At 65.7% G+C, this 57,244-nt stretch carries 48 protein-coding genes and 3 pseudogenes; 25 read left to right on the plus strand and 26 right to left on the minus strand.

The genetic code is table 11. From position 1 onward, the window contains the following. Positions 1 to 226: 226 nt before the first annotated feature. From P1Y20_RS14910 to P1Y20_RS14920, 4 genes and pseudogenes are all read right to left on the minus strand, one after another. Positions 227 to 1,891, minus strand: coding sequence for an adenine deaminase (locus P1Y20_RS14910; RefSeq protein ID WP_304449499.1), 1,665 nt, complete (start codon positions 1,889 to 1,891; stop codon positions 227 to 229). Positions 1,892 to 2,218: 327 nt separating this feature from the next. Next, a complete protein-coding gene (locus P1Y20_RS14915; RefSeq protein WP_304449500.1) occupies positions 2,219 to 3,610 on the minus strand; it encodes an NCS2 family permease in 1,392 nt (463 codons plus the stop codon). A 130-nt stretch (positions 3,611 to 3,740) separates the two neighbouring features. Continuing rightward, positions 3,741 to 3,880, minus strand: a pseudogene (locus tag P1Y20_RS18770) (5'-deoxyadenosine deaminase); the annotation flags it as partial. A gap of 55 nt (positions 3,881 to 3,935) precedes the next feature. Beyond that, positions 3,936 to 5,303, minus strand: a complete 1,368-nt coding sequence (locus P1Y20_RS14920; protein ID WP_304449501.1) for a uracil-xanthine permease family protein — start codon at positions 5,301 to 5,303, stop codon at positions 3,936 to 3,938. A 256-nt stretch (positions 5,304 to 5,559) separates the two neighbouring features. Here P1Y20_RS14920 and P1Y20_RS14925 point away from each other — a divergent pair, with 256 nt between their 5' ends. Further along, positions 5,560 to 6,654 (plus strand): XdhC family protein, encoded by a 1,095-nt coding sequence (locus P1Y20_RS14925; RefSeq protein ID WP_304449502.1) that lies wholly within the window; start codon positions 5,560 to 5,562, stop codon positions 6,652 to 6,654. Between the two features lie 197 nt (positions 6,655 to 6,851). Here P1Y20_RS14925 and P1Y20_RS14930 read toward each other — a convergent pair whose 3' ends face one another. From P1Y20_RS14930 to P1Y20_RS14940, 3 genes are all read right to left on the minus strand, one after another. After that, positions 6,852 to 9,296 (minus strand): xanthine dehydrogenase family protein molybdopterin-binding subunit, encoded by a 2,445-nt coding sequence (locus tag P1Y20_RS14930; protein WP_304449503.1) that lies wholly within the window; start codon positions 9,294 to 9,296, stop codon positions 6,852 to 6,854. Beyond that, positions 9,293 to 9,841, minus strand: coding sequence for a (2Fe-2S)-binding protein (locus P1Y20_RS14935; protein WP_304449504.1), 549 nt, complete (start codon positions 9,839 to 9,841; stop codon positions 9,293 to 9,295). Before P1Y20_RS14935 ends, P1Y20_RS14930 begins: the two co-directional genes overlap by 4 nt. Positions 9,842 to 10,671: 830 nt before the next feature. Further along, positions 10,672 to 12,090: an amidohydrolase family protein gene (locus tag P1Y20_RS14940; protein ID WP_304449505.1), complete on the minus strand. Its 1,419-nt coding sequence runs from the start codon at positions 12,088 to 12,090 to the stop codon at positions 10,672 to 10,674. Positions 12,091 to 12,820: 730 nt separating this feature from the next. Here P1Y20_RS14940 and P1Y20_RS14945 point away from each other — a divergent pair. After that, complete coding sequence (locus P1Y20_RS14945) at positions 12,821 to 14,029, plus strand: molybdopterin molybdotransferase MoeA (protein WP_304449506.1); 1,209 nt, start codon at positions 12,821 to 12,823, stop codon at positions 14,027 to 14,029. 168 nt (positions 14,030 to 14,197) lie between these two features. Here the strand turns inward: P1Y20_RS14945 and P1Y20_RS14950 are convergent, their stop codons facing one another. Both P1Y20_RS14950 and P1Y20_RS14955 read right to left on the minus strand, forming a co-directional pair. Further along, positions 14,198 to 15,427, minus strand: coding sequence for a dihydrolipoamide acetyltransferase family protein (locus P1Y20_RS14950; RefSeq protein WP_304449507.1), 1,230 nt, complete (start codon positions 15,425 to 15,427; stop codon positions 14,198 to 14,200). 145 nt (positions 15,428 to 15,572) lie between these two features. Then, positions 15,573 to 16,382 carry an SDR family NAD(P)-dependent oxidoreductase gene (locus P1Y20_RS14955; RefSeq protein ID WP_304449508.1) on the minus strand — a complete coding sequence of 270 codons (810 nt, stop codon included), beginning with the start codon at positions 16,380 to 16,382 and terminating at the stop codon, positions 15,573 to 15,575. Between the two features lie 157 nt (positions 16,383 to 16,539). Here P1Y20_RS14955 and P1Y20_RS14960 point away from each other — a divergent pair, with 157 nt between their 5' ends. Together P1Y20_RS14960 and P1Y20_RS14965 are read left to right on the plus strand one after the other, a co-directional pair. Beyond that, a complete protein-coding gene (locus tag P1Y20_RS14960; protein ID WP_304449509.1) occupies positions 16,540 to 17,532 on the plus strand; it encodes a thiamine pyrophosphate-dependent dehydrogenase E1 component subunit alpha in 993 nt (330 codons plus the stop codon). Beyond that, positions 17,529 to 18,494, plus strand: a complete 966-nt coding sequence (locus P1Y20_RS14965) for an alpha-ketoacid dehydrogenase subunit beta (protein WP_304449510.1) — start codon at positions 17,529 to 17,531, stop codon at positions 18,492 to 18,494. The genes P1Y20_RS14960 and P1Y20_RS14965 overlap by 4 nt, the downstream gene beginning before the upstream one ends. Positions 18,495 to 18,509: 15 nt before the next feature. On the opposite strand, the gene P1Y20_RS14970 is transcribed toward P1Y20_RS14965, so the two are convergent. The 3 genes and pseudogenes from P1Y20_RS14970 to P1Y20_RS14980 all read right to left on the minus strand — a co-directional run bounded on the left by P1Y20_RS14970 (position 18,510) and on the right by P1Y20_RS14980 (position 20,447). Continuing rightward, positions 18,510 to 18,911, minus strand: coding sequence for an alpha/beta fold hydrolase (locus P1Y20_RS14970; RefSeq protein WP_304449511.1), 402 nt, complete (start codon positions 18,909 to 18,911; stop codon positions 18,510 to 18,512). A gap of 261 nt (positions 18,912 to 19,172) precedes the next feature. Next, a complete protein-coding gene (locus P1Y20_RS14975) occupies positions 19,173 to 19,679 on the minus strand; it encodes a cupin domain-containing protein (protein ID WP_304449512.1) in 507 nt (168 codons plus the stop codon). A gap of 316 nt (positions 19,680 to 19,995) precedes the next feature. Beyond that, positions 19,996 to 20,447, minus strand: a pseudogene (locus P1Y20_RS14980) (adenylosuccinate synthetase). A 348-nt stretch (positions 20,448 to 20,795) separates the two neighbouring features. Here P1Y20_RS14980 and P1Y20_RS14985 point away from each other — a divergent pair. After that, positions 20,796 to 21,176 (plus strand): hypothetical protein, encoded by a 381-nt coding sequence (locus tag P1Y20_RS14985; RefSeq protein ID WP_304449513.1) that lies wholly within the window; start codon positions 20,796 to 20,798, stop codon positions 21,174 to 21,176. Between the two features lie 132 nt (positions 21,177 to 21,308). Here the strand turns inward: P1Y20_RS14985 and P1Y20_RS14990 are convergent, their stop codons facing one another. Both P1Y20_RS14990 and P1Y20_RS14995 read right to left on the minus strand, forming a co-directional pair. Then, a complete protein-coding gene (locus P1Y20_RS14990; protein ID WP_304449514.1) occupies positions 21,309 to 22,022 on the minus strand; it encodes a haloacid dehalogenase type II in 714 nt (237 codons plus the stop codon). A 277-nt stretch (positions 22,023 to 22,299) separates the two neighbouring features. Further along, positions 22,300 to 23,067, minus strand: coding sequence for an IclR family transcriptional regulator (locus P1Y20_RS14995; RefSeq protein WP_304449515.1), 768 nt, complete (start codon positions 23,065 to 23,067; stop codon positions 22,300 to 22,302). Positions 23,068 to 23,895: 828 nt separating this feature from the next. Here P1Y20_RS14995 and P1Y20_RS15000 point away from each other — a divergent pair. After that, positions 23,896 to 24,984 (plus strand): putative sulfate/molybdate transporter, encoded by a 1,089-nt coding sequence (locus P1Y20_RS15000; protein ID WP_304449516.1) that lies wholly within the window; start codon positions 23,896 to 23,898, stop codon positions 24,982 to 24,984. Positions 24,985 to 25,266: 282 nt separating this feature from the next. On the opposite strand, the gene P1Y20_RS15005 is transcribed toward P1Y20_RS15000, so the two are convergent. Beyond that, entirely contained in the window at positions 25,267 to 25,698 is a 432-nt protein-coding gene (locus tag P1Y20_RS15005; protein WP_304449517.1) for a Zn-ribbon domain-containing OB-fold protein, read from the minus strand. Next, positions 25,695 to 26,864: a thiolase C-terminal domain-containing protein gene (locus tag P1Y20_RS15010; protein WP_304449518.1), complete on the minus strand. Its 1,170-nt coding sequence runs from the start codon at positions 26,862 to 26,864 to the stop codon at positions 25,695 to 25,697. The genes P1Y20_RS15005 and P1Y20_RS15010 overlap by 4 nt, the downstream gene beginning before the upstream one ends. 543 nt (positions 26,865 to 27,407) lie before the next feature. Between P1Y20_RS15010 and P1Y20_RS15015 the strand changes: the two genes are divergently transcribed. The 4 genes from P1Y20_RS15015 to P1Y20_RS15030 all read left to right on the plus strand — a co-directional run bounded on the left by P1Y20_RS15015 (position 27,408) and on the right by P1Y20_RS15030 (position 34,201). Next, positions 27,408 to 28,988 carry a molybdopterin-dependent oxidoreductase gene (locus tag P1Y20_RS15015; protein ID WP_304449519.1) on the plus strand — a complete coding sequence of 527 codons (1,581 nt, stop codon included), beginning with the start codon at positions 27,408 to 27,410 and terminating at the stop codon, positions 28,986 to 28,988. 60 nt (positions 28,989 to 29,048) lie between these two features. Next, positions 29,049 to 30,122, plus strand: coding sequence for a tellurite resistance/C4-dicarboxylate transporter family protein (locus P1Y20_RS15020; protein ID WP_304449520.1), 1,074 nt, complete (start codon positions 29,049 to 29,051; stop codon positions 30,120 to 30,122). A 58-nt stretch (positions 30,123 to 30,180) separates the two neighbouring features. Beyond that, complete coding sequence (locus tag P1Y20_RS15025; RefSeq protein WP_304449521.1) at positions 30,181 to 33,351, plus strand: nitric-oxide reductase large subunit; 3,171 nt, start codon at positions 30,181 to 30,183, stop codon at positions 33,349 to 33,351. 376 nt (positions 33,352 to 33,727) lie between these two features. Beyond that, positions 33,728 to 34,201, plus strand: a complete 474-nt coding sequence (locus tag P1Y20_RS15030; protein ID WP_304449522.1) for a hypothetical protein — start codon at positions 33,728 to 33,730, stop codon at positions 34,199 to 34,201. A 653-nt stretch (positions 34,202 to 34,854) separates the two neighbouring features. Here the strand turns inward: P1Y20_RS15030 and P1Y20_RS15035 are convergent. The 4 genes and pseudogenes from P1Y20_RS15035 to P1Y20_RS15050 all read right to left on the minus strand — a co-directional run bounded on the left by P1Y20_RS15035 (position 34,855) and on the right by P1Y20_RS15050 (position 37,479). Further along, positions 34,855 to 35,637, minus strand: a complete 783-nt coding sequence (locus tag P1Y20_RS15035) for a DUF7847 domain-containing protein (protein WP_304449523.1) — start codon at positions 35,635 to 35,637, stop codon at positions 34,855 to 34,857. Positions 35,638 to 35,802: 165 nt separating this feature from the next. Further along, the gene (locus P1Y20_RS18775) at positions 35,803 to 36,237 is read right to left on the minus strand and encodes a toxin-antitoxin system TumE family protein (RefSeq protein WP_368662181.1); all 435 of its coding nucleotides are present in this window, start codon (positions 36,235 to 36,237) and stop codon (positions 35,803 to 35,805) included. Positions 36,238 to 36,245: 8 nt separating this feature from the next. Next, positions 36,246 to 36,443 (minus strand): annotated as a pseudogene (locus P1Y20_RS15045) (DUF7342 family protein); the annotation flags it as partial. Between the two features lie 196 nt (positions 36,444 to 36,639). Further along, positions 36,640 to 37,479 carry an MBL fold metallo-hydrolase gene (locus P1Y20_RS15050; protein WP_304449526.1) on the minus strand — a complete coding sequence of 280 codons (840 nt, stop codon included), beginning with the start codon at positions 37,477 to 37,479 and terminating at the stop codon, positions 36,640 to 36,642. A 102-nt stretch (positions 37,480 to 37,581) separates the two neighbouring features. Between P1Y20_RS15050 and P1Y20_RS15055 the strand changes: the two genes are divergently transcribed. Then, a complete protein-coding gene (locus P1Y20_RS15055; protein WP_304449527.1) occupies positions 37,582 to 38,127 on the plus strand; it encodes a carboxymuconolactone decarboxylase family protein in 546 nt (181 codons plus the stop codon). On the opposite strand, the gene P1Y20_RS15060 is transcribed toward P1Y20_RS15055, so the two are convergent. The 3 genes from P1Y20_RS15060 to P1Y20_RS15070 form a co-directional block, all read right to left on the minus strand. Then, a complete protein-coding gene (locus P1Y20_RS15060) occupies positions 38,128 to 39,012 on the minus strand; it encodes an NAD(P)-dependent oxidoreductase (RefSeq protein WP_304449528.1) in 885 nt (294 codons plus the stop codon). 152 nt (positions 39,013 to 39,164) lie between these two features. Next, positions 39,165 to 39,809, minus strand: coding sequence for an SDR family oxidoreductase (locus tag P1Y20_RS15065; protein ID WP_304449529.1), 645 nt, complete (start codon positions 39,807 to 39,809; stop codon positions 39,165 to 39,167). 120 nt (positions 39,810 to 39,929) lie between these two features. Beyond that, positions 39,930 to 40,532, minus strand: coding sequence for a DJ-1/PfpI family protein (locus P1Y20_RS15070; RefSeq protein ID WP_304449530.1), 603 nt, complete (start codon positions 40,530 to 40,532; stop codon positions 39,930 to 39,932). A gap of 246 nt (positions 40,533 to 40,778) precedes the next feature. Between P1Y20_RS15070 and nthB the strand changes: the two genes are divergently transcribed. The 8 genes from nthB (at position 40,779) to P1Y20_RS15110 (ending at position 49,052) form a co-directional block, all read left to right on the plus strand. Next, positions 40,779 to 41,486: a nitrile hydratase subunit beta gene (nthB, locus tag P1Y20_RS15075; protein WP_304449531.1), complete on the plus strand. Its 708-nt coding sequence runs from the start codon at positions 40,779 to 40,781 to the stop codon at positions 41,484 to 41,486. Then, complete coding sequence (gene nthA, locus P1Y20_RS15080; protein ID WP_304449532.1) at positions 41,483 to 42,130, plus strand: nitrile hydratase subunit alpha; 648 nt, start codon at positions 41,483 to 41,485, stop codon at positions 42,128 to 42,130. Before nthB ends, nthA begins: the two co-directional genes overlap by 4 nt. Further along, positions 42,127 to 42,672: a nitrile hydratase accessory protein gene (locus P1Y20_RS15085; protein ID WP_304449533.1), complete on the plus strand. Its 546-nt coding sequence runs from the start codon at positions 42,127 to 42,129 to the stop codon at positions 42,670 to 42,672. Before nthA ends, P1Y20_RS15085 begins: the two co-directional genes overlap by 4 nt. Next, positions 42,669 to 43,523 (plus strand): DUF6282 family protein, encoded by an 855-nt coding sequence (locus P1Y20_RS15090; RefSeq protein WP_304449534.1) that lies wholly within the window; start codon positions 42,669 to 42,671, stop codon positions 43,521 to 43,523. Before P1Y20_RS15085 ends, P1Y20_RS15090 begins: the two co-directional genes overlap by 4 nt. A gap of 242 nt (positions 43,524 to 43,765) precedes the next feature. Next, positions 43,766 to 44,086, plus strand: a complete 321-nt coding sequence (locus P1Y20_RS15095; RefSeq protein ID WP_304449535.1) for a hypothetical protein — start codon at positions 43,766 to 43,768, stop codon at positions 44,084 to 44,086. After that, positions 44,079 to 45,632: a sodium:solute symporter family protein gene (locus tag P1Y20_RS15100; protein WP_304449536.1), complete on the plus strand. Its 1,554-nt coding sequence runs from the start codon at positions 44,079 to 44,081 to the stop codon at positions 45,630 to 45,632. The genes P1Y20_RS15095 and P1Y20_RS15100 overlap by 8 nt, the downstream gene beginning before the upstream one ends. A gap of 160 nt (positions 45,633 to 45,792) precedes the next feature. Then, positions 45,793 to 47,070, plus strand: a complete 1,278-nt coding sequence (locus tag P1Y20_RS15105) for an amidase (protein WP_304449537.1) — start codon at positions 45,793 to 45,795, stop codon at positions 47,068 to 47,070. Positions 47,071 to 47,768: 698 nt separating this feature from the next. Then, the gene (locus P1Y20_RS15110; RefSeq protein ID WP_304449538.1) at positions 47,769 to 49,052 is read left to right on the plus strand and encodes a Cdc6/Cdc18 family protein; all 1,284 of its coding nucleotides are present in this window, start codon (positions 47,769 to 47,771) and stop codon (positions 49,050 to 49,052) included. A gap of 152 nt (positions 49,053 to 49,204) precedes the next feature. Here the strand turns inward: P1Y20_RS15110 and P1Y20_RS15115 are convergent, their stop codons facing one another. Continuing rightward, on the minus strand, positions 49,205 to 49,873 hold the full coding sequence (locus tag P1Y20_RS15115; RefSeq protein WP_304449539.1) for a DUF7509 family protein: 669 nt from the start codon (positions 49,871 to 49,873) through the stop codon (positions 49,205 to 49,207). A gap of 111 nt (positions 49,874 to 49,984) precedes the next feature. Here P1Y20_RS15115 and P1Y20_RS15120 point away from each other — a divergent pair, with 111 nt between their 5' ends. The 3 genes from P1Y20_RS15120 (at position 49,985) to P1Y20_RS15135 (ending at position 54,316) form a co-directional block, all read left to right on the plus strand. Further along, positions 49,985 to 50,377 (plus strand): winged helix-turn-helix domain-containing protein, encoded by a 393-nt coding sequence (locus P1Y20_RS15120; protein WP_304449540.1) that lies wholly within the window; start codon positions 49,985 to 49,987, stop codon positions 50,375 to 50,377. Between the two features lie 847 nt (positions 50,378 to 51,224). Further along, a complete protein-coding gene (locus P1Y20_RS15130) occupies positions 51,225 to 52,394 on the plus strand; it encodes an endonuclease/exonuclease/phosphatase family protein (RefSeq protein WP_304449541.1) in 1,170 nt (389 codons plus the stop codon). A gap of 542 nt (positions 52,395 to 52,936) precedes the next feature. After that, positions 52,937 to 54,316: a dihydroorotase gene (locus P1Y20_RS15135; protein WP_304449542.1), complete on the plus strand. Its 1,380-nt coding sequence runs from the start codon at positions 52,937 to 52,939 to the stop codon at positions 54,314 to 54,316. 156 nt (positions 54,317 to 54,472) lie between these two features. Here P1Y20_RS15135 and P1Y20_RS15140 read toward each other — a convergent pair whose 3' ends face one another. Both P1Y20_RS15140 and P1Y20_RS15145 read right to left on the minus strand, forming a co-directional pair. Continuing rightward, positions 54,473 to 54,868 (minus strand): SHOCT domain-containing protein, encoded by a 396-nt coding sequence (locus P1Y20_RS15140; RefSeq protein ID WP_304449543.1) that lies wholly within the window; start codon positions 54,866 to 54,868, stop codon positions 54,473 to 54,475. A gap of 30 nt (positions 54,869 to 54,898) precedes the next feature. Beyond that, on the minus strand, positions 54,899 to 55,459 hold the full coding sequence (locus P1Y20_RS15145; RefSeq protein ID WP_304449544.1) for a DoxX family protein: 561 nt from the start codon (positions 55,457 to 55,459) through the stop codon (positions 54,899 to 54,901). A gap of 114 nt (positions 55,460 to 55,573) precedes the next feature. Between P1Y20_RS15145 and P1Y20_RS15150 the strand changes: the two genes are divergently transcribed. From P1Y20_RS15150 to P1Y20_RS15160, 3 genes are all read left to right on the plus strand, one after another. Then, entirely contained in the window at positions 55,574 to 55,924 is a 351-nt protein-coding gene (locus P1Y20_RS15150; protein WP_304449545.1) for an ArsR/SmtB family transcription factor, read from the plus strand. A 3-nt stretch (positions 55,925 to 55,927) separates the two neighbouring features. Then, positions 55,928 to 56,203, plus strand: a complete 276-nt coding sequence (locus P1Y20_RS15155) for a DUF7521 family protein (protein ID WP_304449546.1) — start codon at positions 55,928 to 55,930, stop codon at positions 56,201 to 56,203. 189 nt (positions 56,204 to 56,392) lie between these two features. Then, the gene (locus P1Y20_RS15160; protein ID WP_304449547.1) at positions 56,393 to 57,199 is read left to right on the plus strand and encodes a helix-turn-helix transcriptional regulator; all 807 of its coding nucleotides are present in this window, start codon (positions 56,393 to 56,395) and stop codon (positions 57,197 to 57,199) included. Positions 57,200 to 57,244 lie beyond the last annotated feature (45 nt).

The raw sequence follows: 57,244 nt of genomic DNA on the forward strand, positions 1-57,244 counted from the left end.
CGACGACGCCCGGCATGACGACCTTGCCCGTCGCATCGAGCGTCCGGTCGGCGTCCGGGAGGTGCCGTGGATCACCGAGTCCCACGATGGTTCCGTCGTCGATCGCGATCGCACCCTCGAACGACCGCGTGCCGGAGACGATCGTGCCGCCCTCGATAACAGTGTCTACGACCATCGGATGCACTTCTACCGACGCGGAACATAAAAGTGCACCTGGGGGTCGCGCTCACTGGCGGACCACGTCGACGTGGTCCGCCGCCCCGACGTCGACCAGCCCGTTGTTCGTCAGGCGATACGTCGGGATGACCTCGAGGGCGAGGAACGACAGCTCCATCAGTCCGTTGTCGACCAGACCGAGGTCCGTCACGAACGCCTCGACGGTCTCGTACTGCTCGGCCACCACCTCGATGGGCTCGTCGGACATCAGTCCCGCCACCGGGAGCGGGAGCGACGCCATTTCGGCGGTCTCCGGGTCGAAAGCGGCGAGCCCGCCGCCGATGTCACGGAGGTGGTTGGCCACGCGGGCCATGGAGTCGCGGTCCGCACCGGCGACCACGCAGTTGTGTGCGTCGTGGGCGACGGTGGAACCGACGGCTCCGCGGTGCAGGCCGAGACCGTGGACGAATCCCCGTCCGATCCCCCCGTCCCGGCCGTGTCGCTCGATGACGGCCAGCGAGAGGACGTCCTCGTCGACCGGCGGGACCAGCGCGTCCGCTTCGACCGGGACGGTCGCTCGCATGGAGTCGGTCTGCAGCCCACCGACGGCGTCGATGACCCGGACGGGGACCGTCTCGCCGACGTCGTCCGTCGCCGTTATCGCGAGGTCCCTGCCCGACACCGGGTCGAACTGGACGGTGTCCGCCGCCAGGTTCGTCGTCCCGGTGCGGTCCGCCGCCGTGGGGTCCAGTTCGCCGTCGACCATCACGTGGGCGACGTCCCACGCGGTCAGGTCGTCGAGCAACACCAGGTCGGCCGGTGCCCCGGGTTTGAGCCGCCCGAAGGGGAGGTCGTAGCTCTCGGCCGTGTTGAGGGTCGCCATCTGGACGACGTCGACGGGGTCGGCACCCTCGGCGATGGCCGTGCGGACCGCGAAGTCGACGCCGCCGCGGTCGACGAGGTCCGTCACCTCCGTGTCGTCGGTACAGAGGGAGAGCAGACGGGTGTCGACGCCGTCGACGAGCGGCAGGAGGTCGGCGAGGTTCCTGCTCGACGACCCCTCGCGCAGGTAGACCCGGAGGCCGAGTCCCGCCCGCCGTCGCGCTTCGGCGAGCGTGATGCTCTCGTGGTCGGTGTCGAGATACCGAGCCGCTTCGTGGAGGGCCGCCCCGTCGACGCCCGCCAGGTGTCCGTCGACGGTGAGGCCGCGCTCACGGGCGGCCGCTATCTTCGCGTGGACCTCGCTGTCGCCGGCGACCAGCCCCGGGATGTCCATCACCTCGCCGAGTGCGACGACAGGGTCGAGGTCGAGCAGCGTCGCCACGGCCGCCGCGTCCAGCGTCGCCCCGGTGTCCTGGAGCCCGGAGGCCGGGACGCTGGACGGAACGGTGAACCGGGCCTTCAGCGGCGTGTTCGCCGCGTCCTCGACGACGGCGCGAACGCCGGCCTCCCCCAGGACGTTCGCGATCTCGTGTGGGTCGCAGACGACGCTGGTCACGCCACCGGGCAGGACCGCGTTGCCGTACTCCGGGAGCGTCACCATGCTCGACTCGACGTGCATGTGGGCGTCGACGAGGCCGGGCGCGACGTACTCCGCGTCGAGGACGCGGTCGGCCGGACGGTCTGCCAGCGCGACGATCTCGCCGTCGTCGATAGCGACCGTCCCGTCCTCGAGCGTCCCGGTGTGGACGTTCACCAGCGTTCCGCGGACGAGCGTGTCGACCGACTCAGTCATCGCCGTCGACGGTGCCGGCAGCGATGTCGCGTTCACGGCTCACCCGCGGTCGAATGGACGCAGTATCGGCTGACCCGACGCGTACGGTAGTACACCACATGCGAGCGAGTAGTTACCGGAGATAAATAGTCGTTTGGCCCGGGAGCCGCCGACCCGACGCACCGGGTCGAACGGGACCCTCGCGAGGGACCGAGACGTCCTCCTCACGGGTGCCGGCAGCCGCACGGACAGCGTGGACGGCGCCCCGCGGTGGGAGTGTGAGGACAGTGTGGGTTCGGTCGGCGACCCCAGGAAGGACGCGAAGGCGGGTCGGTCGTGCCGGTCGTGTCAACCCATCACGCCACCGGCGGTGACGTAGAAGTAGAGGGCGAACGACACTGCCAGGACCCACTGGAGGGCGTGGACGTCGTCGTGTTCGCCCTGGGCCGCTTTGACGAGGGGGTAACTGATGATGCCCGCGGCGATGCCGTTGGCTATCGAGGCCGTCAGGGGCATCATCACGATGGTGAGCCCCCCGGGGATGAGCCAGTCGGAGCGCTGCCACTCGATGTCCGTGACGCCCTGGAGCATGATGAGACCGACGAGGATGAGCCCGAGATAGGAGGCGTACGTCGGTATCGCCGCCACGACCGGGACAGCGACGAGCGACGCCAGGAAGAGCACGGCGACGACGAGCGCGGTCAACCCGGTGCGGCCACCCTCTTCGACCCCGGTCGAACTCTCGACGTAGGTGGTCACGGTGGTCGTCCCGACGACCGCCCCGAAGGTGGTCGCCACGGCGTCGGCCATCAGCGGTTTCTCCATCTCCGGGAGGTTGCCGTCCTCGTCGAGGAAGTCCCCGAACTGCGAGACGCCGATGAGCGTTCCGGCGGTGTCGAAGAAATCGACGAAGAAGAACGTTATCATCACGATGAGAAACGGTATCGGGTCGATGTTCTCGAAGCCGCCGACGAACGCCCCGAACAGCGGCGTGATGTCGTACTGAACCGGCGGGAGGCGTTCGGGCGTGAGGACGCCGCCGTTCACGACGCCGGCGAGCGTCAGTCCCCACCCGGCGGCCGCAGTCGCGACGATGCCAGCGATGATCGAGCCAGTGACGCCCTTGGCGTAGAGGACGATGGTGAAGGCGAGACCGGCGAGCGCCAGCAGAGCCACCGGGTCCGACGCGACGTTCCCGAGCGAAACCAGCGTCGCCTCGTCCGCGACCGCGACGTTGATCTCGATGAGGCCGAGCAAGAGGAGGAACAGGCCGATGCCGGCCCCGACGGCGAACTTCACGGGTTCCGGGAAGAACTCGATGATGTACCGTCTCGCGCCGACGCTGGACATCGCCATGAAGAGGATGCCCTCGACGAACACCGCCGCGAGCGCCGTCTCCCACGGGATGCCCAGCGAGATCACCACGGTGAACGCGAAGTACGCGTTCAGCCCCATCCCGGGAGCGAGACCGAACGGCCGGTTCGCGTACAGCGCCATCACGATCGAACCGATAGCGGCGGCCAGGATCGTCGCGATGGCGAGCATCTGGAACGTCTGGCCGTCCGAATACCCCGGGATGGAGATCGCCTCCGACAGGATCGCCGGGTTCACCACGATGATGTACGACATGGTGAGGAACGTCGTGATGCCCGCAACGACCTCGGTCTCGACGTCCGTCCCGTGACGCTCGAAGCCGAAGAACGTCGCTACGCGTGACTGCCCCTTGTTATCGCTTGCCATAGACGTTCACTACCCTACTAGACACAAATAAGTTTCCACTGGACCCTCGGTTCTCGCCGGAGCGTTCGGCGTGATGCACCGACGCGGGGTTCGATGGGCAGCGAACGTCCCGGGGTGGCATCGAGGGGGCGTCGGGCGAGCGCTGGTCCATCGCGCCCTTTCCAGCACACCTGGGATGTCGGTCTCGCCCGCGGCCTCGAAGGCCCCGGCGGCGTGGGCGACCGACAGGTGGTCGATGCACGGCGTCGTTCCGCTCTCGAACGCTTCCAGACCCCTCCGAGAGAATCTGCCGCCGCCCCGACCGTCGATGGAAGTCGGCCGGGACTCAGTCGTCGACCGGTTCCGAGAGCGGTGCTGCGGCGTCGGTCCGGTCGAACAGGGGACTCGACTCGCCGGGGACGAACGTGTTCAACGTGAGCGCCACGAGGCCGGTGACGATGACCGGTTCGCCGAAGAACGTCTGCGCGCCGCTCGGCAACCCGGAGAGCGCGTCGGGCACCGTCGTGACCCCGAGGCCGAGGCTGAGCCCCGTGGCGATGATGACCATGTTCCGCCGGTTCATCTCGATGTTCAGGAACAGCAGCCGCATCCCGCTGGCGGCCACCATCCCGACCATGATGAGCACGGCGCCGCCGAAGACGGCGGAGGGGATCGTCGTCACGACCGCGCCGATTTTCGGAACTAACCCGAGGACGATCAGGATTCCGCCCCCGATGCCGACGATGTGACGGCTCATCACGCCCGTGAAGTTGATGATACCGACGTTCTGCGAGAACGACGTCTGCGGGAACGACCCGAAGACCGCCCCGAGGGCGCTGATGAATCCGTCGGCGAAGATCCCGCCGCGGAACTCGTTCTCGGTCGGGTTGCGGCCCTCGGCGGCGGTGATCCCCGACATGTCACCGATCGTCTCCATCCCCGAGACCAGGAACAGGAACGCGAACGTCACGAGCGGAATCAACTCGAGGCTGAACCCGAACCGACCGGGGGTGGGAACCGCGATCCACGCCGCGTCGTAGACGGCGCTGAAGTCGACGACGCCCATCGCGATCGCGGCGATGTAGCCGACGCCGATACCGATGATGATACTCAACATCCGCCAGACCCCACGCAGGAGCAGGTTGAAGAGGACGGTTATCAGCAGGACCAGTCCCGCGAGCCCGAGGTTCTGTACGGAGCCGAAGTTCTCGGCGCCGACGCCGCCCGCGGCGTACTCGATGCCGACCGGGATGAGGTACAGCCCGATGATGATGACGATGAGCCCCGTGACGAGCGGCGGAAAGAACGCCCCGAGCCGTTTGAACTGCCAGCCCAGCAGGAACGGGACGACGGTCGCTGCGACGACGATGGACCCGAACACCACGTCGAGGCCCGAACTCGCGCCGATCGACGACATCGCGCCGACGAACGCGAAACTCGTCCCCATCACGATCGGGAGCTTCGCGCCGACCGGCCCGACGGTGTAGGCCTGGACGACGGTCGCCACGCCCGCGAAGAGGATCACCATCTGCACGAGGAACGTCGTGTCCGCGGTCCCCAACCCCGTGGCCCCCGCGACGATGAACGCGACAGCGGTCGAGGGCACAATCATAACCGATACGTGTTGCACCGCGAGCAGGAGCGACTTCGGTAGCGGCGGTTTCTCCTCCAAGCCGTACGCGAGGTCGATACCGTCACCCATGTTATCAGGCATGATCCGCGAGACAAATGTAGCTACCAATATTTAAATTTTTGCTGGCAGGTACTGTGTGGACCTCTAGCGATAGGACAGTATGTTGTGGACGATTATCCTGTTGAAACCGCAGACTGCTTGGCGGCTGCCGACTGCCGCGTTCGAAGCGGGCGACGCCGTGAGGAATACGTATAAGCGTACGGCTGTGCAACCAGGCGACGTGCCCGACGCTAGCAAACACCCGTGGACTATCACTGCAAGCGATCTTCGAGGGGAGATGCGACGCGACCTGGAGTGCGACGCCGACAGTGTCGTCGTGACGGTCGCGGACGTCGAAGGGACCGCGTACCGCCGTCCCGGTGCGAAGATGCTCGTCCGCGGCGATGGAACGTCGGTCGGCGCGGTCACCGCGGGGTGTCTCGAGGACTCGGTCACGGCGTTGTCGATGGAGGTCCTCGACGCCGGGGGGCCACGACTGGTAACGTTCGACCTGATGGAGGAGGACGAGGACGCCTGGGGACTCGGCCTCGGCTGTAACGGCGTCATCGACGTGTTGCTCGAACCGCTCGACGCCAGTTGGAGAGGGCCGCTCGACGAACTCGACGCCGGTGGGTCGGCGACCGTGCTGACCGTCGTCGACTCGACGGCACCCAACGTCCCCGTCGGTGCACGGGTCTACACGGACGGCAGCAGCCGACCTCGAGAGGTGGCGGAGCGCGATTCCATCCCGGGGAGTGTCGTCGAGTCAGTAGCGTCGGTCGTCTCGGCGAGACACGGCCGGGGCGGGGCGACGACGGTCGAGGTCGGGACGGAACGCGGGACGGTCACGGTCCTCGTCGACGGACTGGTACCCGTCTCGACACTGTTGCTGTCCGGCAGTCAGCCGGACGTCCACCCGGTCGCCCGTGTCGCGTCGGCCGCCGGTTTCGAGGTGGCGGTTCACTCCCCCCGGGGAGCGCGAGGCCCCGAGGACTTCCCGCACGCGGACCGCGTCGAGACGGGTCACCCCTCGACCGTCGGTGCGAGTGTCGAGGTCCCGGAGCATACGTACGCGGTCGTCATGACGCACAACCTCGTCGACGACCGAATCGCCGTCGAGGCACTCCTGACCGAGACGGCCGTCCCGTACGTGGGGGTGATGGGGCCGCGGGACCGGTTCGAACGGCTCCGGGACCGCAGCGACGTCGTCGCAGGTGCCGACCCAGACCGCATCGCGACGCCGGTCGGCCTCGACCTCGGCGGCGGTGAACCAATGGAGATCGCGCTCAGTATCGTGAGCGAGGTGCTGGCGGTCAGCAACGGCCGCGAGGGCGGCCGACTGAGAGACGACGAGGGGCCGATCCACACGCGAGTCGGGAGCGAACGGTCGTGACGACGGGGAGGGACGCCCGGTGAGTGATATCGTGTTCTACGTACTGGCAGACGGCTCGTTCCGGTCTCTTGTGTGCACGAGCCCGTCAGAGCCTCGTTCGAGCAGCGACCGCCGGGGCGGTCACGCTAGCGGACATCTCGGTTATCGTGACTGCCGGTGTCGGTGGGAACCCCCAATTCCTCGACGGGGAGTCGGCGCTACCGGGTCTCGTCGAGCGCGGTCTTGACCTTCTCCGGGGTGATCGGCATGTCGCCGATGCGGACGTCGACGGCGCGGCGGATGGCGTTGCTCAGCGCCGGCGGAACCCCGTTGACGGGGATTTCGGCGACCGACTTCGCGCCGAAGGGCCCGGTCGGTTCGTGTGTCTCGACGATGATGGAGTCCATCGGCGGCTGGTCGGCCGTTGTGGGCATGTCGTAGTCGCGAAAGCCCATCACCTCCGGCCGGCCGTCCGCGTCGAACGTGATACCGTCACCGGTCGCCAGCTCGTAACTCATGTGCATCGCGCCCTCGATCTGCCCCTCCACGAGGTCGGGGTTGAGCGCGGTGCCACAGTCGACGGCGTACACCATGTCGTTGACCTCGAACTCGCCGGTCTCCTCGTTCACGGTCACGTCGACGAACTGTGCGCCGAAGGGTGGCGGCGACTCCTCCGTGCAGTGGCTCGCCTCGCCCATCACGTGGGCCCGAACCTCGTCACCGTAGACGGACTCGTAGCCGATCTCTTCGAGCGAGACCGACGCGCCCGAGGCCTCGGAGACGACTGACTCCGCGCCGATGGTGAACGCCGATTCGGGCTCGTCGAGCAGCCGCGAGGCGAACTCGAACAGCATCCCGCGGGCGTCCTCGGCGGCCTTCTTGACCGCCTGCCCCGTGATGTACGTCGTCGAGGACGCGTACGCACCGTGGTCGAACGGGGAGATGTCGGTATCCGAGGGCTGGACCAGCACGTCCGCCGGGGGCACGCCGAGCACTTCGGCCGCGATCTGGGCCATCACCGTGTCGGCGCCGGGCCCGATGTCGACGGCGCCGGTCTGGAGGATGAAGGACCCGTCCTCGTTCATCTTGATGTGAGCCGCGCCGAGTTCGTCGCCGGGGACGCCACTCCCCTGAACGGTGAGCGCCACGCCACAGGCCCGGTGGAGGTGCGCCTCGTCGGGCTGTTCGAGGTCGTCCCAGCCGATCGCCGCCCGACCCTCGGCGATGCACTCGTCGAGACCGCACGACCGGATGCGCCGGCCGTACTCCCCGTCCTTCAGGACCCCGGAGGCGACCTCGAAGTCGCCCTCCGAGACGACGTTCCGCGCGCGGAGTTCGAGCGGGTCGATTCCGAGGTCGCGGGCGACCTCGTCCATGTGGCCCTCGACGGCGAGGTGGCCCTGCGGGGCGCCGTAACCACGGATGGCACCCGCGATCGGCAGGTTGGTGTGAACGGCCGTCATTCCGAAGCGGATGTTCGGCGTGTGCGTGTAGAGCGGTAGCGGTTTCTTGCCGATGGAGATAGCGACGGTCATCCCGTGGGGACCGTACGCGCCCGAGTTCGTGACGGCCTCCATGTCCAGCGCTCTGAGGTCACCGTCGTCGGTCACGACGCTCCGGAGTGTGATGCGTGCGGGCCGGCGATTGCGGACGGCGTGGAACTGCTCGCGGCGCGTCGTCTCGACCATCACCGGTCGGTCGGCGGCCTCGGAGAGGGCCACCGCGATCGGTTCGATGATCATCCCCTGTTTGGACCCGAACCCGGCGCCGATTCGCGGTTTCGACACCCGGACGTCACGTATCGGCACCTCGAAGAGGTGGGCGAGCTGTCGACGCGTGTGGTAGGGGACCTGCGTGCTGGAGATGAGGTGATAGCGGTTGTCCTCGTCGCGGTGGGCGATGGTCGTGTGGGGTTCGGGAACGCAGTGGGACTGGTAGGGGGTCTCCCACTCGGTTTCGGTCACCGTCAGGTCCGCGCGCTCCGCCGCCTCCGCGAAGGCCGCGTCCACGTCCCCGATCTCCCCGGTCGCCTGTGCCTCGATGTTTCGCTCGTAGTCCGCGCCGGGTTGGACGTTCTCCACGTCGGCTTCGTCGTGAATCTGCGGGGCGTCGGGTGCCATCGCCTCGGTCGTATCGAAGACGGCGTCGTACTCCTCGTAGGTGACGTCGAGCTGGCGCGCAGCCTTGCTCGCGGTGTCCTTGTCCTCGGCGGCGATGGCAGCGATGGGGTCGCCGACGAAGCGCGCCTTCCGGCGGAGGACCCGGAGGTCCCACGGTGAGGGCTCGGGATACGACTGGCCGGCGGAGGTGTAGGGCTTGTCCGGTACTTCGGGGGAATCCGGCGTGAGCACGGCGTAGACGCCCTCCATCGCCTCGGCCCTGCTCGTGTCGATGTCCTCGACGACGCCGTGTGCGATATCCGAGCGGACGATCACCGCCTCGGCGAGGTCCGGGAACTCCCGGGCGTAGTCGGCCGTGTACTTCGCCTCTCCGGTGACGATTTTCCTGGCGTCGTCTTTCTCCTCACGGTGCGAAACCGTCCGCCGCTCGCCCGGTGCCTTCCGGTTGTTCGGGGCCTCGTCCCACTCGACCGGGTTCGCCTCTTCGGCCTCCGACGTGTCGGCGGTCTCCCCCGCTGGAGTCGGGTCGTCGCTCTTGCTCATTCGTCGACCCCTCCCTCGTGGCAGTCACGACGCGGTGACGCGTCGCCGGTGAGCGGGTACCCGCCGTCGGCCGCCACGTCCCCGTCGCCGGCCAACCGGGTCGAGGCGTCCTGCACGGCGTCGATGATCTTCTCGTAGCCCGTGCACCGACAGAGGTTCCCCGAGAGTGCGTCGCGAATCTCGGCCTCGTCCGGGTCCGGGGTCGCTTCCAGCAGCGCCTTCGAGCGCATGATCATGCCCGGGATACAGAAGCCACACTGGAGCGCGGCGTTGTCGACGAACGCCGCCTGCACCGGGCCGAGGTCGTCTTGCGTCCCCAGGTTCTCGATGGTCTCGACGTCGCCCCCGTCGACCTGCCGGATCGGTCGGATACAGGACTTGAACGGTTCGCCGTCGACGAGTACGGTGCAGAACCCGCAGTCGCCGGTGTCACAGCCGCGTTTCGCACCGGTGTACCCGTTGTCCCGGAGGACGTCGAGCAGCGTGTCTGAGCGGGCAGCTTCGAGCGTTACGTCGGTCTCGTTCAGCGTGAGGTCGATTTCCATGGCTAGTGTGGTCGGTTGATGCTCGCGAGGGCGGTGTTCACCTGCCGGACGGGGTCGCGTGTGACCGGGGCCTCACGACTCGGGGACCGAAGGAGACGGGCAGACCGTACGACGTTCCTGACCCCGGGCATGCTAGGTTCCTACACAGTACACGGTGGTCGTCGGTCATGTAAAACTTCCCCCGGTCGCCTCACTCTCGAGAGAGTCTCCCGAACGAGTCGTCGAACCCCGGTCTCCGACCACGTCGTACGCGTGTTCGTCCCTCCGGTCGCGCTCGACGGCGAGTCTGCTGGCGGTTCGCCGCTGTCTCGCTGGCTTCAGGAGCTTCGTCGTGATGTGAGACCCGACTGCTCCGTCCGACCCCCGAAACGGCGGACGAGACACTGAGCTATCCAGACAACTGCACCGAGGGGGTTCGTCCGTAACCGGCACGGTTTCAGGATTCACTCGATGAAAGTGTTCGTATTTTTCAAACGCGACTACCCACGATTCGACCCGGTTCGCAGGGCTGTTCGGGAGTGAGATAACAACTCTACAAGTGTTACCTGAAACGGGCCGTCTACGAGACCTACTGTGTTCACGGGGCTCGACGGCGTCGAGGTCGTGTAGTCCACACTCGGTGGTTCGTTCCGACTCGTCGACAGGTCTATCTGGCCACCGGGGTACGGTCCCGAGCGCCACGATTCTGGCCGGGAGCGACACGACACTCAGCATCCGTCTCTCGACAGGGAGGGAGCCACTCCGACTGTTTTCATTTTACAAACGGGGGTATGCTGCCTGCCGAGCAGGCGAGGAGAGGGAGCGTCAGGGCGGGCGGACGGCCCGACGAGTCACTCGATACCCGCCCGCTCGACGACGGCCTCGGCCGCGGAGGAGGCGTCGGTGAGGAGGCCGTCACGCGAATCGTCGAGCGTCAGGACCTCCCGGTCGTGCATCACGAGGTCGCCGGCGCAGAGGACGGTCTCGACCTCGAAGCCCTGGGCGCCGTAGACCAGTCCGAACACGGGGTCGGGACACGGGGTGAGGTGGGGGTAGTCGAGGTCGACGACGGCCAGGTCGGCCTGCTTTCCGGGTTCGATAGAGCCGAGGTCGTCGCCCCGCCGGATAGCGTGTGCCCCGTCTATCGTAATCATGTCGAACGCTCGCTGTGCGGGGACGACCCCCGGGTCGCGGTGGTAGCCCTTGTGCCCGGCAGCGGCGGCACGGGCGTCCGAGAGCGGGTTGACCGTGTCGTTCAGGTTGGCGTTGTCCGTCCCGAGGGCGACGGTGACGCCGCCGTCCAGCATGGCGACGACCGGCGCGTAGCCGGTCGCGAGGCGCATGTTGGCCATGTAGTTGTGGGCGACCCGGGTGTCCGTCTTCGCCAGCAGGCGCACGTCGGCCGCGTCGACCTGGACGCAGTGACCGAGCAACGCCCGGTCGCCGAGGTAGCCGATGTTCCGCAGGTACCCGATACTGGAGAGGGCGACGCCCTGGTCCTCGACTTCGGCCTCGGCGACGTGGGTCGTCGTCATCACGTCGTACTCCTCGGCGAGTCGATAGGCCCCCTGGAGACCGCGCGTGGTGGACGTCGCGAGCACGATGGGCGCGGGCCAGACCGACTGGCGACCGTCCGCGCTCCCGTGATAGGTCTCGATGAGCGCCTCCACCTCCGCCAGCGCCGTCTCGGTGTCGACCGTGAAGTGGTCCGGTGTGGGGTGCTCGACCCCGGGGTCCCGAGCCTCGATATCGGCCAGCAGCGTGCGAAACGCCTCGTCGGACGGATCGTCGGCGAACCCCGCGCCGTAGACGCTGCGGATGCCGGCCCGCTCGTACGCGTCGAGTTTGGCCTCGATGGTGTCCCACCCGTCCCAGACGACCTCCGTGTCGTTCTCGACGAACGTCGTTACCCCCGACTGTATCGCCTCCACGCAGTACAGTTCGGCGGCGATGCCGTGTTCCTCGGCGGTCATCGCCAGCGTACCGGGGCGCTTGACGTTGTACAGCCAGTCGTAGAGGCCGCGGTCGGCGGCGAACGCTCCGCGAAGGAGGATGTCCGAGACGTGCGTGTGAGCGTTGATGAGGCCTGGAATCACCGCACCACCGTCCGCGTCGATGACCCGGTCGGCGTCGTAGTCGGCCTCGAGGTCCGCCGTCGGTCCGACCGCCTCGATACGGTCACCGGTGACGGCGACCGCACCGTCCTCGACGACTGCCCGTTGGGGGTTCTGCGTGACGACGCGGCCGTGGATGAGCAGCAGGTCCGTCATCGTCCGCTCGCGTCCGCGTTCCCTCGCTCGGTCGGCCGTCGTTCGTCGATACTCGGGGCCGGAGGCGCGCTCGTGACTGCATCGACTGCGTCTCGCTCGGAGGCGAGGGTACCCCTCGCGACGTGAGACGACGCTCGCACTGCAGTGTGCATGGGCCGACGTTTTCACGCTCCAGTATAAACGTTCGTACGCCCGGGGGACCGTCCACGCGACGTTCGCCGAGTCTCGACCGGTCACCACGCCTCCGTGGCGTCCCGGTGAGGGACGCCGTGGAACGAGGAGTTTCCGCGCTGCGGATGGGCCGGTCGACGCTCACCGTGCATCGCCGGAGCCGGGAAGCACCTGATTCGCCGCCTCAAAATTGGACAGAGGCCAAAGTGAAAGTTACTATGGGTACTCACACATACGACGGAGATAAGAGTGCTTCTCGATAGTTATTGGGGAAATATTCCTTTATATAGAGACTAATATCTCAAAAATCAGTTAAATAAGTCGATAGTAGTCGAAACAGATAACTGCTGGAAGGGAACCGAGTTGATAAACGTAGGTCTATTTCGTTGTATCGCCGGTATAGTGCGGTTTCGTCGTCGGTCCGTGCTCCCGACGTGACAGCATCACGCTCAGAGAACTACGAACGACGTCGACTCGGAGGCGGTAGACGGTCACGCCGTGGCGCCATCGCCGGTCGGCCGGCGGTAATCCTTTTGCGAACAGTCGGTGAGGATGGTGTATGAGCCACGACCACGGGGACATGTGCTGGCGAACGGCCGCGATCGAAACCGTCCAGCAGGTACGGGCGGCCGTTCTCTCGGAGACCGAGACGGAGGCCGTCGGTCTCGACGACGTCTCGGGCCGCGTCCTCGCCGAGTCCATCACCGCGTCGCGGACACTTCCCGAGTACGACCGTGCGACGATGGACGGCTACGCCTTCGACGCCACCGACGAGTACCCACTGACCGTCGTCGAGGGCGAGGTGTATCCCGAGGACGACCCGCCGTCGATCGACGAGGGCGAGGCGGTCGAGATCGCGACGGGGGCGAGTCTGCCACCCGAGGCGAACGCCGTCCTCAAGCGAGAGGAGTCGACGGTGGACGGCGACCAGTTGACGGGGACGACGCTCGAGGTCGGGACCTACACCTACGAGCGAGGGAGCAACGTCGAACGGGGCGAGGTGCTGTTCGAGCGCGGCGAGCGTCTCTCGCCGAAGGACGCCGTCTTCCTCGGCGACCTCGGATACGACTCGGTCGACGTCAGAGCCCGGCTGTCGGTCGGGGTTCTCGCGACCGGCACCGAGATTCACGAGGGGCGGCAGTCCGACCTCGACTCGAACATGCTGGTCGGTCTCGTGCGCTCGTGGGGACACGAGGCGACGTACGAGGGGACGGTTCCCGACGAGTACGACCGCGTCCGCGAGGCTATCGCCGACCTCGAAACAGAGTACGACGTCCTCCTGACGACCGGCGGGACGAGTGTCGGTCACAAGGACCACGTCGTCCGTGCGCTCTCGGAGCTGGGCGAGGTCCGGTTTCACCGCGTCCGCGTCCGCCCCGGGAAACCGCTCGCCCTCGCGGAGTTGCCGGAGGCCGTCGCGTTCGCCGTCCCCGGGAAACCGCTCGGTGCGCATACGATCGCGACGCTCGTCGTCCGGCCCTTCTTCACCGGCGAGTCGACGCTCCCGAGTCTCGAGGCGACCTGTGCGCGAGACGTCGAACTCGGACCCGAGGGGTTCGAATACGCCGTCCCCGTCACCCTCGACGACGGCGAGGCATTGCCGCTCGGACACGCTGACTCCGCGCTCCGGGTGTACGACGAGACGTTCGACCCCAGCGTCCTCTCGTCGAGTACGCGCGCCACGCGGGCAGACGGGTTCGTGCTGACTCGGTCGGCGCTCGACGGTGGCGAGGCCGTCGACGTCGTCCCCTACCCCGTCGTCGAGTGAGACGAACGACTCCCCGTTCACCTCGTGAGTTCGGCCGGCTTCCCCATCGATTGCCGGTCCAGCACATGGACACGACGCACTCGGCGCGAGACCCACGCACCACGTGTCACCGCTGAGGAGCCGTCGCGAGGTCGAGCACCGCTCTGTCCCGAAGGAGGAGGAGTCGAGTCAGCGGGCGTCCAGCGCCGCTCCCGGTGACTCGACGTACTCGGCCAGACGGTCCAGGAACGCCCCGGAGTCGGCACCGTCCAGTACGCGGTGGTCGATCGTCAGGCTGAACGTGATTACGCTCTCGAAGTCCACCTCGCCGTCGCGTTCGACGGGCGCGTACTTCCGGCGCCCGATAGCGAGGATGGCGACCTCCGGCGGGTTGATGATCGAGTACGAGACGTCCATGTCGAAGACGCCGACGTTCGTGACGGTGAACGTCCCGCCCCGGAGGTCGGCGGGGTCGAAGTCGTCGTCGAGCACGCGCTGGACCACCGACCGCCTCGCCTCCGACAACTCCGGGAGCGAGCGTCGCGGGACCTCGCGGATGACGGGGACGACGAGACCACGGGGCCCGTCGACGGCGTACCCGACGTTGACCTCGTCGATGAGCTCGTGCGTGTCGTCCTCGAAGTGAGCGTTGAACGCCGGGAGGTCCTCCAAGACTCGCCCGACGAAGTGCAACAACAGGTCGTTCAGCGAGAGGGCGACGTCGTACTCCTCGTCGAGCCGAGCACGGACGCGTTCGAGTCGTTCGATGCTCACCTCCCGGGTCCCCATCACGTGGGGTTTCTCCCGCGCACTCCGGCTCAGTCGGTCGGCGATCGTCTTTCGGATGCCGGAGAGTTCGCGTGACTCGGTGACGGTCAGGTCGCCAGTGGTCGCGGGCGCCTGACCCCTCGTCTCGGCCTCTCGCGTCTCGAGGTACGCCTCGATATCGTCCTCCGTGATCGCTCCCTGTGGGCCGGTCCCTTCGATAGTAGTCAGATCGACGTCGACCTCCTGCAGACGACGTTGCGCGCGCGGCGTCGTCTTGACGTCGGCGCGTTCCGTGTCCGGCGGTTCGTCGTCGCTCACGGGCGTGACCGCCGATTTCACCGCGTCCGAGGCCGTCGACTCCGCGCTCGCGCCCTCCCTCTCGAGGTCCTCCAGCGAGGGGACGGCTTCGCCGTCGGCGCCGACGACGGCCAGCGGCCGCCCGACTTCGATGGCGACCTCGTCACCCTCCTCGACGTACGTCGTCAACAGGACGCCCTCGGACGGCGATTCGATCTCGGCGCTGGCCTTCTCCGATTCGAGGACCGCGACGACCTGCCCCGCCGAGACGGGGGCACCGACGTCGACTTCCCACGAGACGAGTTCGCCGGCGTCACTCAACCCGAGTTTGGGTATCCTGACAACGTCTACCATTGTCACCTACGCGTAGCCCGGTCTAATGAAGCCTCCGTCCAGTCGAAGCGCCCTCACGCCGAACCGTCCATCGGGTGGTCGGTCGCGTCCGTACCGACCGAGCGCGCGAACGAGTCGGGACACGCCTCCGCACTCTCGCCGCCGGTCACTCCTCGAAGAGCCCCATCTCGTCGAGCGTGTCCCAGTAACTGTGGAGGCCGCGGATGTGTTGTCCGCCGTCGACGCAGATCGTCTCGCCCGTCACCCACCGCGCGTAGTCCGAACAGAGGAACGTGACCACCCTGGCGATGTCGTCCGGCTCGCCGATGCGACCCAGCGGCGTCCGGTCGACGAACGCCTCGCCCATCTCCCCTTCCAGGAGGCCGTTCCCTTCCGTGAGTGGGGTCCGAGTCGAGCCGGGCGCGACGGCGTTGACCCGGACACCGTACCGACCGGCTTCCGCGGCGACGACCTCGGTGAACTGACTGACGCCAGCCTTCGCCGCCGAGTAGTGCGGGAGCCCGTCGGTCGCCGCGATGGCGTTGAGCGAACTGACGTTGACGACCGCGCCGTCGTGCCCCGCCTCCAGGACGTGATTGAGCACGGCCTTCGTACAGAGGAACGGTCCGGTGAGACAGACGTCGACCGTCCGTCGCCACTCCGACTCCGACATCTCCCACGTCCGGGCGAGTTCCGCAGCGCCGGCGTTGTTCACGAGGATGCCGACGTCGCCGAACCGGTCGACGGTGTGCTCGACCATCGCCTCGACGCTCTCTGAGTCAGTGACGTCGCACGGAACCGCGACGGCGTCACCCTCGTACGCCTCCGTCAGTTCCGCACTCGTCTCGGTCGCCGTCGCCTCGTCGATGTCCGCGAGCGCGACGGACGCCCCCCGGTCCATGAGCGATTCGGCGATACCGCGGCCGATTCCCTGCGCTCCACCGGTGACGATGGCGTGGTTGCTAACGAGGTCCATGGTCGTGGTTGCTGAACGACCGGCAAAAGTATTTCGCGGGGGCCGGTGAACCGCGAAGAGGACGGTCTGTGCACTGGTCACCGGGAGTATCGGCTATCGACCGCGGTCTGAGATAGTTTTATGACGAGCCCCAAATGAGGACTGTGCGTGATAGATAATGGCAATCGATGAGGAGACCTCGAGGGGGTTCCTCCGGGAGATGCTCCGAATCCGGGCGTTCGAGGACGAGATCAAGACCCGGTTCCAGGAGGGCGAGATTCCGGGGTTCGTCCACCTCGATTACGGCCACGAGGGGACGCACGTCGGGATGAGTCAGGCGATGCGAGACGACGACTGGTTGGCGGTCGGCGGGGCACGGCTCGTCGGCCAGTACGTCGCGAAGGGCGTACCGTTGGGAGAGGTCATGGCCGAGCTGTACGGCAAGCGCGGCGGGTCGAACAAGGGGTACGGCGGGCAGATGCACGTCTCGGACGTCGACCGGAAGCTGTACGGCCACGCCGCGACGATCGGCTCCGGCCAGAACCCGGCGGTGGGGCTGGCGTTCGCCGAGGAAATGAAGGGGACGGACAACGTCGCGGTCACGACCATCGGCGACGGCGGGACCAGCAGGGGCTCGTTCCACACGGCGCTGGTGTTCGCATCCTACTGGGACCTCCCCGTGGTGTTCGTCATCGAGAACAACCAGTGGGCGATCTCGACCCCGTCATCGGCCCTGTCGCCCGACAACCTCTCCGACTACGGGATACCGCACAAGATGCCCAACGAGAGTATCGACGGGAGCGACGTCGAGCGGGTCTACGAGACGGTTTCCGAGGCCATCGAGCGTGCGCGTAACGGCGAGGGACCGTCGGTCGTCGAGAGCCGCGTCGCACGGCTCGGCCCCCACTTCGAGGGCGACAAGCAGACGTATCGCGACGAGACCGAGTTCGAGGAGGAGCGAGCACTGAAAGACCCGGTCGAGAACTACCGAGAACGACTCCTCGCCGATGGGGTCGTCACCGAAGAGGAACTCGACGACATGCTCGAAGCCATCCACGAAGAGGTCCAGGAAGCCGTCGAGTTCGCCCGAGACAGCCCCGACCCGGACCCCGAAACCGCCTACGAGAACGTCTATCGAACTCCGCTGTACGGTCAGGGGGAGGGATCATGACGAGAGAGATCACGTACATCGAGGCGATCGCAGAGGCCCTCGGCGAGGAACTCGAGCGAGACGACGACGTCGTCCTCTTCGGCGAGGACGTCGAGGAGTTCGGCGGGAACTTCGGCGAGACCGCGGGCCTCCACGAACGGTTCGGGAGCGACCGCGTCAGGAACACGCCGCTGTCGGAGATCGGCATCGCGGGGATGGCGCTCGGGGCGGCCGTCGGCGGGATTCGGCCGGTCGCCGAACTCCAGTTCGCCGACTTCGCCGCCACCGCCGGTGACGAGGTCTTCAACCAGATCCCGAAACAGCCCTACGTGAGCGGGGGCAGACTCTCGGCTCCGCTCACCATCTTCGCGCCGTCGGGGGCGGGTATCGGCGCCGGCGCCCAGCACTCCCAGTCCGTCCACTCGTGGATCGGGAACGTCCCCGGCTGGGTGGTCGTCACGGCGACGACGCCGTACGACGCCAAGGGGTTGCTCAAAAGTTCGATCCGCGACGACAACCCCGTGTTCTTCCTCCCACACAAGATGCTGAGCGAGACGAAGGGGGAGGTCCCCGACGAGGAGTACACCCTCCCCCTCGGTGAGTCGGCCGTCGAACGGGAGGGCGAGGACGTGACGGTCGTGGCGACGCAGGTGATGTTCCACCGCGCGAAGGAGGCGGCGGCCGACCTCGACCTGGACGTGGAACTCGTCAACCCCCGAACGTTCGCCCCGCTCGACACCGACACCATCGCCGAGAGCGTCGAGAAGACCGGTCACCTCGTGGTCGTCGACGAGACCGTCGAACGCTACGGGACACAGGGGTACATCGCCAACGAAATCGTCGAGAACAACTTCTTCAGCCTCGACGGGCCGCCGAAGACCATCGGCGTGAAGGACGTCCCGATCCCGGTGAGCCCCGTGCTGGAACAGGAGGTCCTGCCGAGCGTGGAGCGTATCAAGGCGGGAATCGAATCCGTCTTCTGACGCGCCGCTCTCGCTTCAAACCTCTCGCACCCAGGGTGGCCCCATTGTACGGACAGACGAGCATATCGAACGACATCCGTGGGTCTTGAAGTAATCCGACATCACCAGCCCGCCGTACGACCAGCCGACGAGCGTCGGCTGGTCGAGCTGCAACTCGTCGATGACCGCCCGAACGTCGTCGCCCCAGAGTGCGGGGTCGTCGTAGGCCTCGGTGGGCCTCTCCGAGTCACCGTGTCCTCGGAGGTCCATGGCCACCAATCGGAAGTCGTCGTCGAGGTCCGATTGCAGCTGGCGGTCCCACGCCAGTCGACTCTGGGTACATCCATGGACGAACAGGACGGCTGGTCCGTCGTCATCGCCGGTCTCGTCCACGTGAATCGTCGTCCTACCGCCGCCTGTTACGTCGTGCGACGCCATACCACATCTCCGTGGCAACCGGTCTGGATAACTGTTACTCAGCGAATGCGGAGTACACGTCGTCCCAATCACGTCACAAGAGAAGGTCCAGTGCGCCCTCTCTCACATCCCGTCTCGTCCGTCCGTCTCCGTTCTAGCTGGTACAACGACGGACCCGTGCAGGTGGTCCAGCGACGCGACGTCGGACAGCAGCGCCGCTAGAGCCACGGTGGAGGGCGATTCGTGGACCGACCTGATGGCGGTTCGTGATTCGTCCACCGCTTATCTCGGTATCGGGCCGAGGATATCGAGCCGGTACTTCGAGCCGAGCGTGGCCAACGCTTCGCCGTCGATTTCTCCTGGGGGTGGGGTCTCCATGGCTCCGGCCGGCTCGCCAGCCTCCACGAAGAACGCCTCGAACCCCCCCGGTGTGAGTCCAATCACCATCCGGCAGTCGTGGGCACTGACGACGTGGAACCCGTGTGGAATATCCCGTGGCAGGAATACGGTATCGTTCGGTCCGGCGCGTACTACCTCCTCCCCGGTGTCGCCGTGGTAACACTCGATTTCACCGTCGACCACGTAGAAGAACTCGTCTTCGGCGTGGTGGACGTGATACGGGGTCTCGAACCCCGGTGCAGCGATGTGTTCGACCAGAGCGGAGACCCCGCCGGTGGCCGCCGAATCCGCTTTGACGACTACCAACGCCCCGGCGGACCAGAGCGCCTGTCCCTCTTCACTCGCGGTCACGAACGGCTCGGGTGTCACGTGATCTGTCGTGGATGCCATGATCTACCGCAGACCTGAACGATAGATGATGGTATATCGTTGTCGTGATACGTGATAGCTCGGACATCTCCGTGACCACCGGGGGTGTTGTCTCCTCGGAGTCGGTACACCGGTCGTCAGTGTGAGAACGGAATCGTCACGGAGTGCTCCCCGGTCGATTCACGCCAGTTCCTTCACGACCGTCGCAGGGGCCCCTCGGACGAGCACCCTTTCTGGGGCGTCTTCGTGACTCAACGGTCGGCCGTGTGAGGAATGACGCCACATCGAGACGCGGCGAAGACCGGCAACGAGGGGGCGAGTGTGAACCGGGGGGAGCTCACCGACTCGATCTCCCAGCCGTCCGGCGCGGTCCTCGTAGGCGGGACCGATGCCGTTGCCGGTCGTGCCGACGGCGGTTGTGTCCGCGGCCCGTGACGCCTCTCCAGCGGCAGTCTAGTACCAGAGGGAACGGGAAGACGACGTGTGCGGCACTCGATACCCCGACGTCGGGGTCGTATCCACGCTCGCGAAGGCGATCGAGTTCATCGAACAGCGTGTCGGAATCGACCACGCACCCGTTGCCGAGGACGCCAGTCGCCCCAGGGCAACACCGCTGGGGAGTGATCGGAGTTCGAACTCGTCGTCGGCAACGGTGACGGTGGGGCCAACGCCGGCCCCACCCTGGTCCCGGACGACGACGTCGGCAGCGTCGCCGAACAGGTCGACGTCACTGCCCTCGCCTTCGTCGCCGGATTGCGAACCGACGACCGTCGCGCTCACGAACAGCACACCCGTCCGTCTCGTAAAAGCCGGTCCGTGAAGCGCGCTTCACAGACCGGTATTGCTGGTCGCTGTGGTAGAACGGGTTCACTGGAGGCCAGAACGTGATTTCGAGCCCTACCTCCGCCGTCTCGACGGTGAATATCCCGACCGAGAGTCGTCCTCAGCGGAGGGACACAGAGCGGTATCTCGGCCGTGTCGAACCCCGTACTCAGTGAGCGTCTGACGAAGCCGTGCGGCATACAGAGCGCGCCTCTCGTTCGACTCAGGTCTCCTCTCGGATGTGCGACGAGGTCACACGGTTGAGTAGTGTATATAGAGCAATGGAACGAACCGCCATCGGGAGGGGTGTCCGAAGTGATCGTATACATCGACCGATCGACAGTCCGTGACGGGAAACTGGCCGAGCTCGAGCCGGCGATGGCTGATCTGGTGGCCTTCGTGGATGCCAACGAACCCGACATCCTGTCGTACAACGTCTACTTCAGTGACGACGGCACCCGGATGACCGTCGTCCACACGCACGCGAATGCAGCGTCACTCGCGTATCACATGGAGGTTGCAGGCCCCGAGTTCCCCCCGATCGGCGAGTTCATCGAACTCGAGGCCATCGACGTGTACGGGCGACCGGGTGAGGAACTCGTCCGCAAGCTCGAAGAGAAGGTATCGACGCTGGGACACGGTCGCGTGGTGATACACGACCACCATGCCGGGACGAATCGGGGGGCTGTCGACTGATCCGCATGCCGAACTCGGTCCCCGTATTCAGCAGGGCGGTTTGTCACCCTCTACGGGGCTGAGAGCCCTCATCGACGAATCAGCCGTTCCGTGGGGTGGGAGTGTGTCGACGCCGGCCCCGTAATACCCGGACTACGCCGTCAGCACGTCTGCCAGCGCATCGGTGTCGGGGACGGTGATGTCGGGGCGATGGATCCAGCCACCGTACGGGTTCTCGTGTCTGTTGAGGAACGCCCCACGCATACCGATCGCCTTCGCACCGACGAGGTCGAACGTGTGGGCGGTCACGAAGAGGACCTCGTGCGGTGCGACGTCGAAGCGTTCACAGCACAGGTCGTAGGACGCCCGATGCGGTTTGTACGCGCCGGCGTCGGCGACGGAGACGATACCGTCGAGGTCCGTCTCGAAGTTCGGACGGACCGCTTCGAGCATGTCCGGATCACCGTTCGAGAGACCCACGAGTTCGTATTCGTCGCTCAAGCGATCGAGGGCAGCGTCGACGTCCGGGTACGGTTCGAGGGTCTTCCACTGGCGGATGACCCAGCGGACGTCCTCGTCCGGCACGTCGAGACCGAGTTGCGCTAACCGGTAGCTGAGTGCCCGGCGACTGACCTCCTTGAACGGCGTGTGCGGGCCGGGAATCAGCGAATCGATCATCGAATCGCGGAAGTGCATCGCCAGGTATCGTCGCAGCAGAACCTCCGGGTCGTAATCGCTGCCGTGTTCGCTGAGCAGTTCGCCGAGGGCCGGCACGAGCACCGCCTCGCGGTCGAGGAGCGTGTCCCACAGGTCGAACGCGAGCACCTCGGTTTCCTCTCGGATGGTCTCCGCAGCAACTGTTGACATTTCCACTTCTACGGAGGTACGGCGACATAATAAGTATTTTCTTGCGGATTTTCTATGGAATTATCCTTCGATGCCGGATTTCATCGTGGAGGTTCCGGGGAGATTCGACGATGAAAAATCAACCACGGACGGCGCGGCTCAGCGGCGTATTCCCCGTCTCTACACGGGAGGTGCGAAGCGAGGGTCGCTTCGTCGACCCCTTCCATTCGGCTGTGGCGAACGGGGAATCGCTCGAACCGCGTTGGCGGGATCCGCTCGGCAGAGCGGCCACGACCGATCACGTGAACGTGAGGTTGAGCGTGATATCCTCGATGGCGCCGCGGAGCGTCTCGCGGTAGAGAGCTTTGATTTCGCCGTCGGTCGAGAGCCGATGTGTCGGCCCGGAGATACTGATCGCCCCGATCACCCGCTCGTCCGCCGAACGGACCGGTGCGCCGATCGCGGTGAGTCCCTCGACGGTTTCGCCCTCGTTCGTCGAGTATCCTCGTTCCCTGATCGCTTCGAGTTCCGCGTGAAGTGTTTCCTCGTCCGTAATCGTCCGCTCTGTCTGGGCTGGCAATCCCCACCGGGCGACGATGTCGGAGACGCGTTCGGAGGGGAGATGTGCCAGAATAGCCTTTCCAGACGCACAGATGTGCAGGTATCGGGGGTTACCGAGCGTCGTATTGTTCGGCGTGCCGTGTCGCCCTTTGGCCGTGGTCACGTAGATTCCCCGCCCGTGTTCTTCGATCATGAACTGCACGCGCTCGTCGGTCTCCTCGGCCAACCGCTCGACGTTCGTTTCGATCACGTCGAGCCCCGTCACTCTCGCCCGCGCGTACTGTGAGAAGTACAGAAACCGGTTCGAGATGTCGTACTCCCCGTCGATGGTACGGACGTAACCGAGTCGATGAAGCGTCGCCAGGTGAGCATGGACCGTGCTGGGCGCGTATCCGAGTTCCGTCGCGAGTTCGTTCACCCCTGCTCCGTCGCGCTCGACGAGCGCCCCGAGGATTCGGAACGACCTCTCGACGGAGCTAATCGTCTTCGTATCTCCCGGCTGCATACTGGTCTCCAGCCACTGCGGTCAGATAAGTCCCAACCTCGCTCACGACACCGCGTTCCTGTCCGCAGCCCACGGCGTTCCTCTCGATAACTCCTCCTGAACCCACATCACCGTCCAGACGCCGGAGGAGAGAGCGCTCTGCTCATTTCGACGCCCCGGATGGGTGGCACTCCGCGCACAGCACCCCCGCTTTACCCGGTCCCAGGTGACAGGCCGATGGAATCCCCGATTCGACTGTCTCTCCGGTCGAGTGTCTGTCCACCGACGGTCCCCGACTCCGTTCCTGCGGCCGGGGCCCTCATCAGCGGTACGCTCACCGTGGTTCCGGGGACCGTTCATTTCGTCACGAAGCGGCCACTGGACTTCGGCGGCACGAGACCGACCGGTCGGGACTCGGTGCGTCCGGTTGCTCTGCTTTGACCACCGCTCTGACCGCTGCGAGCAGTTGGATATCGAGTCGGTCCCAGACCAGTCAACGCTGTGACGCAGTGGCACACGCGCGTCACCGACGAGCTTCGCGAGACTGTCGAGCGTGTGGCTCGAACGATTCGCACCAGAGCACGGAACGCCGACGTCGCTGTCCCGCGCGAATCGGAACGGAGCGTCCAGTCGCGGGGCGATGACGCGGACGAAACGAATCCGGGGCACCGAGCCATTCTCGACGATACTCAGACGACCACGGAACACGTCAGTCGAGTCGCCGTCCCCGCACGTTCGTCAGAGCGCGGAGACGACTCGAGAAATCGATAGTAGTTACGTACTGCCAGTGGGGAACCCGGCGATGGTTGCGAGACAGGTTGATGTACTTCGAGGACATGGCCAGAATCAGTGGCGTTCTCAAGCGATTACTGGCGTGAGCACTCGGTCGAATTCTCCGCCGGCGAGTTCACAGGGGCGATAGGGGATTCGGTTACGGTGTTTCCGGTGGTCGTCGCCATCGCTGCCCTCACGGACCTCTCGCTGAGCCATCTCCTCCTCTGGTTCGCCGTCTTCCAGGTCGTCTGGGGGCTCTACTACGGCCTGCCGGTCTCGGTCGAGCCGATGAAGGCACTCGCCGCGCTCGTGATCGCAGGCGCCCTCACGGCGAGCGAACTCGCACTCGCAGGGCTCCTCGCCGGCGTCGTTCTCCTCGTGGTGGGATGGACGGGGACGCTCGGTCGAATCGAGCAGTACGTGGGCCAGCCGGTGATTCGAGGCGTTCAACTCGGCGTCGGGCTCATTCTCCTCGAGACGGGTATCCAACTGAGCCTCGACGGGGTGACGCTCGCACTCCTCTCGGCCGGCGTCGCAGCGGTGGTGACCGTCGCGGGCTACCAGCAGGCGAGTGCGCTCGTCGTCCTGTGTGTCGGTGCCGTCTTCACGATTACACAGGTTGGCGTCCCCTCTCCACAGCTTCCCGCGGTCACGGCCGGCCTTCCGCGTCTATCGTCGGTCTCTGTGGCGACGCTCGAAGGAACGGTCGCGCAACTCGCGATGACGGTCGGAAACGCCGCCGTCGCCACCTCGTTACTCCTCTCGGACTACTACGACGCGGACGTGTCTGCCGACGAACTCTCGACGAGTATGGGCGCGATGAACCTGTTCGCGATTCCGCTCGGCGCGATGCCGATGTGCCACGGGAGTGGGGGTGTCGCGGGGAAGTACGCCTTCGGTGCCCGAACCGCCGGGTCGAACGTGATTCTCGGCGTGATCTACGCGGGGGCCGCGGTACTGGCGGTCGGCATCGTGGCCGCGTTCCCCCTGCCGATGCTCGGTGTCGTCCTCGGTCTCATCGCTATCGAACTCGGACGAGCGGGGCTCGATACGGACCACCTGCCACTCACGCTCGGAATCGGATTGCTCGGCGTGGTGACGAACATCGGTCTCGCGTTCGTACTCGGCGCCCTCGGATTTCTCCTCCTCGAGCGTTCGTCGTAGTCACGTCTCGTGTCACGTTCTCTGAACGAGGTGCATACGGTGTATCGAAGAAGGCTCCGAAGATTCCGCTCCCCCCGAGAGATCCCCCGAGCAGGGACGCAGCAAACGATGGACGCCTGTTCGTCAGCTATCACAATACGAGACGCTCCTGCGTCCTCCGACGGGTTACGGAACGGCGAGGAGAAAGCCCCGTCCGTTGGGGGCGGGGATGAATCCGACACGATGGTTCCGCACTCGACCGGTCACCGGTCGCCGGTCGCCGGTATCGAATCGCCTCGACCCTCACCGCGGCTCGAAGACGTGGACCGGCCAGTCGGTCTCGTAGTCGAGCGCGACCTCCCGCTCTGCGGCCGTCGGCTCGCGCACCGTGAGTTCGACCGCGTCACCGATGGCGACGTCGGCGTAGTCGGCGGTCACGCGTCCGAGGAGGCGGCCACCGTCCGCGAGTTCCACGACGGCGACCGTGTAGGGGGCGTCCGCCGCGAACGCCGGCGGCGGCGTGTGAACCGCCGTGTACGAGAAGACCCGCCCCTCTCGCGACTGCGGTTCGACGTCGACGGCACGGCTCCCACAGGCGTAGCAGGCCGGCCGCGGCGGCAACAGGACCTGTCCACAGTCCGCACAGACCCCGCCCAGGAGTTCGCCGTCCGCGAGGGCGTCGAAGAAGCCCGGAAGCGTCCGCGGGTCGGTCGCGTCGAGGCCACCGTCGGTCATGGTGCCTCCGCCGTCGTGAGCACGTGACCGACGGTGACGGCGTCCGCGACGCCCCCCTCGTTGAGCAACAGGGCCGTCTCGGCCCCCTCGACGGCGCGGTCGCCCGCGGCCCCCGTGAGCTGTTCGTAGGCTTCGAGCGCCTGCAAGAGCCCGGTCGCGCCGATGGGGTGGCCGCGGGCCTTCAGCCCGCCGCTCGGACTCAACTGCACGTCCGTCCAGCCGTCGGCCCGCTCCGCTGGCGCCCGGTAACTCTGATAGCCCGTTCCCGCGGGGGCGAAGCCGGCGGCCTCCGCGAGCAGCGCCTCGCAGACGGTGAAGGCGTCGTGGACCTCCGCGATGTCGACGGCCGCGGCGTCGATACCTGCTTCCTCGTAGGCGGTCTCGGCGGCGATGCGAGCGCCCGCGACGTCGGTCATGTCCCGCTCGGCGACCGCGATGTTGTTCGCGGAGGCCCCGCTGCCCGCGACGCGCACCTGCGGGCGGTCGAGGTCGGCCGCCAGTTCGGCGGTCGTCACGAGGACGGCCGCGGCGCCGTCCCCGACCGGCGCACAGTCGTAGAGCTTCAGCGGCGGGGCGATGGGGTCGGACTCCAGGACCGTCGCCACGTCGATCTCCTTCGGGAACTGCGCCCGGGGGTTGCGCGCGGCGTTGGCGTGGTTCTTCACCGCGATCTCGGCGAGGTCGCGTTCGGTGGCCTCCGTCTCGTGGAGGTAGCGCTGGGCGAGCAGTGCGTACTGGCTGGGCGCGGTGATACCGGAGCGCTGCTCGATGGCGCGGTCGAACGCCGCCGACAGCGCGTCCGTCGCGCCGCTGGTGCCCGCGGACGTCATCTTCTCGACGCCGCACGCGAGCACGGCCTCGTGTTCCCCGTTGCGGACGTCCTTTACCGCGTGGCGCAACGCGAGCGCGCCCGCGGCGGCACACCCCTCGACCCGCTCGGCGGGGACGTGACGGAGGCCGGCCCACTCGGCCAACAGCGTCCCGTACATGATCTGGTGTTCGTAGCTCTCCGACTGGTTGCCGACGTACACCGCCTCGACGAGGTCGGCGGGGTCGGGCAGTCCGTCGAACGCCTCCGCGAGGGCGACCGAGAACAGGTCGCGACCCGGGAGGTCCGTGCGGCCGAGCGGCGAGGCGCCGACCGACGCGATGACTGGCTGTGGCATGCGTACCTACTCGGTTTCAATGGGCATAGTTAGCTATTCGCATCTCCCCGGTCGGCAGGGAACCGTCGACGACGGTGGGCGTCGTCCCGGGATGCATCGTCGACCACTCGACGTGATGCAGTACCGACCGGCGACGCTGAACACAGCGGCAGTTTCACCACGGCAACGGAATGTACAGCAACCCCGACGTCGAAACGCCCCCTCACGCGTCGAACGGCCCGTCTCGAACGAGGCATCTCGCGTCTCGGAACCCTCGCCCGTACCTTCCGCACCTTCGAGGAAGCAGGGCAGGCGATCGACGACGGCTACCGGTCGCTCGGTCTCGAAACCCGGTACTGTCTCAGAATGCGTTCGGCACCGTCGACGTTCCACACCGACCAGAATATGTTCGGGAGCACGCTTTTTTCACTGGCTCTAGTTCGGTGATTATGGCCCTACGGTATCTCCCGGAGAGGTTAATGGAGGAGCGACTCTGTCGACGAACTGTTCGGGTTGCCGACTGGATAGTCGGGTCGCCGCGACCACCAACGGGGTGGTGTTCGGATGGTAGCTGAGTCGTTCCCGTGGTGGCTCCGAATCACCCACTGGTTCAACTTCTTCTTCCTGATTCTGTTGTTCCGCAGCGGCTACGAGATACTGATGAGCCACCCCAAGCTCTACTGGCACGACGACGCCGAGCCGGGCACCGAGTGGTTGCGGGCTGGTGACCGAGAGCGGTCGACCGAGTTCGACAAGGAGGTCATCGAGGACGACGAGCTGTGGGCGGCCGAAGACGAGATCGACCCACCCTCCGCACTCGTCTCGCTGCCGGGGCGCGACGCCATCGGGATGGGCCGACACTGGCACTTCTGGGGTGCGCTCGGATGGACACTCTGTGGGCTGTTCTACGTTGGCGCGCTGTTTACCACCGGTGAGTGGGCGCGACTCGTCCCGACATCGCTCGCGATCTTCCCCGAGGCGTGGGATAACCTGCTGACGTATCTGCAGTTCCGGATCCCTCACGGCGATGGGGGATACAACGCGCTCCAACAGCTGACCTACTTCAGCGTCGTCTTCATCCTCTCGCCGGTGATGATCCTGACCGGTATCCTGCAGGCGCCGGCGTTTCGCGCCCACCTCCAGGGCTGGTTTTCGGTCAATCGGCAGTTCAACCGGAGCGTCCACTTCATCGGCTTCGTCGCGTTCAACGTCTTCCTGTTCGGCCACGTCGCGCTGGTCGCGGCCCACGGCTTCTGGTCGGAGATGCAGTTGATCGTCATCGGCCCCGGCGAACCCACCGGCGCGCTCGCGGCTGGCTGGACGGCCATCTTCGGGACGGCCCCGACGGGCTACGAGCTCACCGTCGCGCTCACGCTGCTCGGCGTCGGTATCGTCGGCAGTTTCGCTGGCTTCGCGACGTGGGTGACGCTGAGAGACCCCGACAGGACCCAAAACTGGCTGGAGATCGTCGTCGACCCGCTCCTGCACCGGCTCTTCACCCACGTCACGTTCTACGACGGCGACGACGTCGAGGAGTACTCGGACTTCGCCCGCGTCAACGGCAAGCCGCCGCGGAACGACGCCTACCGGGAGCACTTCGAACACGACTTCGAGGACTGGACGGTCACCGTCGACGGCGAGGTCGAGCACGAACTGGAGTTCTCCACCGAGGAGATCCGCGAGCTGGCCAAACAGGAACACGTCACCCGCCACGACTGTATTCAGGGATGGACCTACTACGCCAAGTGGGGCGGGGTCCCCATCTCGGCGTTCATCGAACGCTGTAACCCCGACGACGACGTCGAGTGGGTCGTCTTCTGGACGCTCGACGAGAAGTGGGAGTACTCCGAAGACGGGCCGTTCGAGGAGGTCGACGACGCGGTACCGGAGTTCTACTACGAAGCGATTCGTCTAGAGAAGGCCAGGGAACCACGGTCGATTCTGGCCTACGAGATGAACGACGGGGACCTGCCGGTGGCTCACGGCGCGCCCTACCGCCTCCGCATCGAGAGCCAACTGGGCTACAAGATGGCCAAGTGGGTAAACCGCATCGAGTTCGTCGAGGACTTCGAGGACATCGGGAAGGGCAAGGGTGGCTGGCGCGACGACGTGCTGAACTACTACCCCAACAGCGCCGACATCTGACGGTCCGACCCGTCGGATTTATCGAGTTTCGATGGCTCGCCTCTGACGATTGCCGACGAGATGGCCAACACACGAGACCCTCCGAGCGATTCGTTCGCCGACAGTGACATCGCCACGGTCGTAGACGAGTGGAACACGCTGTACTTCGCGTTCGTCATGGCGACCGGTATCGTCTCTGTCGCCGCCTACGAACTGGGCTTGACGTGGGTCGGCTGGGGGCTGTTCGGCCTCAACGTGGTCGCCTACCTCGTCGTCGGTGGGTTCACCCTCGCACGGATCGGCCACGTTCCGTCGGTCGCACTGCGTGACCTCCAGTCGTACGACCGTGGAATCGTCTCGTTTACGATGATCGCCGGAACCTGTGTCCTCGGCAGCCAGTTCGTCGTCTTCGATGTGTCGACGACGGTCGCGACAGGTCTCCTCGTCGTGGGCAGCGTGCTGTGGGGACTCCTCATCTACGGCGTCTTTTTCGCCCTGACGATCACCGCGACCGACGAGCCGATCGCCCACGGCATCGACGGCAGTTGGTTCCTCGCGGTGGTCGCTACCCAATCAGTGGCGGTGTTGGCCGGCCTGCTCGCGCCAGTCTCCCAGTCGACCGAGTCGCTGCTGTTGGTCGCGGTCGGTCTCTACTCGGTCGGCGGCATGTTCTATCTGATCCTCATCACGCTGGTGTTCTACCGGATGACGTTCTACGCGTTCGAGCCACAATCAGCGACCCCGCCGTACTGGATCAACATGGGGGCGGTGGCGATCACGACGCTCGCGGGGGCGACCCTGCTCGAAGCCACCGACCAGTGGCAGTTCCTGGCCGATATCGAACCGTTTCTGACCGGGTTCACCTTCTTCTTCTGGGCCACAGCGACGTGGTGGATTCCGTTGCTGCTCATACTCGGTGTGTGGCGGCATACGGTCGGTGGAATCGCGCTACCCCACACCCGCGAGGGGTACCGACCGCGCTACTGGGGGATGGTCTTCCCGCTCGGGATGTACGCCGAAAGTAGCCTCCGGCTGGGGACCGTCACCGACCTCACGGTTCTCACCGCTCTTCCGGAACTGTTCGTCTACGTCGCGCTCGTCGCGTGGGTCGGCGTGAGCGTCGGTCTCGTCCGTCGACTGGTCGACGTCGTGTGACGACCGTTCGCCCCAATCATTATGTCTCGTGGTGTCGATGCGCACACAGGGATGAGACATGCCACTTGGACCCGTTTTCACCCACAGCCATCCGTCCGACGAGACGACACCGTCGACCGAGTCGAACAGCATCTTCGCAACCGGAGTACGAAAAGCACGGACCGTCTCACACCGGATCAAAGACCGGGCAACGGACGGGGTCGCGGCCGTCGAGAACGGAGCTGACCAGGTCAAGCAGACCGTCGCCGACGAAGCACGACGGAACGCCCTCGAACGCATCGAGCGACGGCTCGAACGAGCGGTCGCTGACTACCCGAGCGTCGACGAACGGGCGGACCGTCGGCTGGACGCGTTCCTCTCACGGTACGCCCTCGAGAGAGCGCAGCTCGACGAGAGGACGGTCGACCGACTCCGCCGTCGGTTCCGACACGAGGAGCCCACACTGGCCGAGGAGCTTCTGAACTCCCTCACCACGGACCGGTCGACCGAGCCGGTCGACGCGAACGAGGGGGGCGAACAGCTCACCGAGACGGTCGAGCAGTTCTGCGAGGACGCGGCGGTCGATTCCGATCAATCGCTCCGCGGGATCGTCGACGACCTCGTCCAGCAGGACGTGATCACGCTGGGGACGGCCATCGAGTCGCTCGTCGACTCGCTGGACGCTGGCTCTCTCGGGGCGCACCCGGGTACGGCCGAGTCGGACCGAGAGACGGAGCGTGTTTCCCCTGCCGGCCAGGTGCGACCACCCAGCGCCGATACCGCATCCCCGGACGGTCTCAGTCCGGTCGCGACCGTCGCCGTCCTGTCGACCATCTTCCTCGCCGGCGAGCGTGCCGGCGATGGAGGCGGTTCGGTCCTTCCGAACGTCGGCACAGCTGTTCCGGGGCTCGATACGGAGGTCACGACTGTACTGTCGGTCCTGGAGCGAGTGAGTAGCTTCGATAGAGGGGGTACGACGCTCCGACCGAGCGGTTCGAAGGCGCTGGTCGGCCTCTTCGTCGCCAATCTGGTCGCGATGTCGGTCGGTGCCTGGCTCTCTCGGACCCACGCGCCGCCGATTCCCGAGGAGATTCGGGGCCCCGATGGCGACCGACTGGTCAGCGCCGCCGGGATCAAACTGGGCAAGAAGGCGTTCCAGGCCAACGGGCTGATGAACCACGGCTCGGTGCTGGGGAACGGCTCGTATTTCGGCTCCGATCTGACCGCCGACGCACTCAGCGCGAAGGTCGACCACATGCGCGAGTACTACGCCGACGAGCGAGGGGCGGATTCCTTCGACGACCTCGACTCGGACGAGCAGGCGATCGTCGCCCGGCGCGTCGAGGACGAACTCGACTCGGAACTCGAGTCCGAAGCGCTCGTCACGTACTCCGCCGCCGAAGCGTACGCCCACCGACAGCTACGGGCGGAATACGTCGACCGGTACTACCGCGGTCGACCGGAGCACGGTATTCCAGAGGGAGCCGTCGAGAGCCCCGAGCAGGCCGAACGCCTCGCGGATTTCGCGGCCTGGACGGCCTGGTTCGCACACACGAACCGCCCCGGTTCGGAACACTCCTTTACCAACGACTGGCCCTACACTCCCGGAAGTGGGAACCGACCGACCGGGCAAGTACTCGGCTGGAGTACGATCAGCCTCGTGTTGCTGATCGCCGGTGGCGGACTCGGCGTCTGGGCCTACCACTCCCTGGATTTCGCCGAGCCAGCGACCGACGCCGTCGACGTTCCACATCCGGATTCGGTCGCGACGACGCCGACACAGCACGTCGCCGCGTGGTACGTGCCGGTCGCCGGGGTGCTGTTCCTCGCACAGGTGTTCGCCGGTGCGATGCTCGCCCACTACTACGTCGAGCGAGACGACTTCTATCGCATCGGCGAGCGCTTCGACATCGACGTGCTCTCGGTGCTCCCGTTCTCCGTCGTGCGCACGTACCACGTGAACCTCGGCGTCCTCTGGATTACGCTGCTGTGGCTCGCGGGGGGACTCTTCCTTCCGGGGCTGTTCAGCGACAGTGACCCGGCAGGTCAATCGCTCGGTGCGGCCGTGTTGCTCGTCGCGCTCGTCGTCACCACGGTGGGTGCGTTCACCGGGGCCTGGCTGGGCATCCAGGGCAAACTCGGCTCACCCGAAGACGGAGACCGCTGGTGGCTCCTCGGTGCGGAGGGTCTCGAATATCTCGAGACCGGTCGCGTCTGGAAGGTGCTGTTGCTCGCCGGATTGGCCGGCTGGAGTGGCCTAGTGTTACGCGGGGCCAGACGGGTCGACGAGAGCCCCGTCGGTCTCGGACACTTCATGACGTACGCCGGTGGCTCGATCGCGCTGCTGTTCGGCGCGAGCATGCTCTACACCCCGGAGACGAACATCGCCGTCACGGAGTTCTGGCGCTGGTGGGTCGTCCACATGTGGGTCGAGGGCGTCTTCGAGTTCTTCGTCACCGCCGTCACGGCCATCGCGCTCGTCTCGATGGACCTCCTGGACAAGACCTCCGCAGAACAGGCGATCATGTTCGAGGTGTTCGCGATCATGGGTGCCGGTATCGTCGGCGTTTCACACCACTACTGGTGGGTCGGCCTGCCGGACTTCTGGGTGCCGCTGGGGACGACGTTTTCGACGCTCGAGTTCGTGCCGCTGATGTTCATCCTCCACCAGAGCCTCGAGGAGTACCAGACCCTCCAGGCACAGACCGAGGCGTTCCCGTACACGCTGCCGTTGCTGTTCATTCTCGGCAGCAGTCTCTGGAACTTCGTCGGTGGTGGGGTGCTCGGCTTCTTCATCAACATCCCCGCCATCAACTACTTCGAGCACGGCACGTACCTGACGGTGGCCCACGCACACACGGCGACGTTCGGTGCGTTCGGGCTCCTCGCGCTGGGACTCGGCACGTACATCCTCCGTGTCGTCACCCCGGAAGCCGCCTGGGAGCCCGGTTGGTTCCGGGCCACGTTCTGGCTGACGAACATCGGTCTCATCGTCATGACAGTCGCGTCGCTGCTGCCGCTGGGGTTCAGCCAACTCCGCGCGGTGTACGCCGAGGGGTACGACGCAGCCCGGAGTCCGGAGTTCTACGAGCGACCACGGAACAAACGGTTGCTCTGGGCCCGGAGTCTCGGTGATACACCGATGATTCTCGGGGCGGCGGCGTTCACGCTCGGTGCTGTCAAACACCTCCTTGCGGCACGAAAGGAAGCCGGAAAGCGTCCAGAAAACGAGCTATCGATTCACTCGTAGAGCGCGGGTCGTCCGAACCCCCGTGGATTCGGTTTTTCAACGGGGGTCCGGAGTGGCTTCGACAGTAGTTTGGTTCGTCCGAAAGGGCACCGCCGTTCGTGCACGTGTTCTCCTCTCACGAGTCGTGTCACCAGTGTGAGCCCCGAGTGCCTGGAACGTGTGACCGAGGCGTGCAACTCGGTACTCGAGTACTCCATCGAGCGAGTCCGGGTGGGGGAATCGCACGCGTGTCAGTCGAAACCGCATCAGGGTCGTGATACCCACTCCTGGTCGAGTTCCGTGCGTACCGTCACGTCCGGACCCGAGAGTGGTACGCCCCGTCGGCGAGCGCAACCCGGAACGTTAAGTGGCGTTCGATAGACCAAGCCAACGACGAATGGACATCTCGAAACGGCAAGTCGGCAAGGCGACCATCGTCGCGGTTGGCGCGTTCATCGTGTTCGGGGTGGTCACCGCACTCATCCCGAACCCGTTCTATATCCGAAAGGTACCGAGAACGCCGCTCGATTATCTGTTCCTGAGTCTCACGTCCGGGTTGCTCGGAGTGTACGTGGCACAGCGGTCGAACAGCGTGGACCAGAACGACAGTCGTTTCGCGGTGCTCGGCAGCGCGGGGGGCTTCTTGGCGTTCGGCTGTCCGATCTGTAACGCCTTCCTGCTCGCCCTGTTCAGTAGTTCCGCGCTCATGACGTATCTCGACCCGCTCCGTCCCGTGCTGGGGGTCGTCTCGGTCGTCCTCCTCGGCGGGCTCGTCTACGTCCGTTACTCCCGGACGTGTCGACGGTGCCGAGCCGAGGACACTACCGACGAGGCTCTTTCCCAAGGTGGAGAGCCGAGTACGCACCAGTGACTGCCCTCCGTCGGGACGGGCCCTAGTCAGCACCCCCCGTACCTCGGACGGCGTGTTCCGCAGGTCGGGGGGTGACCCGGACCAATTCTCGTGCCCCGTATTGACCGCTGGTCAGGGGTCGCTACGCGTGAAAGGCTCGCGGCACGACTTCCGCAGCTAACTCACCGCCGACTGTCGTGGAAACAGCCCTCGCACGTCGGTTGTCGCGGTTGGTAGACACAGAGCGTGGGGCTCTCGCCGCACTACCCTTCGCGACGGTGCGTCAAACGATGCCAGCGCCTCGAGCGATGAGAAACAGTGAGACGAGAATACCAGGTATCCCAGGGACGATTCCAAGGCGCTCGTTCCGAGTCGTGGTCGTATGTACGGCGGTCACTCGTTGGGCAACAGCATCGCGCCACGCGGCTCTCGATACACACTCGTGGCAGTCCCCCCAGCCTCATCATCGCACCTCGTCGTGGAACAGCCGGGGGTCATCACGTGTCGACACGTGTAGTGTACGGGTCTCTCACTCCTCGAGCGCGTCGAGGGACGCAACCCCACGCCCTGTACAACACAGCGACTGGTGCGGTTTCCTCAGCTGTTCGGTCGAGTTGGTCCGTTCGAGGCACCGTCCGACTGGGGAGAACCGCAGGGTCGGTCGCACGCGGTAGTCAGTACTCAACGCCAGCAGTACCATCTGCAGGGGTGGCAGTTCCGGAGCCGTCGAACTCGTCCGCGTCGTCGTCGCGCAGTTGCAGATACGCCGCCGCCATCAACCCGTAGCCGAACAGCGCAAGCGCGCTGGTGAGCGTAATCGTCACGACCTCCCCGACGATTGGGACGCCCGCCAGGTCGAAGAGCGTCCCGAGGATACCGGTGACACCACCGACGAGGAACGCGAGTACCACGAAGACACTCAACTTCAGTCGGTTCCCACGTGACAGCGCCCAACTCGCTTGCAATCCATCAATGATACCCCGGTCCTCGACGCCGACAGTGAAGATGAAGAACAGGAAGCAGATCGTGAGAAACACACCTGGGACGATGATGAGTGCCAGTCCGATCGTGACGGAGACGCCGACGACGAGTCCCCCGACGACCATCGAGAGCGTCGCACGTCCCATTCGGCGCGTGTAGAGGACGGACGGGAACGTCGAGAGGTCGCCCAGCGGCCGGGCGAGGGCTCTGGTGGCGACCACGAAGTACACCGAGCTGAGGAGTATCGCGACGACGAAGAGGATCCCACCGACCGTCCCGGAGACGGGCAGCGTGAGGCCGAGCATCCCCTCGAGCTCGCCAGACGCCTCGGGAGGGAACAGTCCGAGGACAGCAGTGTTGACCGCCGCCTGAGTGAGGAGCTGAATCACGAGGAGGGCGAGCAACAGGATTCCGCCGGTTCGGGTCAGCACCCGTCTGGTTCCGTCGACGAACATGCGGCCGAGTTGGAGGGCCATGCCCCCCATCTCGTATCCGTCAGTATAAATTCACATGACGCTCCCGATGGGTTACATTCGGTGTGAGCGGTTATCCCTCGCTCCTGTACGTAGCTAGAACGCCGTGTGGACGCAGATGCCCGCCTCGTCCGTCCTCATGCAGACAAACAACTGTGGATGGCCGTCTTACTCGGCCCACAGCGCAGCGATACGGTCTTCGATCTCAGAGAGGACGAGCCGCACCACGTCACGATAATCGTCCGGCCAGGAGGCATCGTCTCCGGCTGTGGGGGCGCTGGGTGGTGGGTGGAGGTGGTCTCGTGTATTGTGGGGGTTCGGATGACGATCCCAGCGACAGTCCCAGGAACATTCGGGATGTATCTCTCGATAGTGAATTTTGACGTCGTCGTTCGTATACCAGCGAACACTCAGAGTAGCCTCTTCGACCGCCTGGGGATAGTACGACGGTGCGAGTACAACACTGAGTTCGAGATGACCACCCCCATCCGTGATGGTCGCCTCTGCGACCTGACTCGTTGCCTGGAGCCGTGTCTGAAGGAATTCGAGGATCGGGCGATCGATGGGCGCGGGGCTCCCGCCATCGCCTGTCGGTGGGCCCATCGAGAGGACTACCCGGACGCCTGCTCGCGCTCGCCACTCGTGCGTTGCTGACGGGCGCGTTCGAAGCGTTTGCGTTCCTCACGTGCGGTTGTCCAGTCTGCGAGGTCGTCGTACACGTCGTCGATAGTCAGCTCGTCGCTGGCCTCCGCGACAGCAACAGCGTCGACTGCGGCCGGCGATACAGCGTCGTACACATCCTCGTACTCGATGAAGCATCCGAACGGGTGTGCTCCAGCTACCGGGTACCGCAGCGTCTCGAAGCGGCCCGAGCGATGTCAGAGGACGTCCAGTGCCGTCCCAGAACGCTCGACGGACGTTTTCGGCGTGTCTTCGCTCCTCACAGGTAGTCGTACTGCGTCACTCGACGGTGCTCGAACCGAGGGACCGACCGGGAATTCGTCCTCAGACGGTCGGCTTCGTCAGCACGTTCGAGGTCCCGACCCGGTACGAGTGTGCCCGTCCCCAGGTGGTCTCGACGACCTCGTACTCCCGCTCGCCGTCGGCGATCTCGTGGAGTCCGTCGAGGAGGTCGTCGAGCAGCGACAGTTCGGACCCGGCGAGTGGCTCGTTGTGGCTGGTGACGAGGACGTCGAAGCGGCCATCGTCGCGCCAGTCTCTGAGCGTGGCCACCGATTCGAGATAGGCGTCGAGGCTACTCCCCTCGAACAGGACGTACAGACCGTGGTCGACGTGGACGATGTCACCGCCGTAGAGAACGCGCGTCTCCGGGTCCAGGACCCCGAGGTGGCCGGGGGAGTGTCCCGGGAGGTGGTGGAACTCGAGGGTGCGGTCGCCGAGCGGAAGGCCGTCCGCCATCGGGGCGGGCGCTGCCTCGAACGCCTCGACCGTGTACTCGTCGGGGTCGACGTCGTCGGGAAACGCGTTGTCGTCGGCGAGCCACTGTCGAGCGAACTCCCGCGGCCGGTGGGCGAACTCGTCGGAGATACTGTCGACCGAAATCCGGCCGTCACCGGGCAGTTCGACCGGACTGACGACCACCTCGTCGAACTGGGACGCGGCCCCGATGTGGTCCCAGTGCGTGTGGGTGAGGACGACCGTGACGGGCGTCTCGACCAGGTCGTCGACGAGTCCTCGGAGGGCACCGACGCCGACGCCGGTGTCGAGCAACACTGCCCGGGAAGAGCCCTCGACGAGGTACATGCCGTACTTGTCGCACTCGTCGATGCCGTAGGTCCCGTCCACCACCCGGGAGACGTCGTACCAGTCGTCCGTGGCGTTCATATCGTGTGATGTCGTGCCACGGTAGTAAAGGCGTCCGTCTACCGTGCGCCACGGACGCGCCACGATAGCAAGGACTATGTGAACACGTCCGCCCACTCGGGCATGGGACGGCTTCCGTACGTGACGCAGGACGACCTCGACTCGGAGTACGAGGACCTCGTCGTGTCGTCGCTCCAGCCGGGCAAGACCGTAAACGTGTACAGCGCCATCGGCAACAACCAGGAGGTGCTGCGCGGCTTCCGCGAGTTCCTCGGGTCGCTCTGGACCCACTCCGGTCTCACCGACCGCCAGCGGGAACTCGTCATCCTGACCGCCGCCTCCGAGGTCGGCTCGGAGTACGAGTGGCACCAGCACGTCACCATCGGCTCCGACGCCGGACTCACACCCGAAGAGATGTCGGCGCTCGCCCGCGACGACCGGACCCCGTTCTCGGCGGCAGAACGGACGCTCATTGCCTACACGCGTGCGGTGGCCCGCGGCCGCGTCACCGACGGACTCCACGACGCCCTGCTCGCTCACTTCGACGAGGCGACCGTCGCCGGGACCGCGTCGACCGCCGCCGGCTACGTCGCGCTCGGCCGCGTCATCGACGCCCTCGGCGTCGAGCTCGAAGCGGGCGACGAGTTCGCCGGCTGGGACCTCGAGTAGTCAGTCGCCGGTCTCGTCGGTCACCATCGTCTCGCGGAGGTAGTCGTAGACGTCCGTCATGTCGCCGTCGTCGCCGAAGCGCGCTCGCGTACAGCCGACCTGACTGCGAACGACGCTGCCCAGTAGAAGCGGGACGCGACTGTCCTCGGCGAACTGTAACAGGAGCCTGAGGTCCTTCTCCATCAACCCGAGAGCGAAATCGACGTCCCGGCCGGCCGAGACGTAGTCGGGGAACTTGTCCTCGGTGGCGGAGTTCCGGCCGGTGCTGACGTTGAAGACGTCGCACATCGTCTCGACGTCGAGGCCGACCTGCTGGCCGAGCACGATAGCTTCGGAGGTCGCGACCATCGCCGTGTTCGACAGGTAGTTGTTGAGCAGTTTCACGGCGTGGCCGTGGCCGGGGTCGTCCCCGACGTGCACGACGTTCGCCGCGAACGCGTCGAGGTACTCGCGACAGGCGTCGAGCGTCGCCCGGTCGCCGCCGACCATCACGGTGAGGGTGCCGTTCTCCGCACCTGAGGCGCCCCCGCTGACGGGAGCACCGAGGACGGTCACGCCGTCGTCGGCGAGTCGCTCGGCGAGCGACCGCGTCATGGCCGGCGTCGACGTCGTGGTGTCGACGATCGCCGCACCCGCTCCGAGCGTCGTCTCCAGTTCCGAGACGACAGTCTCGACCACGCCGGGATTCGGCAGCGAGAGGAAGACCACGTCCGCCTCGGCCCCGACGTCGGCCGCCGAAGCCACTCCCTTCGCCCCCGCGGACTCGACGGCCGCCATCGCGTCCCGTCTCCGGTCGAAGACGACGACGTCGTGTCCGTCCCGAACGAGGTGCGTCGCCATCCGACCGCCCATCCGTCCGAGGCCGATGAACCCGAGGGACGTCATGCGACACGCATCAGCGCCTCGGGACAAGTACCTACCGTCGGCACACGTCGGACGGCAGCCATCGGACGGTCGCTCTCTCGGGACTGAGCACCGTTCAGGTCTCGACCGAGCGTCGTTCCGTTCGACGGCCGGGCTCGGTGGGGAATCGGTACTCAGCCGTCGGACTGGACCGCGTCGTCGATGGGGGTGTCGCCGCCGAAGAGCCGGATGGTCTCGCCGACCGTCTCGTCGTGTGCGAGACAGGCGACGACCGTCTGGGCGACGTCGGCGCGCGGAATCTCCGCGCCCGCCGCCTCGGGGTGTTCGAAGGCCGCCGAGACGCGTCCCGTTCCCTCGTCGTCGGTGAGCGTGGTCGGTCGCAGAACCGTGGCGTCGAGCGGAGACCACTCGAGGTAGTCGTCGGCACACCGCTTGGCCACCTGGTACGGGCGGATGGCCTCCGGGCTGGCCGACGGGTCGCCCGCCCCGTACGCGCTGACCATGACGAACCGGTCGATGCCGTGCTCGACGCACGCGTCGACCGCTCGGCGCGCGCCCCACAGGTCGACCAGGAGCGTCTCGTCCCAGCCGGTCCCCCCGCCGGAACCGGCCGTGAAGACGACCGCGTCGGCCCCCTGAAGTGCCGGGACGAACTCCCCCTCGAGGTCGCCCACTCGCGGTTCGCCGCCGCGTTCGCGGACCGCGTCGAACTGTGACTCGGCTCGCACGACGCCGAGTGCGTCGTGCCCGGCGTCCGCGAGTCGGGCGACTACCTCGCGGCCGATTCCACCGTTCGCACCGATGACTGCGACGTGCATCGTGTCTCGTATCGACGTGGGCACTCTCAATAGGGACTGTGGTGGCCGACCTTTGCTCGACGAACCCACTGCTCGCGGCCACGGCCACCCGACGGTTCCGGCTCCCGTGGTTCGTCCTCGTCACTCCGGTTGCCCCGGTTCGACACCGGAGAGGAGGTCGTCCCCGTAGGGATAGTCCATCTGTGCCTTGATCTCGGCGCGAACGTCTTCGTCCCCCCACCGGTAGCAGAGGTGAAGCCCGAGGTCGATCGCCGAGGTGACGCCCCGCGCGGTGATCACGTCCCCGTCGTCGACGACGCGGTCCTCGACGACGGTCGCGTACTGCGCGAGTTCCTCGAAGGCCATCGGATGGGTCGTCGCACGGTGCCCGTCGAGCAAGCCCGCGGCACCCAGGAGGACGGCACCAGTGCAGACGGAGACCTTGTACTCGCAGTCGGCCGCGGTGCGGAGCCAGTCGACGAACGCCACGTCGGTCCGGTACGCCTCGGTTTCGACCGTCCCCGGGACGATGACCGCGTCGTAGGCGTCGAGTGGCTCGCCCACCTCGGTCGCGGTGAGCGAGAGACCGCCAGTCGCGGTCACCGTCGCCCGTGACGGGGGCGCACAGATCTCCCACGAGACGTCGTCCCGGAACCCCATCGTGACCAGTCGAGTGACCGGGTCGTACACCCCGACGAAGTCGAGCGCCGTCAACTCGTCGTACACGACGAACGCGATTCTCATGTCCGAGAGTGGAAGTACGTGCTCATAACCGTAGTGCCGTTCCTCGACACGGTGCCGGTTCTTCCGGCTCCCCTACCGAGACCACACGATGACACACCAATCCGGTACGAGGTGACGGGTCACGCGCCGTGACTGCTGGTGCTGCTTCGGTGTGTGTACGGGACACGACCAGGGCGGAGTTCGAAGCGTACGTCGCCGGCACGCGGGCCAGCAAGTATTAACAACGTGCTATGCTATGACGCCACTATGGACGGTATCCACGACCTCGGGGGGATGCAGGGGTTCCCCCCGGTGGACCCACACGACGACGTCGTCGGCTATCACGACGACTGGGAGGGGCTCGTCCACAGCGCCTTCACCGGGACGCTCGGCTCCGGCGTCCACAACATGGACGAGTTCAGACACGCCATCGAGCGGATGGACCCCGCACACTACCTCACGGCGGCCTACTACGACCGGTGGCTGGTCGGCGTCTCGACGCTCGCCGTCGAGAAGGGCGTCATCTCGCCCGGGGAACTGCGCGAGCGGACGGCCGCGATGGCGGACGGCGAGGCGACGGTCACCGAGCGTCGTGACCCGACGCTCATCGACGACCTCGTCGACGGCGTCGTCGACGCGTACGCGGCGTGGGAGGACGACCGCGAACCCGCCTTCGAGGCGGGCGATACCGTCCGCGTCCGACACATGCACCCGGACGGGCACACCCGCTGCCCGGGCTACGTGCGCAACGCCTACGGAACGGTCACCGAGTACCGCGGAACCCACACCCTGCCCGACGCGCACGCCCACGGCGGCGACGGGTCGGAACCGGTGTACAACGTCGCCTTCGACCTGGGCGCACTCTGGGATGCCGACGGTGGGGAGGACCACAGCGGTGACTCACAGTCGGAGAGTGCGGGCGACACGATTCGCGTCGAACTCTGGGAGAGCTACCTCGAACACGTAAACGAATGAGCGACCACGACCACCCACCGGACGACTCGACCCGAGCATCGATCGACGAGACCGTCGAAGCCCTCGCACGGGAGTACGACCCCGAACCGCGCGCCCGCGCCCTCCAGTCGCTGTTGGTCGAGAAGGAACTGCTCTCGACCGACGCCGTCGACGCCGTCGTCTCCACGTACGAACGGGAGATCGGCCCGCTGAACGGCGCGAAGGTCGTCGCGCGCGCCTGGTCCGACGAGGCGTACCGCCGCCGATTGCTGGACGACGGGATGGCGGCCATCGAGGAACTCGACGTCGAGGTGAACGGCGACGTCATGGAGATCGAGGTCCTGGAGAACACCCCGGAGACCCACAACGTCGTCGTCTGTACGCTCTGCTCGTGTTACCCGTGGGCGGTCCTCGGACTCCCACCGACGTGGTACAAATCGCCCTCGTACCGCTCGCGCGTCGTCCGCGAACCGCGCGCCCTGCTCCGCGAGGAGTTCGGTGTCGACCTCGACGACGACGTCGCGGTCGACGTCTGGGACAGCACCTCCGAACTCCGCTACATGGTCCTCCCCCAGCGACCGCCGGGGACCGACGGCCTGGACGAAGCGGAACTCGTCGAACACGTCACGCGCGACTCGATGATCGGGGTCGACCGGTTGGCATGACCGACGAGGACGGGCGGTCGGACCGAGACGATGCGGCCTCGTCATCCGGGGAGGTGCTCTCGGCCCTCCTGAACGACGCCGACGAACCGAGGTTCGAGGCGCCGTGGCAGGCACGAGCGTTCGCACTCGCCGTCGCGCTCTCCTCCTACGATGCGGATATCTATTCGTGGAACGACTTCCAGCGACGCCTCGTCGCGGAGGTCGGGGCCGAGGGGGACGGTGCGGCCGGGCCCGACGGCACGTCGTCGGGGGGAGCGTCCGCCTACACCGAGTCGACCTACTACGAACAGTGGCTCCGGGCGCTGGAACGGGTCCTGCTCGAGGAGGGGCTGGTCGACCCGGACGAGGTCCAGCGGCGAGTGCGGGCGTTCGCCGACGGCGACCGCGACGCGTCGGAGTTCGTCGAGGGCGAACACAGCCACGACCACGCGCACCCGCACGACCACGCACACGACCACGCCGAGGACCACGACCGTTCACACGGGACGGGTTACGACCACGGCCACGACCACGACCACGCGCGCGGCGGAGACGACCGGTGAGCGTCTCGCTGGAGGGGGCGGTCGACGTCCACGTCCACACCGCGCCGGACCTGGTCGAGCGGTACGCGTTCGACCTCGACCTCGCCCGCGAAGCGCGCGACGCGGGGATGCGCGGCCTCGTGGTGAAGAGCCACGTCGTCCCGACCGTCGGGCGGGTCGACCAGGTGAACCGCGCGCTCGGCGAGGACCTGCTCTACGGAGGTGTCGCGCTGAACGCCGGGACGGGGGGCCTCAACCCCGAGGCGGTGCGAATCGCCCTGGAACTGGGCGGCCGAATCGTCTGGCTTCCGACCGCCTGGAGCGCGAACCACGCCCGGCAGGAGCGCCGGGCCGGCGCGGACTCGTTCGTCGGCCAGCGGCTCCCCGGCCCGGACGAGGAGCTCGTGGTGGCGCGCGACGGGTCGCTACTCGAGGAGACCAGCGAGATCGTCGACCTCGTCGCCGAGTACGGCGCGGTCCTCGGGACCGGTCACGTCGGCGCTGAGGAGGTCGAGGCGGTGGTGGCCGCCTGCGCCGACAGGGGTGCCGACGTACTCGTCAATCACCCCTTCTTCAGGGCCACGGAGCTCTCGATAGCGACCCAGGAGTCGCTCGCCGAGCAGGGGGCGACGATGGAGTACTGCGCCTACGCGGTCGACAGCACCGAGGGGCACTCCGTCGAACGCGTCGCGGAGGCCGTCGCCCGGGTCGGCCCCGAGCGCTGTCTGCTCGCCACCGACTACGGACAGGTCGGCAACTCGCCCGTCGACGGCCTGGCCGCGTTCGCCCGCCGCGTCGTCGACGCCGGAGTGCCCGCGTCGACGGTCCGAGAACTCGTGCGCGACCGGCCGGTCGAGTTGTTCGGTCTCTAGTGGGCGAGCGGGGAGCGACGTCGACACGGATGCGAGGAACCCGCCACTCGACCCCTCCCCGGCGAACCGGTGTGGCCAGCCGCGCCACTGGTCGGGGGCGAGTCGTCGGTTCGTCGACAGGAGACGCGTCGTCGCTCGATACCCCGGCGATATCTTTATTTCAATCGGTTACACTGCTAGTGCCATGCCTGTCAGACACAAGCACAATCATCAGTACGTGGAGTACGTTACGGGAGGGCGACATGTCTAGCCTCGAACTCCGGGCCTTCCCGATACTCCCGCGGTCGAGGGCCGGGAAGGTGCTCCTGGCGGTCGTCCTGGTCGCGTTCGTCGCGATCGGACTGTCGGTGTTCGGCCTCGTCTTCAACGAACCCCGGCTGTTCGGACCGTTCCCGGAGAGCGTGTCCTGGCACTACTTCTGGTACGGCGTCATCTACCTCGTGCTCGTGGCGACGTACGTCCTGCTGTTCAAGCCGTGGGCCGACGCGGCCGAAGACCTGGACGTCGCGGACGTCGACGCGCCCCCCGAGGTAGAGGAACCGGAGGTGGTCTCCGATGACTGACCCCCTCGCGCTGCAGGGGGGAATCCTCACGCTCCGGAACGTCCTGCTGGTCCTCGGGCTCTACATGGTGGTCGTCCTCGTCATCGCCTACTACGCGAACAAGCACCTCAGCGTCGAGCCCGAGGACTACTACCTCGGCGGCGGGCTCGGCACGCTGGTCCTGACGGGGACCGTGCTCGCGACGTGGTACAGCACCTTCGCGTTCCTCGGGGGACCGGGCACCTACTACACGAGCGGGACCTCGTGGCTGTACTTCGCCTTCTTCAACATCACCGGCGCCCTGCTCATCTGGGTGGTCGGGACCCGGTTCTGGCTGCTCGGGCAGAAGTTCGGCCACATCACCCCCTCCGACCTCGTGGCGGGGTTCTACGAGGAGGACGACGGCGTCCGGATACTCGTCGCGGCCATCGCCATCCTGGCACTCGTCCCGTACGCGGTCATCCAGCTCACCGGGGCCGCACAGGCGCTCGTCGGCGCGATGGGCTCGCCGCAGTACTTCACGTGGGGGGTCGTCGCGCTCATGGTGATGGTGACGTTCTACCTGTACGTCGGCGGGCTCCGGGCGGTGGCCTGGATCGACACGCTCCAGGGCGCCATCTTCATGAGCCTGCTCGTCATCACCGCGGGCGTCGTCGCCCTCTGGGCGGGTGGCATCGAGACCGGGTTCTCGCTCGCCCTCGAGAACAACGAGGACCTGTGGGTCTTCACCGAGTCGGAGTCCCCCGGCGCCTGGTACACCGGGGCGCTCATCTGGACGGTCGCGTGGGTGTTCATCCCCCACATGTGGCAGCGGATGCTGATGGCGAAGAGCCCGAAGGTCATCGCCAAGACGTCCATCCTCTCGGGGACCGCCGCGCTGTGGATAATCACGTTCTCCGCGGTCATCATCGGGGGGGTCAGTTCGGGCATGATCCCCGAACTCCCCGACGGCATCCCGTCGGACGGACTGATGACGTACGTGTACACGGAGATCTTCCCCGCCGGGGCGCTGTTCATCGTCGTGGCCGCGTTCGCCGCGGGGATGTCGACCATCAGCAGCCAGATCCTCACCTCCAGTTCCATCTTCGTCCGCGACGTCGTCAAACGGCCGTTCCGCCCCGAGATGGCCTCGACGCGGGAGGGGCAGATCGGCCGGTACTTCACCGTCGTGTTCTCCGCCATCGTGCTGGCGTTCGCGCTGAGTCCGGCCGCGGAGCAGGCCATCATCCCGCTCGCCACCGACGGGGTGGCGCTCGCGTTGCTCTACCTCCCCTGTGTCGTCGGGCTCTTCGTCTGGGAGGGCGCCTCGACCGCAGGGGCGAAGTGGTCGCTCCTGCTCGGTCTCGTCTTCATGCAGCTCTCCATCTGGACGCCGTTCGGCGCTATCTTCCCGTTCTTCGGCCCGCCGGTGTACGGACTTCTGTTCGCCACCCTCGTCTACTACGTCGTCTCGAAGGTGACGACGCCGGTTCCCATGGCCCACCAGAACGAGTACCGCGAGGTACTCATCAAGGGGATGCGCGTCCACGACCCGTCGGCGACCGACGCGGTCCCGGGCGACGACTGAGTCGAGGAGACCCGACACTCGACCCCCCTGCACGGCCGCCCCGTCCTGTGTCGCGTTTCACGCGACGTCGATACGCCTATACCGTCGTTCTCCTACCCGATGCTATGCAGAACGGTATCACAGCACGCTCGGCGACGGTGACGCTCCCGGGGGTATCGGCGTGACCGTCCAGCGGGCACCGCTCGACGAGGCAGCCATGGCTCTCCGGACCGGCGAACGCGCCGTGACCGACTACGTCGCCGAACTGTACGAGCGTATCGACGCATTCGACGACGACGTTCGGGCGTGGGTCGACGCGGAGGCGGCGGCGCTCGCGGAGCGCTCTCCTGACCCGTCGCATCGACCGCCGCTGTACGGCGTGCCGGTCGGCGTGAAGGACGTCTTCCACGTGGACGGGATGCCGACACGGGCGGGGTCGGACCTCCCCCCGGCAGAACTCGTCGGCCAGCAGGCCGCGGTCGTGACGTCGCTTCGGGCCGCCGGTGCGCTCGTCCTGGGGAAGACCATGACGACCGAGTTCGCCTACTTCGAACCGGGACCGACCCGGAACCCGCACGACCTCGCGCACACGCCGGGCGGGTCGAGCAGCGGGTCGGCCGCCGCCGTCGCCGCGGGGATGTGCCCGCTCGCCATCGGCACACAGACCTACGGGTCGATCGTCCGACCGGCGACGTTCTGCGGTATCGTCGGCTTCAAGCCCAGTTACGGTCGTATCCCGTTCGACGGCATCATCCCGCTGGCCCCATCCGTGGACCACGTCGGCTTGTTCACACAGGACGTCCCTGGTATGGAACTCGCGGCCTCCGTCTGCGTCGACGACTGGGACCCATCGACGGTCGACGAACACGACCGACCCGTCGTCGGGGTGCCAGCAGGGGAGTACCTCGACCAGGCGTCAAAGAGAGGTCTCGACCGCTTCGAGGAGCACGTCGCCACCCTCGAGCGCGCCGGGTTCGAGGTCCGCCGGACGGTGGCGTTCGACGACATCCGGACGGTCAACGACCGGCACGACGACCTGGTCGCCGCCGAGGCAGCGCTGGCGCACCACGAGTGGTTCGACGCGCACGCGGATCGGTACGCCGACAGTACGGCCGACCTGATTCGTGACGGCCGGGCGGTCTCGATCGAGACGCTCGCCGACGCTCGGCGCGAGTGTGTCCGGCTTCGCGCGTCGGTCGTCGACACGATGACCGAGCACGGCATCGACGTCTGGGTCGCTCCCGGTGCGCCCGGCCCCGCCCCTGCAGGCATCGATACGACCGGCGACCCCGTCATGAACCTCCCGTGGACCCAGGCCGGGGTGCCCGCGATCGCGATTCCTGCCGACGACGTCGACGGTCTGCCAGTCGGCGTCCAGTGCATCGCGGCGTTCGGGGCGGACGAACGACTCCTCGCGTGGGCGACGCCGATCGCGAACGTGCTTCGCGGTGTCGCGTGAGCGACGGACGGTGCGCGTCGAACCGACCGAACACGAGTCGTTCGGCCGTCGTGAGGTCCCACTGCGGGTGGACCGTTCGTTCACTCCTGTGGCTCGGCAGGGACCCGTCGGGGAGTACCCGGAACCTGCCATCTGTGAAAGCCGCTAGAGCGACGTCGATTGGAGGTCGAAGGACCGCTCACCGGACCGGTCGTCGACGAGGACCGTCTCGTAGGCGGGTTGCGAGTCACCCACGAGACGGTGATCGAACGTGGATACCACCCCCCTCTCACACAGCGGTTTTCCTGAGTTATCCACGCGAAGGGGAGGCCAGTAGCGGCTGGTCGACCCCTCACACAGCGGTTTTCCCGAGTTCCCCACCGAACAGCGGAGCACTCACTTCAGGTCGAACCGACGGTACTACTACTAGCTATCATAACTGTAGTGGTAGTAGTAGTAGTTGCCGTATCTTGTACAGGGCAAAACCACTATACTGTGTGACGTCTGACAGCGGTTTTCCTGAGTTAGATTCCGCGAACCAGTGATTCTTTATATGTGTAACCGGTGCAACTAGCGAGTCGCGGTGTGGATAGACGAGCGACGCCAACTCAGGAAAACCGCTGTGTGAGAGGGGGAGGTAGCCAGCGATTCGGGGGACTCGGGAAACTCGGGAAACTCGGGAAAGACTGATGTCGCTGGATGCGTCAGTCTCTCTCACCATGGACGACGTCGATTCGATCTTCGCTGACGACGTAGAGTTGATCAAAAACGCCGAGGTCCTCGAAGAGGACTACACCCCGACGGAGATCCTGTGTCGGGACGACGTCCTTCGGCAGTACACGAGCGTCTTCAAGCCGATCTACAAGGGTCGTCCGCCACAGAACGCCTTTCTCTACGGCGATACGGGGGTCGGAAAGACCGCGGCGACGAAGTACCTCCGGGAGAACCTCGAACACGACATCGAGAAGAAGAACGACCAGTTGCCCGAGGAGAAGCGGATCACGCTCAACGTCGTCTGGATCAACTGCGAGAACTTCACGACCGGTGATCACAAGACGTCGTCGTACCAGGTCGCCGTGGGCATCGTGAATCGACTCCGGGACAAAGGGAACCGAATCACGGGAACCGGGTACGCCCCACAGGACGTCTACGACATCATGTACGAGGAACTGGACAACCTCGAGGGGACCGTCCTCGTGATCTTAGACGAAGTCGACAAGATCGGGAACGACGACACACTCCTCTACGAACTCCCACGCTCTCGCGACATCGGCTACGTCGAAAACGTCCGCGTCGGCGTCATCGGTATCAGTAACGACTACACCTTCCGAAAGAACCTCTCCCCGAAGGTCAAAGACAGCCTGTGTGAGACCGAGATCAAGTTTCCCGCCTACAACGCGACGGAGCTCTCGGACATCCTCAACGCTCGTGCGGAGCTCGCGCTCTACGACGGTGCCTACACTGCGGAGACGATCTCGCTCTGTTCGGCACTCGCGTATCAGGAGGCATCGGGGAGCGCTCGTCGAGCGATCCGACTGCTCCGACGGTCGGCAGAGATCGCCGAAGAGAACGGCTCGGAACAGATCGAGGAGGAGCACATCCGCCAGGCCGACAAGGACCTGGAGTACGGCAACATCGTCGAGTCCATCGTCGACCAGGACGACGAGAAGCTCTACATCCTGAAGGCACTCGCCCACCTCGATACCGCGGGCCTCACGCCTGCCCGCACGCGGACGATTCACGCCGCGTACTCCCGGGTAGTTCGGTCCTACAACACGGCGAGCGGGAAGGACCCCCTCACGCAGCGCGGGATGTTCAATCACCTCTCGAAACTGGTGATGTTCGGCTTCGTGAACACCATCGACCACAACAAGGGCGTCGGTGGTGGACAGTGGAACGAACACGAGTTCAGCGACGACCTCGACGCACAGAAAGTGAGAGACGCGTTCGAGGACCGAAACCTCGAATGGCTGACGATCGACGTGCGTGGAATCGAGGAGTAACTCAGGAAAACCGCTGTTGGACCCCCGGTGGGTGCTTTCGCAGTACGAGCGAACCGGTCACGAGAGAGTACACGTCGTCTGTGGTGTCGATGACAGCTACTCCACCACGCTAGTGATTACCGTACGTTGGTGGCCGCTTCGCGATGGCCGGTTCAGTCGAGGGTGTCGAGCGAACCGTAGCGTTCTTCGTTCTGAATGTGCGTGCAGAACTGCGCACACAGTCGACAGCAGTCCGTGGCGTCCGTGAATGTTCGGACGCTGGCGTCCCAGCGCGCGTGGACTGCCCCGAGCATCGCGCTCCGCACCGACGGTTCGGCAACGACCATCATCCGCCGGGTGCGTTCCGGCGGCGTGGCATCGGCCGCTGGTCCCTGCATGCCGCCGCTCGACAGCACGTCCTCGAGGACGCTCCCGATCTCGATACCGACGCCGAGATTGTCGCCCACCTGTGGCGCGACGAAGACGGTCACGTTGCTCGCTCGCGTGAAGGCGATACTCTGTGTCGCGGCGTCCATCTCGTCGAGCGAGATTCCGACGTCGATCGCGAGGAAGGCGTTGAAGCCGCGATCGCGGAGACAGTCGCGCGTCTCCTGGAGGAGACGTAGCACCTCGTCCTCTGCGTACGCCCCGCTGGTCTCGTTCCACGTCGCGAACGATGGAACGTCGGTCTCAGCATCGGCATCTGCCGGTAGCAGTGCGTCGACGTCGAACGTCCGGTACGGACCCATCACGTAGACGAGAAAGTGCTCGCGCCGGACTGGCGGAAGGGCAGTCGAGTCACCGACCGCCCGAGGGAGGTCGTCGATAATCCGATTCCGCATTCACGTCGCCGATTCGGAGCGCCAGTTTATAAATACCGGTGCTTTCAGGAATCTTCTACTAGAGAACGGCTAAGTGTATGGCGCTACTACACTCGAACCGAGGTACCTACAATGGCCGAAACCGACCGCCGCCCGACCGACGAGGTCCGCCAGCCGGAGCCCCCACTCCCCGAGGAGAGTGGACTGACGCTCGAGGAGTACCTCGCCATGCAGCAGGCGATCGGCCACCCGACGCGATTTCGCATCCTGCGCACCCTCGTCGTCAACGACGAGCTGAGTGCCGCCGAACTCAAGTCTGCGGTCGGAGTGGAACCCCACAACTTCCACTACCACCTCGACGAACTGGTCGACGTCGGCCTCGTCGACAAGCGCCAGCGACGGACCGCCGACAGCCAGGGCTTCTACACGTACTACCGACCGACCGCGATGGGCGACGGCATCCTCGAGCACGGTGTCGCAGAGCTGATGCGCCGCGAACGCGAGTTCAACGACACCTATTCATGACCGAACGCTTTTCGTGGGTAGATCCAATCCGCCCCCTTGACCAACGAGACTACGCGTTGGTGTTCTTTGTTGGTTAATACGAGCGGTGGAGATGTCCCACGAACCACCGACTCCACCAGCGGACCTCCCGACGGGGGTAGTCGACGTTCTCGACGAGTTCGCACCGAAACGCCTCCGAGACGTTGCCCGCTCCGCCGCGGCGCTGGCCAAACACGAGGCGCGTGAGAACCGTCTCGAGGTGGGGTCGGATGACAACGGCGACGAGAAACGGCCCGACGGTCTCCCGGACGACTTCCCGCAAGGGCGACGACTATCACGGAGTTCAACGACGACCACTACTGGCAGTGGAGGGAGGGTGACGCGTCGATTCCGGCTGACCAGTCGAAATACCGGTTCTGTCTCACCGACCATCTCGGTGTTGAAGCCGTCAGGTCGGACAAGACGGCGGAGGCGACGCTCCTCCTGTCTCGTGGAAGTGTGACCGGACCGACCCCTCTCGATATCGGTCGTCGATGAACTGTTCGAGCAGTATTCGACGGAGAACCACACGAGGGGATGAGTAACACCGAGTGCATATCCCCGACAGCAGCCTCGTCGAGCGCTCGCAGAAGAAGCTGAGGAGACATCCCGAACGACTGCCGTCGACGAAGGTACCCAGCCGAAGAGCACCTCGACCAACAGCTCCGTTCGCACACCACAGAATCGTTTCTCACCAACTATCATTAACTCTTTAAAATGGTGGTGTGAGTGTGTCACACCGATGCGCTCGATAGCTCGACCTCGGACCAGACGGGACGTTCTCAAGACGATCGGTGGTACAGCGACAGCAGCCGGTTTCGTCGGCACCGTGAGCGGTCGACGGCGACCCGGAGGCGGCAAACAGGGTCGTGGGATACGGTACGCTGCGTTCAACGTCATCGAACTGGAGACGGAGCAGGTACAATCGCCGGGGGATCCACAGGCCGAAGCGGCCGCCCGAGTCGTCCAGGAAGTGCAGCCGGACGTCCTCGTCGTCAATGAACTCACCAACAACACCCAGGAGGACGAACACACCAATAGAACGAACATCGACGCGTTCGTCGAGAACTACCTCAGCGTCCCACAGCGAGACGACCTCGACGGCATCGACTACGAACACACGCTCCAGCCGGAGAGCAATACCGGCGTCCTCCCGGACCAGGACTACGACTTCAACAAGGACGGAACGGCCGGCGAACGGCCGGGTGACGCGTACGGGTTCGGGGAGTATCCGGGCCACTACGCGTTCGCGATCGCGAGCAACTACCCGATCGACGAATCGAACCTCCGTTCGTTCCAGACGTTCAAGTGGGCGGACATGCCCGGGAACCTCATCCCGGTCGCGGGCGAGGACGGCGTCGTCACGGATCCCGAGGGCGACGACCTCGCGCTCTACCTCACGGAGGAGGAACTCGACGTCTATCGGCTCTCTTCGAAGACCCACATCGACGTCCCGTTCGAGGTCGAGGGGGGGACGGTTCACGGTCTGTTCGCGCACCCGACGCCGCCCGGCTTCGACGGCGTGAACAACTTCAACGGGAAGTGGAACCACGACGAAGTCCGGTTCTTCGCGGATTACGTCGCTGGCGCAGAGTACATCTACGACGACAGCGGCGTCCACGGCGGTCTCGACGACGACGCCTCCTACGTCCTGATGGGCGACATGAACGCGGGGCCAGGCCTGGGGCGGGACGAGCGTCCGCTCACCCCCGCCCAGGAGTTCCTCATCGACAACGACGACTTCGATACCGACCGTCTCCCGAAGAGTCCGGGCGGGGCGCAGCGCGGTCTCCCCACCGCGACACGGGTCGGCGGCGATGTCGAGGGCGTCGTCGAACAGATCGACTACGTCCTCCCCTCTCCGGACCTGTCGCTTCGCGCCTCCTCGGTCGTCTGGCCGAGCGAGAACGCGACGAAGCGGAACCTCGGCGAGGACGTCAGTCTCGCCTCGGATCACCGACTCGTCTGGGCCGACATCGCGACCCATCCCGGTCACTGACGGCATTCGATCGCTCACTCTCGATACTCGCCTACGATACGAACTCGGCCGTCGGAACTAGCGGCCGAGCCCTCCTTTTGTGACACCGAGGGTTTGACGATATTGCCGGTCCGGTCTCGCAGCAAGAGGAGGCGTACTGATGCCAGCGACTGAGCATTAGTTCCTGCTGTACGAGTCTATCCCAGATGAGGAGTGGTCTGACTAGCCGACATGGGGGTGCCACGTTTGTACGTCGTCACCGCACGGACCGTAACTGATAATCGGTCGAGTAAGAGCGTACCCGACAAAAACGTCGGCGTCGAAAGTATTGGTTAAGATTCGTACCGGGTGTCGGCGTGAGCTATCAGCGTCCCCGTCTCGATATTCTATGCCAGTAGTCGTCAGAGGTACACATCATGGGTCACTCGACCGTACCTCCGACGAAACGGCGTTAGACAGCTCATCGAACTGTCCTGTCCCCCTCAACGACGTGCTCCGGACGGGTGTGTTCTATCGATTTCTGTGGACTAACATTATTAGTCTATGTGTCAGATGTCACTTCTATGCCTGCAGACACGATCATCAGGGGAGGGACGCTGGTGCAACCGGGTGGGACACTCGATGCGAGTATCGCGATTACGGGAGGGAAGATCGCCGCGATCGGTACCGAATCGGAACTCCCCGACGCAGCGGAGGTGATCGACGCGTCGGGAAAGTTCGTTCTCCCCGGCGCGGTCGACGTTCACGTTCACCTCGACGATCACTTCTCGAACGACACCTACGAGACAGCCTCGAAGGCGGCGGCGCTCGGTGGGACGACGACGGTGATCGACTTCGCCTGGCAGGCCTGGGTCGGGGAGGCGAGCCTCTTCGAGGAAGAGAGCACACTCGTCGAAGGGATCGACCGGAAGCAAGCCAAAGCCGAAGGTTCGCTCATCGACTACAGTCTCCACGGGGCGATCACCCGCGAGGACCCGACGATATTCGACGAGTTGCCCGAAGTCATCGACCGGGGCGTCACCTCGATAAAGCTCTTTACCGCATACGAGTTCGGCTTGCCGAACGGGTTCATCAACAAGGTGTTCGCAGCGGCCGCGGACTACGACCTCGTAGCCGTCCTTCATACGGAGGATTCCTCCGTCTGTGAGGTGATCACCGAGCAGTTCAAACGCGAAAGCAAAGGCGAGGCCGAGTACTATCCGAAATCTCGGCCCGATTACGCGGAGGCGATGGCAGCCGACGACGCCATCCGGATGGCGATGGAGGCTGGCTGTCGGTACTACGGTATCCACACGACCTGTCGGAAGGCCGCAGACGTCATCGAGCAGCACCGCGCGGCCAATCGGAACATGATTCGCGCCGAGACGTGCACTCAATATACCGTGGCCGACGACTCACTGTTCGAGGAGGTCGGTCTGCTCCCGATGGCAGCGCCGCCGTTACGGAAACCGGACGACAACGAGGCCATGTTCGAACATCTCGAACGAGGGACGATCGACGTCGTCTCGACAGACCACTGTGGATACACGCGCGAGCAGAAGCAGGTCTATCCGTGGTGGGAGGGTACCTACGGGATGAACTCGCTCCAGCGGAGCCTGCCGGTGTTCCACGACGAGGCGGTCGCCGAACGCGGGTTCAGTTACCCGTTCCTCGTTCGGAAATTGGCCGCAAACCCGGCGCGCATCTTCGGGTTGACGAATAAAGGGACGCTCGACCCGGGAACGGATGCCGACCTCGTGGTCTTCGACCCGGACGACACCGACCCGATCGACCCGGAGGACAACGCCTCGATCGCTGACTTCTCGGTCTACGAGGGACGCGAGGTCGGCACGGTCGAGAAGACGTTCGTCCGCGGCGAACTCGTCGCTGATGGGGGGGAAATTGTCGGACACCTAGGTCACGGCGAGTTCGTCGAGCGTGGGATTCCAGAGTGGCGGACGTGAACCGAAGGCCCAGCATCTATCTACGGTTCACCCATACGCAGTGGTCTGCGGGATTCGTTCGTTGCTCGGGTACGTCACCGACTACGTCCTCCGATTGACGCACCGGCCGGCGGCCGTCGTGAAAACCGACGTCAGCGAGTGGCGAGTGAACGTCCGCTACCGGCCATCGTCTGGTGTGAGACGGGCGCGGCGGCGGTCGAACTCCTCGTCGTCGATGTCGCCACGAGCGTACCGTTCCTGGAGGACAGCGAGCGCCCTGTCCTCAGCGCGGCCGTCCGTTCGGGATCGAGTCGCCAGCCAGTAGACGAGATAGGCCGGGAGGGCGACGAGGAGGGCCATCCACAGCAGGCCGAGGAGCATCGTCCCCCAGCCCCATCCGCCCCACCCGACCATATGGCCGTCATTCCACGTACCGCCGTGCCACCCCCACATCGTCGTATCCGGGACGGTCGCGTGCGTCAGGGTCACTCCGCCGACGACGGCCAGCGACAGTGCTCCGACGACGATGAGTCCCAGAGAACGGAGTCCGCGCGATTGAATTGGGTTTTGCATGATCGTACGTCCGAAGAGAGCTCGGCGTGGTTAGCCGAGGATGTATTCGAGGGCGGGGTAGCGCTCGACGAGTGGTTGGCCGCCGACCTCGTACCGTTCGATGTACTTGTCGAGCCCGAGGATGCGGCCGGCGCCGAACGCCGCGACCGCGAGGAACACGAGCATGTACGCGAAGTCGCCGTTGATGAACCCGTGGGCCATGTCCCAGTTCCCGAAGTAGAACATGAGCATCATGAGCGCGCCGAAGAACGCCGCGAGGCGGACCATCGCGCCCACGAGCAGGCCGAGGCCGATGAGCAACTCGCCCCACGGCACGGCGACGTTCGCGAACTCGACGAACCACGGCGTCGAGCCCATCCACGCGAACATCCCGGCGAGCGGGTTGCCGTTCGTCGCCGCGACGTTCGACAGGTAGCCGCCAGCGGCGAACTCGCCGGTGATCTTCGTGAATCCGGAGTACGCGAACGCGTAGCCCATCATGAGGCGGAGCGCGAGCACGAACCACGCGCTGAGGCTGTGGACTTTCCCGCCGACGGTCAGGCCGCCGACTCTGCTCTCGAGCTGGTTCATACCGGAGTCGAGTGTGGACATAGTTATTGCACCTTCAATCAACCGTAGGTGGCAGGAGACGATATAACAGCGAGCCAGCGTTCTGAGTCAGAAAATCGGCGGGCTATATTACCCTCCTGTCACGAGTACGGACGTGTGACCGAGGAGCCCGCCCCGTCGGAGGTCTTCGCCACCCTCGACGACGAGTACGCCCGCGACATCCTCGTGGCGACGAAGACGGACCGGCTGTCTGCGAAGGAACTCAGCGAGGAGTGCGACATGTCGCGCCCGACCGTCTCCCGACGCGTCACCCGCCTCGTCGAGCAGGGGTTCCTCGAGGAGTACACACACGTCGACCCCGGAGGCCGGCACTACAGCGAGTACGAGGCGCGCCTCGAACGCATCGAAGTCCTCCTCCAGGCGGAGGGCTTCGACGTTCGAATCGACGTCCGGCCGGACCCCGCCGACCGGATCACGACCATCTTCGAAGCGATGCGGAGAGACTGACTCATGGAACACACGTTATTCGTCATCGGGAAACTGTTCACGACCGTGTTGGCGCTGGTCATCGCGTACCAGGCCTACCGCGGATACCAGCGCCACCGCACGCCGTTGCTCCTGTACGTCGCAGCCGGTTTCGCACTGGTCGGGCTCGGCGGTCTCCTCGAGGGCGTACTCTTCGAGGTCGTCCACGTGTCGCTCTTCGAGGCCGGATTCGTCGCGGCAGTCGTCACCGCGATGGGGATGATGTCGATTCTGTACGCCCTGTACGCCCCGAATCCCTGAGTGGTCGGGGCGCGACAGTGATCGCGGTGCTTCTCGGGCGTGACGCCGGTCATGCACGACTTCTGGGCGGTCGGCGACTCCGCGCGGAGCAACTGGCCGAGAACGTACGGCGCGGGTGGGACGTGACGAAGGCGGCACCACTCGTCCGCAGCAGAGGAATGGTTATTACCAACCGTGTGCATCAGTCACATGGGGTCGACCATGGGATCACCAATCGACGACATCGCGTATCTCGCGCGGTCCGAGCACCGGGCCCCGACGCTTGTCGCACTGACCGTCCGTCCTCGGAGTCGGTCCGAACTCTGGGAGATGACTGGTGTCTCGTCGTCGACGATCCGACGGACACTACGCGAGTTCGACGACCGCCAGTGGATTCGCAGGGACGGGTATCAGTACGAGACGACGCAGTTGGGCTCCTACATCGCGTCCGCGATGGCTGAACTGATCGACTGCTTCGAAACCGAGCGCAAACTCCGCGACGTCTGGAAGTGGCTCCCGGACGAGGAAAGCGGCTTCACGATAGACTTGTGTGCCGATGCGACCGTAACGATAGCTGACGCCGACGACCCGTACGGCCCCATCAACCGATTCCGCACGCTCATCAGGGAGACCGACACGTTCCGATTCATCGAGTCCTCCCTCGCACTCTGTGAGCCGCATCGGGACGAGTTCTGCCAGCGGGTCATCGATGGCATGGAAGCGGAGATCATCGACCCACCGAGCGTCGCCAGGTACATCCGCTCGACGTACCCGGAGTTGGCGTCCGAAACCCTCGCGAGCGGGAATCTCACCGTCTGGTTGCACGACGATCTCCCGCCATACGGGATCGGCATCTTCGACCGTCGGATTGCGATATTCGGCCACGACCCGGACAGCGTCACGGTCCGTGTGTTGCTCGACACCGATTCGGAGGACGCTCGCGAGTGGGCGGAGTCACAGTACGAGTTCTACCGTCGCCAGACTCCAACCGTCCCACTCGAAACCGTCGTGGATTGACGAGACACCCGCCTCGAAGTCGAGCGACCACACCCCGTCGGTCCC

This window comes from Halomarina ordinaria (assembly GCF_030553305.1).
In the GTDB taxonomy this organism is placed as follows: Archaea; Halobacteriota; Halobacteria; order Halobacteriales; family Haloarculaceae; genus Halomarina; species Halomarina ordinaria.

What these genes read in the sequence shown, in the direction of transcription:
- nthB (WP_304449531.1), top strand. Translation starts at nt 40,779, where the DNA reads ATGGACGGTATCCACGACCTCGGGGGGATGCAGGGGTTCCCCCCGGTG.
- P1Y20_RS14930 (WP_304449503.1), bottom strand. Translation starts at nt 9,296, where the DNA reads ATGAGCAAGAGCGACGACCCGACTCCAGCGGGGGAGACCGCCGACACG.
- P1Y20_RS15050 (WP_304449526.1), bottom strand. Translation starts at nt 37,479, where the DNA reads ATGAACGCCACGGACGACTGGTACGACGTCTCCCGGGTGGTGGACGGG.
- P1Y20_RS15110 (WP_304449538.1), top strand. Translation starts at nt 47,769, where the DNA reads ATGGACGACGTCGATTCGATCTTCGCTGACGACGTAGAGTTGATCAAA.
- P1Y20_RS15120 (WP_304449540.1), top strand. Translation starts at nt 49,985, where the DNA reads ATGGCCGAAACCGACCGCCGCCCGACCGACGAGGTCCGCCAGCCGGAG.
- P1Y20_RS18775 (WP_368662181.1), bottom strand. Translation starts at nt 36,237, where the DNA reads ATGGGCCCACCGACAGGCGATGGCGGGAGCCCCGCGCCCATCGATCGC.
- P1Y20_RS15155 (WP_304449546.1), top strand. Translation starts at nt 55,928, where the DNA reads ATGGAACACACGTTATTCGTCATCGGGAAACTGTTCACGACCGTGTTG.
- P1Y20_RS15085 (WP_304449533.1), top strand. Translation starts at nt 42,127, where the DNA reads ATGACCGACGAGGACGGGCGGTCGGACCGAGACGATGCGGCCTCGTCA.
- P1Y20_RS14935 (WP_304449504.1), bottom strand. Translation starts at nt 9,841, where the DNA reads ATGGAAATCGACCTCACGCTGAACGAGACCGACGTAACGCTCGAAGCT.
- P1Y20_RS15135 (WP_304449542.1), top strand. Translation starts at nt 52,937, where the DNA reads ATGCCTGCAGACACGATCATCAGGGGAGGGACGCTGGTGCAACCGGGT.
- P1Y20_RS14990 (WP_304449514.1), bottom strand. Translation starts at nt 22,022, where the DNA reads ATGTCAACAGTTGCTGCGGAGACCATCCGAGAGGAAACCGAGGTGCTC.
- P1Y20_RS14925 (WP_304449502.1), top strand. Translation starts at nt 5,560, where the DNA reads ATGCGACGCGACCTGGAGTGCGACGCCGACAGTGTCGTCGTGACGGTC.
- P1Y20_RS15010 (WP_304449518.1), bottom strand. Translation starts at nt 26,864, where the DNA reads ATGCCACAGCCAGTCATCGCGTCGGTCGGCGCCTCGCCGCTCGGCCGC.
- P1Y20_RS15035 (WP_304449523.1), bottom strand. Translation starts at nt 35,637, where the DNA reads ATGGCCCTCCAACTCGGCCGCATGTTCGTCGACGGAACCAGACGGGTG.
- P1Y20_RS14945 (WP_304449506.1), top strand. Translation starts at nt 12,821, where the DNA reads ATGAGCCACGACCACGGGGACATGTGCTGGCGAACGGCCGCGATCGAA.
- P1Y20_RS15065 (WP_304449529.1), bottom strand. Translation starts at nt 39,809, where the DNA reads ATGCACGTCGCAGTCATCGGTGCGAACGGTGGAATCGGCCGCGAGGTA.
- P1Y20_RS15030 (WP_304449522.1), top strand. Translation starts at nt 33,728, where the DNA reads ATGGACATCTCGAAACGGCAAGTCGGCAAGGCGACCATCGTCGCGGTT.
- P1Y20_RS15005 (WP_304449517.1), bottom strand. Translation starts at nt 25,698, where the DNA reads ATGACCGACGGTGGCCTCGACGCGACCGACCCGCGGACGCTTCCGGGC.
- P1Y20_RS14910 (WP_304449499.1), bottom strand. Translation starts at nt 1,891, where the DNA reads ATGACTGAGTCGGTCGACACGCTCGTCCGCGGAACGCTGGTGAACGTC.
- P1Y20_RS14940 (WP_304449505.1), bottom strand. Translation starts at nt 12,090, where the DNA reads ATGACGGACCTGCTGCTCATCCACGGCCGCGTCGTCACGCAGAACCCC.
- P1Y20_RS15095 (WP_304449535.1), top strand. Translation starts at nt 43,766, where the DNA reads ATGTCTAGCCTCGAACTCCGGGCCTTCCCGATACTCCCGCGGTCGAGG.
- P1Y20_RS14965 (WP_304449510.1), top strand. Translation starts at nt 17,529, where the DNA reads ATGACGAGAGAGATCACGTACATCGAGGCGATCGCAGAGGCCCTCGGC.
- P1Y20_RS15015 (WP_304449519.1), top strand. Translation starts at nt 27,408, where the DNA reads ATGGTAGCTGAGTCGTTCCCGTGGTGGCTCCGAATCACCCACTGGTTC.
- P1Y20_RS14960 (WP_304449509.1), top strand. Translation starts at nt 16,540, where the DNA reads ATGGCAATCGATGAGGAGACCTCGAGGGGGTTCCTCCGGGAGATGCTC.
- P1Y20_RS15115 (WP_304449539.1), bottom strand. Translation starts at nt 49,873, where the DNA reads ATGCGGAATCGGATTATCGACGACCTCCCTCGGGCGGTCGGTGACTCG.
- P1Y20_RS15055 (WP_304449527.1), top strand. Translation starts at nt 37,582, where the DNA reads ATGGGACGGCTTCCGTACGTGACGCAGGACGACCTCGACTCGGAGTAC.
- P1Y20_RS15070 (WP_304449530.1), bottom strand. Translation starts at nt 40,532, where the DNA reads ATGAGAATCGCGTTCGTCGTGTACGACGAGTTGACGGCGCTCGACTTC.
- nthA (WP_304449532.1), top strand. Translation starts at nt 41,483, where the DNA reads ATGAGCGACCACGACCACCCACCGGACGACTCGACCCGAGCATCGATC.
- P1Y20_RS15160 (WP_304449547.1), top strand. Translation starts at nt 56,393, where the DNA reads ATGGGGTCGACCATGGGATCACCAATCGACGACATCGCGTATCTCGCG.
- P1Y20_RS15025 (WP_304449521.1), top strand. Translation starts at nt 30,181, where the DNA reads ATGCCACTTGGACCCGTTTTCACCCACAGCCATCCGTCCGACGAGACG.
- P1Y20_RS15100 (WP_304449536.1), top strand. Translation starts at nt 44,079, where the DNA reads ATGACTGACCCCCTCGCGCTGCAGGGGGGAATCCTCACGCTCCGGAAC.
- P1Y20_RS14970 (WP_304449511.1), bottom strand. Translation starts at nt 18,911, where the DNA reads ATGGCGTCGCACGACGTAACAGGCGGCGGTAGGACGACGATTCACGTG.
- P1Y20_RS14995 (WP_304449515.1), bottom strand. Translation starts at nt 23,067, where the DNA reads ATGCAGCCGGGAGATACGAAGACGATTAGCTCCGTCGAGAGGTCGTTC.
- P1Y20_RS14950 (WP_304449507.1), bottom strand. Translation starts at nt 15,427, where the DNA reads ATGGTAGACGTTGTCAGGATACCCAAACTCGGGTTGAGTGACGCCGGC.
- P1Y20_RS14920 (WP_304449501.1), bottom strand. Translation starts at nt 5,303, where the DNA reads ATGCCTGATAACATGGGTGACGGTATCGACCTCGCGTACGGCTTGGAG.
- P1Y20_RS14955 (WP_304449508.1), bottom strand. Translation starts at nt 16,382, where the DNA reads ATGGACCTCGTTAGCAACCACGCCATCGTCACCGGTGGAGCGCAGGGA.
- P1Y20_RS15020 (WP_304449520.1), top strand. Translation starts at nt 29,049, where the DNA reads ATGGCCAACACACGAGACCCTCCGAGCGATTCGTTCGCCGACAGTGAC.
- P1Y20_RS14915 (WP_304449500.1), bottom strand. Translation starts at nt 3,610, where the DNA reads ATGGCAAGCGATAACAAGGGGCAGTCACGCGTAGCGACGTTCTTCGGC.
- P1Y20_RS15145 (WP_304449544.1), bottom strand. Translation starts at nt 55,459, where the DNA reads ATGTCCACACTCGACTCCGGTATGAACCAGCTCGAGAGCAGAGTCGGC.
- P1Y20_RS14975 (WP_304449512.1), bottom strand. Translation starts at nt 19,679, where the DNA reads ATGGCATCCACGACAGATCACGTGACACCCGAGCCGTTCGTGACCGCG.
- P1Y20_RS15060 (WP_304449528.1), bottom strand. Translation starts at nt 39,012, where the DNA reads ATGACGTCCCTCGGGTTCATCGGCCTCGGACGGATGGGCGGTCGGATG.
- P1Y20_RS15140 (WP_304449543.1), bottom strand. Translation starts at nt 54,868, where the DNA reads ATGCAAAACCCAATTCAATCGCGCGGACTCCGTTCTCTGGGACTCATC.